The following is a 57671-nucleotide window of genomic DNA, read 5'->3' as shown; positions in this document are numbered from 1 at the left end:
GCTATGTGCGTAAAGGTGTTGTTTGGGCTTTAGGAAACTGTCGCGATCGCCGTTCTTTACCACCCTTAGCAGATGCCCTCAGAACCGACATTTCCGCAGTGCGTTTGTGGGCTGCTAGCGCCTTAGCACAGATGGCAGAAGTGGGTTACGAAGCAGTTATAGGCGCAATACCACCATTAATTGAAGCCTTAGTCCAAGATCCCGTGGCAGCAGTGCGGAGTAACAGTGCTTGGGCAATTGGTCAACTGTGCCGCGAACTGCCTTCTAATGTAGTTTATGCCACAGCGATCGACGCCCTAATTCAAGCCTTTGCCGAAGACCAAGATTTGGGAGTACGGGAAGACGCCAAAGCCTCACTGTTAGGAGTAGGTGATCCCCGTGGCTTGCAGTTGATTGAAACCCTGGAACAAGAAGGGTGGTTTTGATTTAAGCATTGGGCAATTCAATTTTGGATTAAATTTCAATTCTTTAATCCAAAATCTAAAATCTAAAATTCTTACTGTCCTTCAGCTACAGGTTTGAGCAAATTTAAGTCATAAGGACGCTCAGTATCATCTTCACCCAAATATTCACCATTTTGAATTTCCAGAATAATTAGCGGGATATGTCCAGGATTTTCTACCTTATGTAGTGTTGCTGCGGGGACATAAGTTGATTCGTTTCGATTCAGTAATATTTCCGCATCGCCACAAGTCACCTTCGCCACACCGGAGACTACGACCCAATGTTCATTGCGGTGATAATGGATTTGTGGTTTAATGCCGTGCCTGGGCTTGATTTCAACACGACTAATTCTATAGGTTTCTCCCTCCTCAATCACCTCCACCTCACCCCAATATCGTGTACCTGAATGTGGAGGCAATTCGTTAATATTTGACTGAGTATTATTGTCATTCTGAGCCATAACTAATTTTTCAACCAGATGATTATCAGTATTTTTAAGTAATCAGGACTTACGCAAACAATAACCGAAAAGAAGGATTTTCAGTAGGGGCAATTCATGAATTGCCCCAAAGCGTGTTTAGTTTTGCGTAAATCCTAGTAATCTAGCCTAAACCCAATAAACCTGGAGAAGAAGATGGTCATAACATTTCTATTGATGACAACTGCTTTAACTTGACCCCAGGTAACAAATTCTATCCCGGAATTTCTTGATTTTGAATACGTGAATTTTAAATTGTTCACCTTCCGGTATACTGAATCCTATAAATACGATTATTGGCTTCTTCTGTTAGTAATAGACTACCATCTGGCAACACAAGTAAACCAACAGGCCGTCCCCAAGTGGTTGGTACAGAAGGATTTAGCAAAAATCCTGTGAGAAAGTCTTCGTAGTAGCCTTGCGATCGCCCTTTAGCATCGAAGGGAACAAATACAATTTTATAACCAGTGCCGCGATCGCGGTTCCAAGAACCACGAAAAGCAGCAAAAGCACCGTTCCGGTATTTTTCTGGAAACGTTTTACCATCATAAAACTGCAAACCCAATGCTGCTGAATGCGCCTGAAACAGCACATCAGGCGTTTGGGTACGGGCTACTAAATCGGGGCGTTTACTTTTGCCATCAGTCTTTTGACGCGGATCGAGGTTGTTTGGCGTCAGGTAAGCATAGGGCCAGCCGTAGAACTTCCCCTGCTGAACGCGTGTCAAATAGTCAGGAACCAAGTCATCACCGATTCCATCCCGTTCGTTAACAGTGGCGTAAAGTTGTTTAGTAATAGGGTGAAAGTCCAATCCAACAGGGTTACGCAAGCCAGAAGCAAAAGTTTGCTGCTGGGAACCATCCAAATTCATCACCTGTATCGAAGCCCGTGGTAGAGGTTCTTCATCCACATTGGTTCCTGAACCAACTGAAACATATAATTTATTGCCATCGGGCGAGACAACAACATTGCGCGTCCAATGGTTGTTATAACCTTTAGCAGGCAAGTCGGCGATTTTTTTCCCCTTACCTGTAATCTTGTTTTGACCTTGAGTATAGGGAAAACGCACCACAGCATTTGTGTTCCCCAGAAAAAAGGAATTACCTACAAAAGCCATCCCGAAGGGTCTATTGAGTTCGTTGTCACCACTAGCAAAGGTTTCTCGAACGTCGGCTACACCGTCACGGTTGCTATCACGCAACAGACGAATCCGATTTTGCTCAGTTTCAGTCACTAGGACATCACCACTGGGGGTTAAAGCTAGCCAACGTGGGGCATCTAGACCTTCGGCAAAGACGTTAACTGTAAAGCCTGGTGGTACGCGCAGCACCGGATTTTGCGGTATGGGCACAACCTCAGGTCGCTTGGAGGCACTTTCTGTTGCGAAGGGTGCTGGTAAATTCTTCAGATTGATCCGGATGGGTTTAGGTGAAAGTGCTTCAGTCCGGACGATATCTTTTGGCTGTGTAGGATTCTGTGTCAGTTTAGCAGAAGGTACAGATGTTTGTGGTGTGGGATTATCTGAGGAAGCGCGAGTCTGGTTACAGGCTGCTATCAAGGTCAGTAAAAAAACTGGCAGCAAGAAACGCGCAGGGACTTTCATGGCGATAGACACTATACACAATTTTTATACTCTAGACTTGAGACTTAATAATTGTCGCCAGTCTAAAGTTTGATTTTTCTTGGTTAGTTAAGCTCCTAAGGTACTGGGGACTGGGGATTAGGGACTGAGGACTAAATTCTCTTGCAAATGCCCAATGATTAGTATTATTCAAATATTTTCACATAGAAGCTATTTATTAGTTAAGAAAAGATTTTCAAATTCTGCTGCTGGCAATGGATGACTAAATAGAAAACCTTGTATATAATTACAGTTGTGTTGGCGCAAAAAAGCCAGATCTGCTTCCGTCTCTACACCTTCAGCAACTACATCTAGATTGAGACTGTGAGCCATTTGAATTAAGCCCTTAGTAATAGCTGAGTTTTCGATATCGTTAGCAACATTATGGATAAAATAGCGGTCGATTTTTAATGTGTTAATTGGTAAGTTTTTCAGATAAAATATAGAACAGAAGCCCGTACCATAATCATCGAGTGCAATTTTTACCCCCAATGATTGCAATTCTTTCATAGTAGCGTTCGCACTATTTACATCTTGCATAATCATACTTTCAGTGAGTTCTAGTTCTAAGTAATGTGGTTCCAAATCATTGAGAGCTATTAAATTAACTATTTTCTGAATAAAATCTGGTTGATTAAATTCAATTACTGACAGATTGACAGTAACAATCAAGGAATGAATTCCAGCATCACGCCAGCTTTTTATTTGTTGACAGACCCTTTTTAATACCCATTTACCAATTGGAACAATTAAACCTGTAGATTCTGCTAACGGAATAAATTCTGTTGGGTAAATCATCCCAAATTCCGGACTTTGCCAGCGCAATAAACTTTCGGCAGCTACTATTTTCCCAGAAGCAATATCGACTATTGGCTGATAATAAATTTCAAACTCTTGAAATTTATGTTGTTTGATAGCTCGGTGTAAGCTAATCTCTAACAACTGCATTTTTGGAGACAAGTTGTTAATTACAGGCTGAGGAGATAAATACCTTTTTAAAGTAGCGTGCTTTTCCAACCTGTTCATGATGGCACTTAATAACTCAGCCCGAGTGAATGGCTTAGTTATATAGTCATCGGCACCCATATCCATACCTTGACGGAAGTCAGATTTGGCGGATTTTGCAGTCAGAAAAATGAAGGGAATTGTTGCCGTTGATGGATCTTGACGTAACGCTGTTAGCACGCCATAACCGTCAATTTCTGGCATCATCATATCACAGAGAATTAAATCGGGAACTTCGGAGATAGCCAAATGTACCCCGATTCTGCCATTAGCCGCAGCAAGAGTTTCAAAATCCTCAGCTTCGAGCAGATCTAAAATATTTTCACGAACTGCTTCTTCGTCTTCTATTATTAAAATTATGGGCATAATTTACCTCAATTTATATTTGATTATTTCATGACAAAATGGCAATCCTGGGGGATAGTATTTATAATTAGCTGCAAAATTTGCTGGGATTGCCGCAGTTGCTCTTCGACGATTTGACGATCGCCAATTTCTGACAATAACTGCCCATTTATTTGTTGTAAAACAATATGTTCGTTCAGCCAATCGTATTTCTAGCTGTTGCTTCGCCTCTTGCAGAGCGGTCTGTGCCTGCTTGAGGTCAGTAATGTCGAGTTCTTCAAAAATCAGCAGCACGACTTTGGCAGTTTCGTCTGTAAGCAATTTCAAAGAAAAGTCTATGTTTCTTACTGTTTGCTCTGCACTGATTACATCAACTTCGTAACGGAAAATTTCACCTCTAGCAGCAAGGGCTATTGCTGTTTTTAATTCGTGTTGTGTTTCTTCAGAAATCGTCCACCATATTTCCGAATATGGACGCCCAACTACATCTTGTGGGTGTAGTCCGCCAAAGTCGAGTGCTGTTTGGTTAACTTCTAGCACCATACCCTCTGTTGTCAGCAACCCGGTAAAGTGGAAGATGCCGTTGAAGATGGCGCGAAATCGTTTTTCACTCTCATGCAATGATACTTCTGCTTGTACACGGGAGGTACTATCCACAGAAACTCCAATGAGGCAAGATGGTTTGTCGTGTCTGTCAGTACTATAGCGCGTGCTAGTAACCATTTGTACTCAAGTAATTGTCTCTCAACGAGAATCTGATGTGTTACCTCAAAGCAACCAATACTAGCGTTCTCTCTAGTTTTCTCTGTTTTTTATGCAAGTGCTTGACAAATACTTTCAAGGTTGACAAGACCAACAACTTGATATTGGTTATCTACAATTGGCAGTAGATCCAACTGTTACTACATCAGTAATACTACTGATGTTAAATTTAAAATTTATTACATTTTTAATGTCATTACCAAGGTATGCATAACTTTAAAAATATTGGCTGTTTTCAAGCAAGTTCTTGAAGCTACAAGCATTACCATATGATGTTTTGTGAAGCACACCGCTACCATGCAAAGATGAAGAAACTAAGGCACTCTTGCCCCGTGCTACCATCAGTGCGATCGCATCTAATAGTGGTGTTTATGGCACAACCATCAGTAGCGAACGGTCAATTATTGACTTTAAGGTTTGTAGCCTTAAAAATTGAGGTAAAGCTTGCATAGATTTTTACAATAGCTATTATAGAAAAATAGTTATCTAAAACTTCTTACTTAAGTATTTTCCAATATTTTGACGCCAAACCAGTAGTAATATTTGGGTTATAAACAGAGCAAACATTGTGTTAAGAAATACGAAGCAGCTTATATGCAGCTAGTTGGAAATCGGGTATGGGGTAATACGCTTGGGTTAAGCTTTTTTCTTCCCCTGCCTCCCCTGCCTCCCCTGCCTCCCCTGCTCCCCTGCTCCCCTGCCTCCCCTGCCTCTTCCCTAAGGACGCAACTGCACCCGCCGTTCGCCGTAACGTAATAGCCTTTCTATAGTTACAAGCCGATTTTCCCAAACTTTGACTTGATAGGAATTTGACTTAAGCTCTGGGCTCATCAATACCCGAAATTGAGACTGGAACCGAGTTAGAGAGGCTTTAGCCACTAGTAACTTACTAGCAGAAGGGGAAGCAGCAAGCTGATTTAAAGCACTGCGTAAAACTTCTGCCTGGTTATTAAAATCTGAAATTGTCTGAGCAGACCTTTGTAGTTGGTCATTTTGGAAAACAAACTTCCATTCTCGTTGCAACGCGGTGTAACGGATGGCGGCAGTTTGAAAAGGCTGGCGGTGAGGAATCGGTTCACTTGTTGTGGATTGAACCCTACCTTGGGTGCTAATAAAGAGTTTTTGTAGCTCGTTGTTAAAATTCTCTGCGGCAAAGAGTGCGTAACCACTAACTGGCAAGTCCCTTACCAACTGGAGCTGATCGAATGCTCCAACTGTTGGCAAAGAAAGTAAGCGAATTCCCGGCACTAACAATGTAGCTCCCAATTGTTTAGAGGCGATCCAGGGTTGGGCTAGTCGTTGGAAGCCAGCAGTATCCAGAGCATAAGTCATAGGAACGATTAAATCTACATCTCCCCGCCTTGCCCAATTTTCCCAGTTTTGTTGAATTTTCTGAATCCGCTCTAATTGTGGCAGAGGAAATACTGCAACCGACAAAATCAAATTCGGTCGTTTTTGTCGCAACTGCTGTGAAACTTGGGCAACAAAGCTATCAACTTGGGCGGTGCGAAATGTCGTCCACTTTTGCCACAGTTCTGGTTGGCTGGGGGAAATATTTATCGGATCAACACCAGTAAGTTGCTGAAACTGCGCTCTTGCAGCTTTACCATAGCCATAAGTTCGACCTGCTGATGGGTCTTGAAAGGGGTAGCGAATGTAGTCTAACTGTAGACCATCCACCTCATAGCGAGTGACGATTTCGTCGTACAGCTTCAGCAAGTACTGCCGGACTTCAGGATTGGCTGGGTCGAAGAATGGCTTAGTCTGCCCAACGGGAATCATCTTGCCAAGGTTATCATAGTTTGCCCAATCGGGATGAGCCGCCAGTACTGGCCCTGGATAATCAGGATTAACGTTGATAATTTCATTGTGCCGTTGGTTACCAGCAGCAAAAGTCCAAACCCAAGCGTGTAATTCCATGTCTCGCTCATGGGCTAATTTCACCGCATCTGCCAGTGGGTCCCACCCACGAATTAATGGGTTTTGCTCTTTTGCGACTTGGCTGGGATAAATGGTATAGCCAGCGTTAACAGTTTCAAAGAAGACAGTATTAATCCCAGCTTGGGCTAGGCGATCAAAAATCTGGGCTAATCCCGCCTTGCTACCAGCACGAACAATCGTCCCCCTATCTAACCAAACTGCCCGAATTTCTGGTTGAGCCAGTCTCTGATCAACAGGAAACTGCTGCCACAAAATCGTCTTCGCTACCAGCCACTGCTGACGAGCTAGAGCGTAGTTTTTTTGTGCAATCAATTGGGGTAAGTTTTTGGCAATTACCCTTACCTGTACCAAGGCTTGGTCTTTACTTATGACTAGCCCCCCCAATTGAGTTGAGGCCAATTGCATCGGCTGCTCCTTAATAGATTGGGGGGTATAGGTGTGCAGATGCCTAGAAGACTGCTTTTCCTCAGATATCCCAACGCCTTCATTAGCCGCATCAGCTGACACCGCTAAATTAGCGCTTTCCACCCGACCAATTAGATTTTCTAGCTCTTGCTGGAGAGCGATCGCTTCATTGTTATTAATCGGCTCATTGGAGTTAGGTGCAACATCTAGACGCACCGCTTGTTCCAACTGATCAATAGCCTCTTGGGAACTTGAGGGTTTGACTGTAGTCAGCGCTCTAGGGATGGGAGCAGTGGCAGTTTTAAAAGGAGTGGGAGATGACGGAGATGAACTGCCCCCCTGCGCCCCTGCCCCCCGGTTACTGAGCGTAGCCGTTCGCGCAGCGTCTCGTAGAGAAGTGCTGCCCCCTTGTTCCCTTGGCGCAGCCGCCACCGTTGTAGAACAGTTTTGAGAACCTCCTACTATTTTTTTCATGCGATTCGATGGTGGTAGCGCTGTCAAATAGTGATTGAGAGCAGCTTTTAACCAGGCATTATCTAAGTCAGCTACTGAGGCTGCATCTGTTCCCCAGCGCCAGCCCAATAGGGTGGAACGCTCAGTTGTCACGACTGCGGCAGGATTATCTTTTGAATTCCAAACAGCAGCAGATTCAGTGCCCAGATCATTAGGAATTACAACGCCGCCGCGCACTTTGCCAAAGAGTTCAGTTTGATTTGCCCAGTCTGGGATATTGGTTTTTGTGGGTTTGATCTGTTCTGTGTCACTGAGGCTGAATCCCCAATAACCTCCCAAAAGCGATCGCAATAACTGCCGCACTCCTGACGCTGACAGACTACCTACAGGCCCACTGGCAATCAAGCGCCCTCCTTTACTCATCCATTCTTCTAGAGCGATCGCTTGGGTTGGTGTTAATGTCTCAACATTTGGCAAAAATAATACCCGGCGATCGCCCCAATCTGCCCCACTCTTGACATTAGTTAGGGGAATTACACAATATTTCACCCCTATTGTCTGTAGGCGGTCAGTTATCCCTGTCCATTGATTCGCATTTTCTTGGCTATAAACTACGCTTAATACAGGTTCTTCAGTCGCCGCTGTTACTGGCAAAATATTAAAACTATTTAAGATTAAAATATTAAAAGTTAAAATGAAGAATCCGGCTTTTTTTATTTGTAAATTAGCCTTTTCATGATACTTTTCCTGATTCTTCACTCCTGACTCCTCAGTGGATTAGTTATTAGGCATTACTTCTTATTTATCATCCAGCATAACAATAAATTACCTCCGAAAAACAACTGAACTTTGATAACTTAACCTAAACTTAATTAAAAATACATGTTTTGATTAAATCTTCAACTCCTGCTACTGGGAAAACTTTTGTATTTAGCCTCCCAGCTAATTCTTTAATACTCATATCATCTAAAAACACTAATTCACCATTTTTTAACATGATATTTGGTAGCAAAATACCATCACCTAAATCTTGCCCTTCTAAGTTTAAAAGCAAATCATGACCAGTTAATAATCCCGTTACACTGATAGTTTGTCCCCAATAATCACTACATAAAGCACGCAGATTGACTTCTAAACCTTCAACAAAATTTAAGCGTTTCAAAATCGGTTGAAATGCTTTTTCTACGGCGTTGCCCACTACCCAAGTGAATTTTCTTTGAGGATATACTTTTGCTGGGAGTAATTCTGCTGCAACGGTGGCAAATTGCTTGAGAAATAATTGAATCGAACCAACTCCATTATCAATTTGGGGATATTCTTCATATTCAGATTCGCTGGGTAATTCTTCACCTGCAATCAAAAACCACTCATCGGCTAACCAAACAACGCTAGAACCTAATTGTTGACGAAATTGTCGCGAGAGCGATTGCACTTGGGAAATCACTTCTTTTGCTTTTTCCTTAGTTACGGGTGTGAGTTCGTCTTCTGGAGGCCGAAACCGTGTCAACCCAACTGGCACAACTGCCACCGATGCCACAGCAGGAACTTCACCAGTATGAAAGGACGTTAAATCTTTGAGAGTTTGTTCCAGATGTTTGCCATCATTTATACTAGGACAAACAACCACTTGAGCATGAATTTGTAGTCGCCTTTTTTGAAACCACTTGAGTTGTTGCAAGATTTGTCCCGCACGCGGATTTTTTAGCAGTTGAATTCTGACTTCAGCCTCCGTCGCATGAACAGAAACATACAACGGAGACAAGCGCATTTGCTCAATCCGCTGCCATTCTCTTTCTGGCAAATTGGTTAAGGTAAGATAAGAGCCATACAAAAAGCTCAGACGGTAATCATCGTCTTTCAAGTACAAGCTGGTGCGCTTACCTGGTGGTTGTTGGTCGATAAAGCAAAATGGGCAACGGTTATTGCACTGAATTAAGGCATCAAATAAGGCAGTTTCAAATTCTAGCCCCAAGTCTTCGTCGTAGTCTTTTTCAATTTCCAGGCTATGAGTTTTACCAGCAGCATCTAAAACTTCTAATTCCAAAACTTCATCAGCACACAAAAACTGATAATCAATTAAATCACGGGGACGTGTACCATTGATTGCAACGATCGCATCCCCAGCCTCAAAGCCAATCTCTGCGGCTATTGAGTCTGGAAGAACCTTGGTAATTCGGGCAGGATGAACTATAGTCATAGGGCATGGGGCACTTGTACTGAGCGACTTGTACTGAGCATCTCGGCTTCTCTACGAGACGCTACGCGAACGCTCGATGGAGTCGGCGTCGAAGTAAGCCGAGGTAAGCCGTTGGCGCAGCTTCTCGTAGAGAAGTATTGAGCATGGGGCATTGGGCATTCATCGTCTGCTTTGGAGAAATGACAAATGACCAATGACTATTAACTATTTTTCAACAATCCAGCTGCGATCGCACTGAGGATTACCGATCCAAATGCCAAACGATACCAGACAAATATCCATGTGTTTTTAGTTTGAAGATATCGCAACAACCAGGCGATCGATAAATAAGAAAATGCAAACGCTGATAATGTCCCTACTGCTACCACTAGCAAGTCAATTTTGCCCAGTGCTTCTTTAAAAAATTCATATAAGGTGGCAATAGTCAGGGTGGGAATTCCTAAGAGAAAGGAAAATCTTGCTGCTGTCTGCCTCTCCAGCCCCAGAAATAAGGCGGTTGTTAAAGTTGAGCCAGAACGAGACGCACCCGGTACTAAAGCCAGCATCTGACCTAATCCGATCAGCAGTCCATCTAGAATGGTTATGTCTTTAAAATCTCGCTTGCGACTGCCTAATTTTTCAGATGCACCTAGTAAGAGTGCCATTACAATAGAAGCCACAGCTATGGTAGTCATGCTGTTAATCCCCGAATTTTCATTATTTAGTGCCTTCTTCAGCAGAAATCCCCCGATTAGAGCAGGCAAGGTTCCTATTGCTATTCCTACTAATAATCTCCATTCTTCTCGCTGCCAGTCTTTTTCTTGAAAAGCCGCCCAGCCTCCACTTAAAACTTGAGCAATAATTAGTCGAAAATAGATTAAGACGGCAATCACACTGCCAAATTGAATCGTCGCTAGAAAAGCTTTCGATCCCAATTCTTCCCAGTGGAACGCCTTGGTGAACACTTGTAGATGAGCAGTACTGCTAATGGGCAGAAATTCTGTGATGCCTTGTACAATCCCCAGAATAAATGCCTCAAACAGTTGCTGTATCAAGTTAACTTCAGTTGCTGATCCTCCCACCTGTAATAGTTGCGAGAAGAGTAAATTCATCCCGCCCGCTTCTAAGATTGTCACCATTAACTAGACTCCTAAAATGGATGCGTACTTTTACGAATTATCCAACTTTACGTTGTTGTACTCAGTTTTTCCGGGTGACATACAACCTTGACAAAATTTTAGATCCAGTCAAAATCCCCATAGGGGGGATTTTTAGATGTGATATATTAAATAAGATAAAGTTTAATAACAAATATTAAAAACTTTGATTAATAATACACTGGCCTCCTACACTACTTGTACCCCTTCGATTGATACCGAGTTGGATTTAGCTGATACTAGGCATAAGGGTATCAGGCAATTGGAATCTACACTCTTTTTTTCTCCCTCGCTCCCCTTATCTATTTCTGCCCGACAAACTTGGTTAATATTTGCGGCGGCGGTGTTTTTGGTAACAGTACCAGTATTTGTAGAGGCGCCTATAGTGCGATCGCTACCAAGTCTAAGTTTAGCGCTGACAGCATTTTGGGTGTGGCTAAGTTTTACCTTAATGTCACGTCCTGCAACTTATGTCTGGGGAGATTTGCTCTTAGGATTTAGCTGGAGTTGGTTAGCAGGAGCGATTTACTGGGGCTGGTTACGTTGGGAACCTTTATGGCATCTGCCAGTGGAGTGTATAGGATTACCGTTTGCTTGCTGGTGTCTGGCGAAGAATTGGGGCAAGGTAGGTAACTGGTTTTATTTAGGTTCTTTACTTGGTACAGTTTTAACAGATGTATATTTTTATCTAGTAGATTTGATCCCCTATTGGCGGCAAATCATGATAGGAGATGCAGATCTAGCACCGCAAATCTTACAAAATGCTTTAATGCAAGTACAAGCACCTTGGGGGCAAACTTGGGCAATAATTCTCGCCCTAGTGCTGTCAATAGTTGGGATTTTGCCTTTAGGTCGAAAGCAAAGACACTGGTATGCCTTTGGTGGCGCAGTTTTAAGCACAATTTTGGTAGACAGCCTATTTTTGTTAGCTGCGATCGCAGCCTAAATATTAAAAAATTGTGTAATATCAAAACTGAAACTTTTTCCAGCCCAATCTACGGCACATCAAAAATGATCCTGTAGATGATAAATTAGTTAAGAAATATTACATAACAATCCATCACCATCAAGTCTTCTTGCTAGGGTTTTCGGTATTAGACATCGCACAGTTTCGTGTCTGTTTGGGAGGTAGAATTAGCCACCCCAAAAAGATTTCGTCTAGCTGGCAATACTACCAGGATCATGGATGGAACACTATTGCAGCTATGCAGGGACTCTTACCACTATGAAAATTTTTGGCAAAAGTAGAGTCAAACCCAGTAACGGCAAATATTGTGGATATTAATACGCTGTATATTAGTTTCTGATGACTGCTGTGTTGATTAAGCTATCAGGTTTTATCCTTTGTCTTTTGTCCTTTGTCTTTTGTCCTTTGTCCTTTGTCCTCTAACGAATGACCAATGACCAATGACCAATGACTAATGACGGCTGTTAGCTTAAAACTTTTATTTCTGTTTGATGGAAAGAGGTAGAAAATCGTGAAAGGATTGGTGCGTTTATTAACAGTGTTTAGTTTGTTACTTAGTTGCTGGGGATGGTTGGGAACAACTCAGATAGCCCAAGCTGCTAGTTTCAACAGTTTTGCTTTTCCTCAAATCCCAGTTCTGGCAATTGAGCGGCAGAATCGGGCAGACGCTAAACTAGGAACGGAATTTGGTAAAAAAATTGATTTAAATAATACCAACGTCCGAGCTTTTCAACAGTTTCCAGGGCTTTATCCCACCCTGGCTAAGAAAATCATCACGAATGCTCCCTACAAAAATGTAGAGGATGTATTGGATCTTCCAGGATTGAGCGATCGCCAAAAACAAACCCTGCAAGCCAACTTCGATAAATTCACCGTGACAGAACTAGAGCCTGCCTTCAACGAGGGAGACGATCGCTTTAACAACGGCATCTACAGATAACTGCACCTTGCAGTTAATGTAGCAAATAGCAGCCCACTCCTGATTCTAAGGAGTGGGATACGATTAGGAGTTAGGAGTTATGAGTTATGAGTTATAAGTTAAAATTTAAAACTCCTAACTCCTTACTTCTGGCTCCTCACTTCTGGCTCCTCACTTCTTTTCCCCCATTACCTTGTCTCAGATAGATATTCCTAGCCAATTTGATGTTTTAGTAGTCGGCGCTGGTGCCGCTGGACTATACACAGCGCTGTGTCTACCAGAGTCCTTGCGAGTCGGCTTGATTACCAAAGAAACTGTTGCTTTGTCCGCCAGTGATTGGGCGCAGGGTGGGATTGCCGCAGCCGTTTCCCCGGAAGATTCTCCGACGCTGCATATTGAAGATACGATCCGGGCAGGTGCGGGTTTATGTGATTGCACCGCTGTAGAATTTCTCGCCCAACTTGCCCCTAACTGTATTCAATCTTTAGTTAACTTGGGGGTTGCTTTTGACCGTCATGGTCAAGCCTTGGCTTTAACTTTAGAAGCTGCCCATTCTCGCAACCGCGTTCTCCACGCTGCTGACACCACAGGGAGGGAAGTTACCACTACGCTCACCGCCCAAGTATTACGTCGCCAGAATATTCAAGTCATTCAGCAAGCTTTGGCTTTGAGTTTGTGGATCGAACCCGAAAGTGGTCGCTGTCAGGGAATAAGCCTGTTTTATCAAGGTGAAATCACATGGGTAAGAGCTGGTGCTGTGGTATTGGCAACTGGCGGCGGCGGTCAGGTATTTGCCCAAACCACTAACCCGGCTGTGAGTACAGGTGATGGGGTAGCGATCGCAGCTCGGGCTGGGGCCATCCTCCGCGATTTGGAATTTGTGCAATTTCACCCCACAGCCCTGACTAAACCTGGTGCCGAGCACTTTCTGATTAGCGAAGCTGTACGCGGCGAGGGGGCACACCTTGTCGATAACGAAGGGCGGCGTTTTGCCTTTGACTACCACCCTGCGGGTGAACTCGCACCCAGAGATGTGGTCAGTAGAGCAATTTTCAGCCATTTACAACATACTGCCCTTGATCTGGCGACTGCCCATGTGTGGTTGGATATGCGCCCCATCCCCGCCGACAAAATTCGTCACCGCTTTCCCAACATCATCAAAGTTTGTCAGCATTGGGGCGTTGATGTCTTCCATGAACCAATTCCTGTGGCCCCTGCTGCCCATTACTGGATGGGTGGGATTGTCGCGGATCTGATGAATCGCACAAATATTAAGAGTTTGTACGCAGTGGGTGAAACCGCTAGTACCGGGGTGCATGGCGCAAATCGCCTTGCCAGTAATTCCCTGCTGGAATGTATTGTGTTTGGGGCCCAGATGGCTAATATTGAGTTGGAAAATATTGGGCTGCCGTCACAAACACCAGTGCTGCCATTACGGAAATTTAGTGCTGATGCTAGTGAGTGGCACATCCAGCAAGCACAGCTAGAAGCACTCAGAGAGAAGTTACCACGTCTAGTGTGGGAAAGTGCTGGTATTTGTCGGGAGCAATCAAGGTTAGAAAGTGCGATCGCCACTGTTGAATCTTGGCAGCAAGATTTCGCCCGATTGCCTTTAAGTCAATTCTTGCTTGCTTTACGTGCCGCAGAACCAGCTAGTTTTGACCTACCAAATGTTGAACGGCAATTGGGACTTTGGGCAGAAACCCGCAATTTATTAGATGTGGCTGATTTAATTCTCAAAAGTGCTGCTTTTAGAACCGAAAGCCGAGGCGGACACTACCGTTTAGATTATCCTCAGCCAGAGCCAAATTGGCAAGTCCATACACTTGTACAAACACATCATTGGTGGAAATCTCCACTATTGTCTTGATGAAGTTTCCAAAACAGACTTTTAGTAATGGCTTTTAATCTCTTTTCCTGTGGTCGCCGCGCTAGGGACGGATGACGCTCATACCTCGCTACCACTGGGCTAATGGTAGTCCCCCCCAAGCTGGATAACTCGCTAACGCTATCGGCATAAACTTGAGCCACTAGAATCTTGGGTTTGCCCAAGTAAAGGACAATACCTATTATTTATTGCTAAAAACAAAAAAGCTAACTGGAAACCGACTTTGCTGTATTCATCCAGTTGACTATGGGGTGTAAACTACACCGACCTAACGGTACGGTGTAGCCTTCCCAATTCATGAAAACCCCGCTAAGGCTGACTCAAGCCAATTACTTGAAATACTTGAAGTTACGAGGGCCTGTGTAACCAGAAACTTTCGCTAGTTCCTCTAAGCTTTGGACTCCGCTATAGCTTTTACCATTGATGATCCAAGTGGGGAAGCCTTCAATTTTTGCGGCTTTACACAGTTCTGTTTGAGCTTTGAGTCCATCGGCAGCGCACTCTACCTTAATATCATTATTAATTATTTCTTCGGCTTCTTTACCAAAAAGCAGCTTTTGTTCATGGCAGTGAGGACACCAGTAAGCAGTGTATTCCTTCGCGCCTACCTTCGCTAGCTGGCGTGCTAAGGCTATTTCTGCCTCACCAGAAGTAGTCGTAACTTCCCAACCAAATGCTGGGTTAGGGTTTTCCTTGGGAGTAAAGGTAATTTTTACGGGTTGTCCAGGAGTTCCAGGTGTAACATCTGATTGATTTACGCCAGCATAGACGCCTAAAGTGCCAATCAGCGTTACCATCCCCACAATAATCGCGGTAAAGAAGATTTGTCCAATATCCTCCCAAGTCCGACCGATAATCGTCAGTACCAAAAGACTGAGGGAGAACAAAGCTGAACCAATACAGTAAGGACAAATAGCTCTAATTTGAGATGCCAGCAGGTATATTAAGTAGCCACTAAAGACAGACATAGCGATCGCTCCGGCCAGCAGCAGCAACCACGTCCAATTTTCCAATTGTTTGCGGCTATTGTTTTGCCCTGAGTTGAATACCAAGGGAGCCAAAGCAAATATCACCATACTGGTGTATGCCAAAAATCCAAACAAAGCTAATGGCTGACCAAAAACCGTTGCCCAAGGACTGGAAAGGACATCATTACAGCCCTTGACACCAGCCTGTGCCATACAAGCTGCATTGCCTCCTGTTAACTTTTCTATGGTGAGATAACCTGTTATCAGGGCACCACATCCAGCGATTGCGGCAATCAATGGACGTGACCATTTATGAATCCAAGGAGTAGAACGGCGGCGAATCATAAACTGCTATTGATTAATGGGCATTGGTAAAAGTTAGGAGTTAAGAATGAGGAGTTAAGAATGAGGAGTTAGGAACAATTAATTTAAAACTCATAACTCATAACTCCTAACCGGAGGCGGAGCGTCTCCGGCTCCGCTCCTAACTATCTTTCCCCACTCCCTAAGAATGTAACTTCACTTGTTCTGCTGATTTGCTTTCACCTTTGGAGTTCCAATTGCGACGTGTAGCTTCCACAAATTGACTAACGCGAATTGGATCAATTGGTTGCTCTATCCGTCCGTGACGTTTTAGGGAACTGGAAACTATTACACCATCTGCTGCCTGCATCAATGTATCAATATTTTCCCAATTGGCCCCACTACCGATGAACACTGGTGTGCCATTTGCTGCACCACAAGCTATTTCCAAATCTTCTAAGTTAGGAGGGCTACCAGTAGCCCAACCAGACAAAATAATTCCGTCTGCTAAACCCCTTTCAATGGTGTCTTTCACGGCGACTGTGAGATTTGGAGAACTCAAAGGACGGGCGTGCTTCACCAACACATCGGCCAGGATTTTAACATCACAGCCTAACTCCCGTCGATAGCGAAGTAGTTGATAGGCTTCTCCCTCAATTAATCCCTGGTCGGTTGCCATCACCCCTGTGAGAACGTTAACGCGGATGAATTGTGCCTGTACACAGCTAGCGATCGCCATTGCACTTTTGGCATCGTTTCGCAAAACATTTAAGCCCACGGGCAAAGTCACCAAATTCTGTATCCGCTGCACCACAATGGTCATGGCACTCACAACCACTGGATCGACTTGGTTTTTGGTAAACGGCGCGTCGAAAAAATTCTCCACAATCATACCGTCAACCCCTCCACTTGCCAGGGCTGCGGCTTCTTGTTCAGCGCGGTCAATTACCGCTTTTAGACTACCTCCCCAACGGGGCGAGGTAGGCAGTGGTAGCAGGTGAACCACGCCAATAATCGGTGAGCGAGTTTTAAATAGCTGATATAAGTCCACGTCTTTAATCCGCCTCGCGGAGTCCAGAGTCCAGAATTTTTTGACTATTGACTATATGACCCTTGACTCTTGACTTTTCATTAACTAGTCAAATGTGTTTTATGATAGTCGGTTTACTGCCTCCTTCCTCAGATGGAAATTGGCGTGAAACCTCCCATAAGATATGTTAAGATAAAACTTGGCTACAAGAGGAGTTTGCCACTCACTAGACGCGAGGCAGCTTTCCGTGGTTTAGGCGTCTCGTCCGCGCACAGTCGTAGGACTTGCCAATCGCCAGGGTAACATTACTGCTTTATAGGCGTAGTCGCTTTCGTCGATTTCCCTGAGGGTAGCGACTTATCACAACAAGCCCTTTGGGCGGCTTCCCGATGGGTAGGTTAACAACGCACACGCTGCGGTAATGTAAAATACCAATAGGCGAATTGTTAAAAAACATTACAAGTGTCAAATGTACCCAAAGACACTTCAATTTACCCTGGGGAACAGATTGATAAAAATATCATAACATGACCTCTATTTTTATTATTGATAGGGTCGTAAGTCAACGGACAGTTACTGACAGTGAGAATCTGTCGCTGTACTGTTATCAGAACGATAGTGATCGGAAAAAAGCGAAATTAGCGCTGGAATGTTTGACTACAAGAAAAAAAATGAAGATATTTTCAAAATATGGGTGACAAGCCAACAATTGCCATTTCTCATCTGGGCTGTGAGAAAAATCGAATTGATACAGAACACATGCTAGGACTGCTTGTAGAAGCAGGCTACGGTGTAGATACAAACGAAGAGTTAGCAGATTACGTTATTGTTAATACCTGTAGTTTTATTGAAGCAGCCAGGCAAGAATCTGTCAGAACTTTGGTAGAACTGGCAGAGGCAAACAAAAAAATTGTAATCACTGGCTGTATGGCGCAACATTTCCAAGAGCAACTTTTGGAGGAGTTACCCGAAGCAGTAGCCGTTGTAGGTACAGGCGATTATCACAAAATTGTAAATGTAATTGAGCGTGTAGAACAAGGTGAGCGGGTCAAACAGGTTAGTATTGAGCCAACCTACATTGCCGACGAGACTACACCGCGCTATCGCACTACAACCGAGGGCGTAGCTTACCTCAGGGTTGCGGAAGGATGTGATTATCGTTGTGCATTTTGTATAATTCCTCATCTTCGAGGAAACCAGCGATCGCGTACTATTGAATCTATCGTCGCCGAAGCGGAGCAGTTAGTTAGTCAAGGGGTAAAGGAAATTATTCTAATTTCCCAAATTACCACTAATTACGGTTTGGATATTTACGGTAAGCCAAAGTTAGCTGAATTACTTCGCGCTTTGGGGAAAGTAGATATACCGTGGATCAGAATGCACTACGCTTATCCCACGGGACTGACCCCAGATGTGATAGCGGCGATCCAAGAAACACCCAACGTCCTGCCTTACCTAGATTTGCCCTTGCAGCATTCTCATCTAGAGATTCTCCGCGCCATGAACCGCCCTTGGCAAGGACGGGTAAATGATGGGATTATAGATCGCATCAAAACGGCGCTACCAACAGCCGTATTGCGGACAACATTTATTGTTGGTTTCCCAGGAGAAACAAGCGAGCATTTTGAGCATCTACTAGAGTTCGTGCAGCGGCATGAATTCGACCATGTTGGTGTCTTCACCTTTTCCTCTGAGGAAGGAACCCCAGCTTACAAGTTACCAAATCAGTTGCCCCAATTGGTGATGGACGAGCGCCGATACAAACTGATGGAACTCCAGCAACCGATTTCTCAAAAGAAAAATCAACAGGAAGTAGGCAAAATTGTTGATGTCCTGATTGAGCAAGAAAATCCTGAAAGTGGTGAATTAATCGGTCGTTCAGGTAGATTTTCCCCAGAGGTTGATGGTTTGGTGTACGTCAAAGGCCAGGCAAAGTTAGGAACTATCGTGCCAATAGCGATTCACCACGCTGATACATATGACCTCTATGGTCAAGTAGTCAATAACTAAGTTGTCATTTGTCTTTTGTTAAATAACCCTTACGGGTTCGCCCTTCTCCTGAGATCGATGCTGCACTAACGGCAGTTGCTCATAGGGGTTGCCCCTAAGACTTTGCTGGCTCACCAGTAGCCAAATTACTAATGACTAATGACTAATAACTAATGACTAAATGACTAATCCAAAAATCCTTACAAAAAATTTAGGAGAATTAATGACTCTTTCATTTAAAGAATTAGGCATTTCCCAAGAACGTGTCGAACAACTAGAACAAATCGGTTTTACCGAACCCACTAACATTCAAGTGCAAGCAATTCCCCAATTGCTAGCCGGTCGTGATGTAGTAGGTCAATCTCAAACTGGAACAGGCAAAACGGCAGCATTTTCACTGCCAATTTTAGAGCGGCTGGATATTAATCAAAAAGCTGTGCAAGCCATAGTTTTAACACCAACTCGTGAATTAGCAATGCAAGTTCACGATGCGATCGCTCAGTTCATCGGCAATGAAGGATTGCGGGTGTTAGCAATTTACGGTGGTCAATCAATTGACCGCCAAATGTTACAACTCAAACGTGGCGTTCACATGGTTGTGGGCACCCCAGGACGGGTGATCGATTTGCTTGATCGCGGCTGTTTAAAGCTCGATCAAGTGAAGTGGTTTGTGTTAGATGAAGCCGATGAAATGTTGAGCATGGGCTTTATCGACGATGTAGTGAAAATTCTTTCCCAAGCGCCTGTAGATCGGCAAACAGCTTTATTCTCGGCAACAATGCCACCATCGATTCGGATGTTGGTGAACAAGTTTTTGCGATCGCCTGCAACTGTCACCGTTGAGCAACCAAAAGCTGCTCCCAACAAGATTAATCAGGTAGCTTATCTGATCCCCCGTCACTGGACAAAAGCCAAAGCTTTACAGCCGATTCTGGAAATGGAAGATCCAGAAACAGCTTTAATCTTTGTCCGCACCAGACGCACAGCCGCAGAACTCACCAGTCAGTTACAAGGGGCTGGTCACAGTGTCGATGAATACCACGGTGACCTGTCGCAACAAGCACGGGAACGTTTATTGAGCCGCTTCCGTAACCGTCAAGTCCGCTGGGTGGTAGCAACTGATATTGCAGCCCGAGGGTTAGATGTCGATCAACTCTCTCACGTAATCAACTATGACTTACCCGATAGCGTAGAAACCTACGTCCATCGCATTGGTCGTACTGGTCGTGCTGGTAAAGAAGGAACAGCAATTTCTTTAGTTCAGCCATTTGAGCGCCGCAAGCAGCAAACATTTGAACGTCATAACCGCCAAAATTGGCAAGTGCTGACGATTCCCACACGGGCACAGATTGAAGCGCGACACATCCTGAAATTGCAAGAACAGGTGCGGGAAGCTTTGACAGGTGAGCGTTTGGCTTCATTCTTGCCAATTGTCAGCGAACTGATTGAAGAATATGATGCTCAAGCGATCGCCGCAGCTGCACTGCAAATCGCTTACGATCAAACTCGTCCCGCTTGGTTGAGTTCAGACGTGGAAATTCCCCAAGAGGAATCTTCCGCTCCCAAACCCAGACTGGGCAAGCGTCGTGAATCTTCCAGCGATCGCCCCCGTTCTGCATGGAAATCAGATAACAGCAATGGTGAAGAAAGACATTCTTCTCCCAAGCCCAAACTGCGGACAAGTGGGCAAGAGTCTTCTGCATCCCCTAGTAAAAAGCTAGGTTCACCTACAGCTAGGGAATCAGCTTCTTAATCAACAGTTAGAAGTTAATCAATTTTGGATTTTAGATTTTAGATTTTTTCTTCAATCCAAAATCCAAATCTAAAATGAGAGAGTTGAGAGTTAAGAGTCAAGATTTTGACTTTGGCTCTTGACTTTTTGGCTTTTTGGGTAACTTTTTCTACAAGTTTGTAAGAAGATAAATTAAAGATGCATTCTTCGTGGTCTTATGTTCACTATTCCAGACTTAGAGCAACTACAAGCAGAGCATCCAGAATGGCAGATGGAGCTAGTAGACGGAAATATACTGGTTATGGGCCCATCAGATTATGAATCAGAAGAGATAGGTGCTGAGTTAGTTAGATTACTCGGCAACTGGGTGCGCCCACAGAGACTAGGACGGGTAACTGGTTCTAGCGCAGGTTTCATTTTGCCTACACTAGAAACTGAAAACGGAAAAGAAGCTGATAACGAAAAACGAAATCTCCGCGCTCCCGATGTGTCTTTTGTTCGTGCTGATAGACTAAAAACAAGCAAGCGTGACTTTGTGGAATTGGTGCCTGACTTGATGGTAGAGATAAAATCTAAGTCAGACCGGATCAAACCATTGGTAGAAAAGATTCAGCTATTCCTACAACTTGGGTGTACAGTTGGTATCTTAATTGATCCTGGCAAATTGACGCTCACAGTTTATCGACTCAACCAAGAACCAATAGTTTTGCAGGACAACGACAAACTAACACTACCAGACTTACTAGCAGGTTGGGAGCTAGTAGTGTCAGAAATTTGGCCTCCTGTGTTTGAGTAGTTAAAAAATACTACAGCCAAGGACGACTAACTTGTTCTAACTCTCCAATTTCATCGTCGCTCAATCTCCAGCCCAAAGCACCAGCATTCTGACGTACCTGTTCGGCTGTCTTCACCCCAGCAATGGGAATAACGTTCCCCTGAGCAATTAACCAGTTGAGAGCAACTTGGGCAGGGGTGCGATCGTATTTTTCCCCGAAGTTGCGTAGCAAAGATATGACTGGGGCAATTTTTTGCAGACCTTCTTTCTTAAATCGCGGGTCTATTTTCCTAGCACCAGTGGGGGTTTCAGCACTATCAATAGTGTACTTGCCAGTGAGTAATCCTTGTGCTAGAGGACTATAAGCCAAGATAGTCACACCCAAATCACGGGCAGTTGTCATAATACCTTTGCTTTCAATTTGGCGACTAAGTAAAGAATAGCGTACTTGGTTCACAGCCAAAGGCACTCCACGGGCCGCCAATATTTGATGCGCGTCTCGCATTTGCTCTGCTGAGTAATTACTCACACCGATGGCGGCAATTCTGCCCCGCTTCACTTCATCCGCTAGGGCATTCATCAAAGTTTTTTGACTTAAAAAGAAGGCAAAAGGCCAATGCACTTGATACAGGGCGATTCGCTCTAATTGCAAGCGTTTGAGGCTGTCTGTTAAAGCATCAGAGACGGATTGGGCTGTAAATCGCCACGGTAGAGGACCAAACTTTGTAGCGATTTGTACAGGTTGTTGGGTCTGTTGCAAAAATTGTCCCAAAAATTTCTCGCTCTTTCCCATTCCGTAGACTTCGGCAGTATCAAAGAAGGTAACACCAGCCTCTAAGGCTGCTGTAAAGGCTTCTTGTAATTGTTCTGGGCCATAGGCATTGCCATAATTCCAAAATAGTTTATCACCCCAAGCCCAAGTGCCTATGCATAAAGGTGTAACAGTTGGGCCATTTTGCCCCAATGTAATATTTTCCACGGTTGCAAAATTTAATTTATTTACATTTCTTTACTTTTATAGTGTATCGTCATAGCCAAAATTGGGTATGGGGAAGTTGATGTAGTCTGTTTACGGTGCGATCGTCACCAGTTGGCCGTAATTCTTGTTGCGAGGTTGCGGCTTGCATAAAGATTTAAATATTGAATCAAACGCGCAGAAACAAGATCCCCAACAACTTTTACAAAGTTGGGGATCTGCGTGCTGCAATTCTCACAAATCAAATAGGATTGCTATAGTTGAGTGTATTTACTTTTATTTATGAATTAGATGATTTGTCCTGCTTGGCTTTTTTGATTAATTCCATGTAGACATTAATCTCACTAATTTCTAAATCATGCTCAACTCTGGTTACTTTCCATCTCTCCTTTTTTAGGTAAACTTCCTCTCCTACCCTGGGAGTAAATTGGAGATCATAGAACTTTTTGAGAAAATCTTTTTGGTTTTCTTCCCATAATACTACTTTGACTGGTTCTTTGTTCATTGCTTATGCCTTTTTTGTAACTAGATGAAGGTAAGTAGTTTGAGGACATACATACGGCAAGTTTATCTTACTAATTCAATGGAATAGCGTAGTTAAAACCACATTTTTACATTGATATTTTTATGTGGCTTGATTGCGTCTGATAAAGTTACAGCGCAATACTATAACTTTAGTAAGTATTACTATTAGGTTTACTTTAAAATCTTTTTTAGTGTTTTTGTTCGTATCAGGTTAGAAGGCAATCAGGGGGACTGCATCCAAAATGAGACGCATCATCCTTGTATCAAATAATCTTCATCAACTGAAGCATCTGTAGGAGCATTTTCTACGATTCCTGCCAGCGATAGTAGCCTTGAACTATTTTTGGGGCGTAACTTTTCCGCCAGTGCTGCCTGTACAACAGTTGATGGGTTTTGCTCTGGGTGGTCTTTTAAGTATTGGTCAAGTTGTGTCTACAACTCATCAGGAATATAGAGTGTCCGTTTCATTTTATTAGCCCTTGGAGGTACAACAGTAGTTGTACCCTGATTGTACTTGCTGGAGTGCGATGTCTGACGACAAGGCTAGCGCCAACGCTATTTTTTAGCTAGTTCCTGCTCAATGTTGTGATAAGTCTTTGTTCAAGCTTTTTGACTTTTATAGTGTATTGTCAAAACCATTCCCACTGTATCAATCGAGTAAAATGAAAGTTCAGTTGTTCCTGCGAGGTGTCCGATGACTATCCTTGACCGCCGCCGTCAACTTCAACAACAGATTGCTCAACTTCCTGATGACCAACTGACTCAGGTTGAGCAATATATAGCATTTCTTGTTTTTCAGAAAACAGTTCCATCTCAATCAGAAGTAACCAAATCACCTTCCACTGGAGCTTCGATTCTGGCATCTTTAGAGCAAGCACACACTCCGCCCGATTCTCCTCTGCAAGATGAGACCCTAGCACAACCACCTGAAGATTTTGCTGCTAAGATCGCTGAAATCAAACAACGTGGCGATCGTTCTCAATCTGTTATCAGACGAGGTTATACAGGTCAAGACTTGCTCAAATTTGCTGGTAATTGGCATGGAGACGACCTAGAGGAGTGCCTAGCATTTCTTCATGCAACTCGCTCAAAAGCGAAGTTTTAAGCCAATAATTTATGTATTTGCTGGATACCAATCACTGTAGTTATCTCATTAACAACAATCCTCAAGTTGTCGCAACAGCTCAAAGCTATGCTCAAGATCCTTTTGGGATTAGCATCATTAGCTATGGTGAGTTGCTCTACATGACAGAAAAATCAGAGCGTCGAGAGATGAATTTACAAGTGGTTCAAGCATTCCTGACAGAGATTGATATCTATCTGATCAACAAAGAAATAGCTGAGATATATAGTCAACTGAAGAACCGCATTTTTCGTCAATTTGCCCCAAAAGAAAAAAACAAACGCCGCAGTGTCCGCATTCAGGATCTCGGTTTTGATGATAATGATCTATGGATCGCCGCAATAGCAATTTATCATAATATTACTCTCGTCTCTACTGACAGCGACTTCACTAGGATTCAGCAAGTTTACAGCTTTTCAGTCGAATCCTGGATTTAATTGCTTTACCTAGTATGCTGAACTAATAAATTAAGTGCCAATTTAATTAACATCGCTATTTTTTAGCTAGTTCCTACTCAATATTGTCATAAGTCTTTGTTCAAGCTTTTTGACTTTTATAGTGTATCGTCATGGGCAAGACTGCGAATAGAGCATTGGGCATTGGTGACAGGTTAAGGTCATAAAGAATTTGTCAATAAGCAATAGTGCTTAAAATTCTGCCAAAAATCGGGGTGGAAAACACAACTTTTAAGCTAGCGATGCCTACGGCGGGCTACACCTACCGTTCATATTTCAAAGCATCATTCATTCTTACCCTTACGATTCAATATTAAGCTGGATTTTATACTTCATTAATTTTTTGATATGTAGCGTAATTACTGTTGACAAAACTGATTTTGTCTTAGCTTATTCCGAATGGTAGTTTTGATATTCATTTGGGCATCATAAGATTACGATAGGTAGTACTTACTGTACTTAAATGATGATTTATAAGGAGATAAAAATGTCAATTAAAATTAAAAATGTAATGTACAAAGAATATGTAAAAATATTAGAATTTAAAGAGAACCATTTTTTAGATTTAAAAGCAATTGAAATCAAACCAGCAAAACTAACACAGACAATTTCAGCATTGGCAAATGCTGATGGTGGAGAGGTATATCTTGGAATTGCAGAAAAGACTATTTTAGAAAATGGAAAACAAGAAAAGCAGCCATTTTGGGAAGGGTTTAAAAAACAAGAAGATGCCAACGATTTTATTAGAACTATTGATGATTTATTTCATACAGAACAAAGATGTTCATATGAATTTTTATTATTTTCTAGTAAAAACTTGATATTGCATATTGAGATACCTAAAACTAATACCTTAATTTATGCTTCTGATCAGGAAGTTTATCTAAGAAGGAATGCAGAAAATAAACGTCAGAATGAGCAAGGTATTAGAAGAATATTATATGATAAAGGAATAGACTCTTTTGAAAATCAAACACTTTATAATATTGAAATTGAAGAAATTACTAACTCAAATATAATTTTAAATTTTCTGACAGAAAATAATGTTGAATCAGAGCCTTTACAATGGTTAAGGAAACAAAAGCTGATACGTAAAGATTTACCAACTGTATGTGGAATATTATTATTTTCAGATATCCCGCAAGCAATTATACCCAAAAACTGTGGTATTAAAATATATAGATATAAAACGAGAAACACTGAAGGTTTTATAGAGAGTTTAGCTTTTGATCCAATAACTATTGAAGGTGATATTTATGGACAAATAAAAGTTGCAGTTGAAAAGACAAAAGACATAGTAGAATCAATACCGAGATTAGATGATTGTGGATTAGAAAAAATTAATTATCCGACTGAAACACTTCATGAAATAATTACTAATGCGGTTTCACATAGAGACTACAGTCTTGCCGATGATATTCATATTAGAGTATTTGATAATCGTATTGAAGTGGAAAGCCCAGGTACATTACCAGGGCATATTACTGTTAAAAACATTCTTGAAGAAAGATGTTCTAGAAATGGCAATTTAGTTAGGATCATCAATAAGTTTCCATCTCCACCTAATAAAGATATTGGTGAAGGATTGAATACAGCATTTAGAGCTATGAAAATATTAGGTTTAAAGCCTCCAATAATGGATCAGAAATCTAATAGTTTTATAGTATACATACGTCATGAAGCTCTAGCATCATCAGAAGAAATTATTTTAGATTATCTAGATAAACACGAAAAGATTATTGTTGGTACAATCAAGAATATATGTCATTTTAAGTCTGATTATGACTACAAAAAAACAATAAAAGGACTGGTAACAAGAGGTTTAATATCGCATTTACCCAATGCGAAAGGTAAAAATTCTGCTTATCATAAAGTCAAAACACTGAGTTAAATAGAACACATAAATGCTAAATGATTAGCGTTTAGAGCTTTTTTAGGGAGACTGTAAAGAGAGGGGCTATGCAAAGGTTAGAGACTGGAGTCCCCTGCTACTAAATTCCAACTCTAATGAAGTTATGAGCATCTTAATGTGTCACATTTTGGCGCGATCGCTCTCCTACCTCCTACAGAATCAAGGATTGCTCTCTAAGCTATATAGCTTCTGCTCTACAATGAAGTGAAGAATCTAGCTGCTTAAACAGGGGATTTATTTATGTCCCACCCTACGCTCAGTAGCCAAGAAGTCGCCCGACGTGGAAAGGAACTCTATGAAAGAAGTATCCGTGCCAAGGTTGAGACAGAAGAGAACATTGGCAAAATTATTTTGATTAATGTTGAAACAGGAGATTACGAAATCGGTGATGATTTAGTCGAAACGAGTCTTCGATTACGATCCAAGCAAACCGATGCAGCACTTTGGGGAGAAAGAATTGGTTTTGATGCCGTTTATGCAGTTAGTGGTACATTGCTCAGGACGGCACAGTGATACATGGGACTGTAGTTGGACTTCAGGCAAGAATGAGTGTGATTATTCTTCCAAGAGAACGTTCAGGTGTAGAAATCGAATGTGTTATTGATACAGGGTTTGAAGGGTTCTTAACTTTGCCGCCTTCTGTGATTGCTGCTCTTGGTTTGCCCTACCTCATCAACATCAACGCAAACCTCGCTAACAATTCCAGTGTGGAAACCGATGTTTATTTGGCAACAATTGTATGGAATGGTGTGGAGCGTAATATTGCAGCGCTAGCAATGGGTCGTCGTCCACTCATTGGAACTGCGCTGCTTGAAGATTATCATCTCAGTATAGATTTTTGTAAGGGTGGTACGATTCTAGTGGATGAAATTCTATAACCTTCGGCGAGAAGTGTGCAGTAGCGACGCAGCATAACAATTTTTCGGGGGAGTAAGTGTAAAGGGGCTATGCAAAGTTTAGAGACCGAAGTCCTCTGCTACCAAGTCCCAACTCCAGCGAAGTCATGAGCATCTCTAACGCCAAACCCAAAAATTGATGCCCCCAAGTAACTGGAGGTTTTTTTGGAATATGGGATTTAAGTTTTATCGAACAGTTTATTGTTATTTAAAGAAAGACTATATTCCATAAACCATACCAAAAAGTAGTTATGGCAAGCGGTGAAGTATTTGATACCAAAACAAAATCCCTATCTGTGCCAAGGGTAAACCTGCTGACCATGTTCCGGCTGGGTTTATTTCAAATGGGGTTGAGCATGATGTCCATTTTGACTCTGGGCGTACTCAACAGAGTCATGATTCAAGAAATAGCAATTCCGGCAACGCTGGTATCAGTAGTTCTAGCACTGCCTTTATTTGTTGCTCCTTCCCGTATCTGGTTCGGCCAGATTTCCGATGCCAAGCCGTTATGGGGATACCACCGCACAGCTTATGTTTGGGTGGGTGCGGCAATATTTGCGATCGCAGCATTTTTAGCAATACAAGTGATGTGGCAGCTCAATCTTGCCGCAAGTAGTGCAGGTGGTTGGGTATGGACAACCCAAACAATCGGCTGGACAGCGCTTTTGGCTTTAGTGTTTGCTGTATACGGTCTAGGAATTTCTGCTAGCGGTACTGCTTTTGCTGCTTTGTTGGTGGATATATCTGAAGAAGATAACCGTTCCAAAGTAGTGGGTGTGGTTTGGTCGATGTTGATGGTGGGGATTATTGTCGGGGCGATTATCAGTTCCAAGTTGCTAACACCAAATGCAACGACAGTAACTTTACAGGCTTCCGTCAACAGATTATTTATTATTGTCCCAGCAATTGTATTTGGTTTGGCGATCGCCGCAACATTGGGCGTGGAAAAAAAATACTCCCAATACTTAAGCCGTTCCACACTGGTAGATCGAGAAGACAGCATTACTCTGGGCAAAGCCTGGGAAATTTTGACGGCTAGTCCGCAAACGGGTTTATTTTTCACCTTTTTACTGGTGATGACTCTCTGCTTGTTTATGCAAGACCCAGTTTTGGAACCCTACGCAGGTCAAGTATTTAAAATGCCTTTGGCTGAAAGTACTAAACTGAACGTTTTTTATGGAACAGGCGTACTGATTGCTTACGGTGTGAGTGGTTTTTTGATTGTGCCACGTTTAGGTAAGCGGAGAACTGCAAGACTAGGATGCATATTAGTGGCATTTTGTACAGTATTAATTGGCATCTCAGGCTTTACAGCTAATCCAGCTTTCCTAAAGCTAAGTTTAATTTTGTTCGGTTTAGCAACTGGTGTCTTAACTACAGCAGCAGTTAGTTTAATGTTGGATCTCACAGCAGCAGAAGCCGCAGGTACGTTTATTGGGGCATGGGGATTAGCGCAGTCTGTCTCTAGAGGAGTGGCAGTGGTTTTAGGTGGTAGTTTATTGGATATAGGTCGCAAGCTACTACCCAATTTAGTTTTAGCTTATGGACTAGTATTTGCTCTCGAAGCCGTGGGAATGGTGGTGTCGATTTGGTTTCTGAATCGGGTGAACGTCACAGAATTTCAAACCAGTACCAAGCAAGCGATCGCTTCGGTTTTAGAAAGCGATTTAGACTAAACTAGAAACTTAACCCAACCCGAATCTACCTAATCTTGGCTCAGGAACGTCTTTGCGCGAGAATTAATCAATGAGTGATTTTTGGACAACAATTCTTGATTTTGCCCAAACTACCACTACCAGAGTGGGCAAGCAGCTTATGCAAGATTTTGGGCAAGTACAGGCTTCCCAAAAAGCTGATGGTAGTTTGGTGACGCAAGCAGATAAATGGGCAGATCAGGAAATTCGGGATGCGATCGCTTCTAATTTCTCTGGTTACGGCATTTTGAGCGAAGAGAGCGATCAGTCATTTCCCGGTACTGAGTGGTGCTGGGTAATTGACCCTCTAGACGGTACAACCAACTTCACGCGCGGTATTCCCATCTGGACAATTTCACTGGGTTTACTATATCGAGGCACGCCCATTTTTGGTTATATTTACGCACCTACCTTGAATCAAGCTTTTCATGGTTTCTGGGCAGGTTCATCTGGTTTAGCAACACCAATAGGAGCATTTCTCAACCTCCACCCCATCCACACCAGTGTTGATAGTCCCAGTAATAATCACTTTTTTAACCTCTGTTCCCGTAGCACCGCAGTTATCCAAAACGGCTTTCCCTGCAAAATTCGGATGTTGGGTGTGGCTAGCTATAACTTTTTGACAGTTGCCACTGGGGCTACTCTAGGAGGTATTGAGGCGACACCAAAAGTTTGGGACTTAGCGGGGGCTTGGGTAATTGTCCAGGCTGCTGGCGGCGTTTGGTTATCGCTCAATTCCGAGCCGTTTCCTTTATCAACAGGAGAAGATTATAGCGATCGCTCTTTTCCCACCCTTGTTGTCAGTCTTCCCGAATTAGTTCCAGTATTTAAACCTTTTCTGGAAGGCGTAAAAATTTAATCTAATCTGCCGCTCTGCTGCCTGGAAACAGTAATTTGGTCAACCAACTTACTAGGCGGCGGCATACCCGATATTAAACTTAACAAAACTCTAGTCAAACAAAGAATTGAGTATAAATAAAGCTGGTGATAATCCTGATTTTAGTGCAAGAGCAGTGTAGTTCCTAACTTAAGTAGTGTTGTAGCTTTCATTACACTGATTAATTTAGTGTAAATAATTTTATGTTGTCTAATCTAGATTTAATTCGAGAGTTTGTGCAAAGCTCTATCCAGAAAAAAGACGTTTTGTTGTCAAATTCTGCTTTGATAGCGCAAACAGTGTATAAAACCAACCAGCTGACAGCGAAATCTGAAGGCGTGATTGCTACCGTCCAACTATCTAACACCCTATCTGAATTCTTGATTTCTCCAAAATCATCCCAGTGGGAATTGATAAATCAAGCATTAGCAGAATATAGCTATCTCCTCAAAGGAGAAGTAGATAATCGGGGTTTCTATCAGTATCAATACTGCGAAGCTCCCAAAGGCTATGAGATGCACTGTACTAAATCTGTCTTTATATGGCGAGCTTGGTGGAAATATCGCAAGTATACTTCAAGACCAGGGATTCCGTTGGAACTTTTGATTAGAACACGAGATTCATGGTATCCAATTAGAGATTTAATTATTAGCGACGGACTTCTTTATATCAAAACCTTAGGAAGCGAGATAGCACTTGACTCAGATGACCTGGTTACTTGGTTAAGCAAAATTAACGGCTCAAAGTAAGTAATTGTTGAAAAATGCTGATATTTTTTCTAAACTTTGAGACCAAACCATGTCCATTTTGAAACCTGGAGTTTTTAAGGAGAGTATATTATTGGGTGGTGGCTTGAGTTATGAGCTTTAATCTAATTCCAAAAAACTACAGTTTTCAAGGTAGATGCGGTTTATGATTGTAACTGGTTTTTAATAAACTGTTTCATCTTCTTTACGCCATGCTGGATCAACAATACAAATAAATACCAGCGGTTCGATGCCAGAGTTATAAATAAATTGCCGCGTATTAGGAGGAATATACACAGCGTCTCCCGGCTGAACTATCTGGGTTTGATCATCAATGTGCATTTCTCCCGTGCCACTGAGAATATAATAGACTTCTGAAGTAGAGAGCGAATGGGGTTGAGAGGTTTTTCCTACTGGCAGTGTTGCATGAGCCAAACTATAGCGCAATGCCAAAGGTTGCTTATCTGGATGTAGCAGTTCTCGCAAAATGGTGTTATCTCCTGCGATGAATTCCGGACAGTCTTGAAGTTTTTGAACTAGCATCAATCAATTTTTGGTTTGAGGTTTTGAATTAGTCAAAGGTCAGCCCTAACTCTAGGAGACGCTACGCGAACGGGGAAGTCAAAAGTCACTCATTCAAAAGTCAAACATTTTGAACCCCATAAATAAATTTAGTTGCTCTGAGTCAACTGAGGTAGTATTTCTTGTACTATGGGTCTCGAAATACATTTTTTTATTTTCCATAAATAAATTTAGGGGCTTGTACCCTTCTCTACGAGAGGCTACGCCTTAAGCGAAGCTATGCCGCAGGCTTTACGGCTACGCTCAGGGTAAACCTTTTTCTTTCTGGTCAAAAGTCAATAGTCAAGGGTCATTAATTATTCTCCCTCTGCTTCCCCTGGTTCCCCTGCTTAGTACAAATAAGGATTCGTCCTCGGTTGATAGTCAGAACAATTGATCGCTTCTTCTGTATTGGCAATAGATGGGCGTACAGTACATTTAAGACGGTAATTGTCAGTAAAAAATTGGCAACCAGTACACGGGATTTGATGCATTTGCTTGGCTGTAGTCACACTATCTCGCGCTGCCGCCCAGAGACTCAAAACAACGAGAATAATTACAGTCCAAGCAACGACAAAGCAAATAGGGATTAAAAAAGGTTGAATCCCATGAATGAGGAAAGATATTAGTTGAAACACAGTATGTCCTGATACAAATTAGGGTTAGAAGTATATTAACTCCTAACCGGAGGCGGAGCGTCTCCGGCTTTACTCCTAATTCTGAACTTCTGACTATAGAAGTATAAGTTAGACGCCAGCATGACCCAACGCTAAACCAGTGACCAGCATTCCTAGAACAAGGAAGGGTTGGGCGCTGGCTTGGTACTTAACATCATTCTTCACGGGATCGCGGAGGAAATACATATCCTGCAAGGTGATTTGTGGGATGATTAACAGTACTAGTATTGCTGCGTACAAATTCTCATGGATGCTGACGAGATAAGCTGCTATCAATCCTTGAAAGACATCAATCGTCACTACACAAATCCAAGCCGCAGTGGTAATGCCAAACATTACGGGTAGTGACTGTAATCCTAGCTGGCGATCGCCTTCTACACTCTTAAAGTCATTGACAATGGCAATGCCTAATCCAGCCAAGCTGTAGAACATTGTCAAAATCACAATTGTGGAATTGAGATCACCAAACAAAGCGTGTCCTGTAGACCAAGGTAGGGTGATATAGCTTGCACCCAAGGCGTAGCTGCCTAGCCAGCCGTTTTGCTTGAGTTTCAGGGGAGGTGCAGAATAAATGTAGGCGATCATTGAACCAATGATCGCGATCGCTGTAATTGTAGGGAATTCATGACCAGCCCACACATCCAGCACAAATGCCAAACTAATACCAGCAATCAGTAATACCCAAATCTGAATAATTACCTGGGATAGTGGAATTGCCCCAGAGGGAATGGGGCGATAGGGTTCATTGATCGCATCGATTTCGCGATCATAGTAATCATTGAGGATTTGGGTATAACCTGTCATCAATGGTCCAGCCAGTAACATACAGGCTGCTACCTTCAACACATTTTCCAGAGTCCAGGTATAGTTACCAGAAGAAGCCGCACCACAGACTACGCCCCAAATTAGGGGAATCCAGGTAATCGGTTTCATTAGCTGCAAACGAATTTTCCAAATTGAAGTTTCCCCAGCCGCTGCACCTTTCATCCCCAGCAACTGCCTAGTTTTCGCACTGCGTGAGGCAGATGTGAGCGCTTCCTCATTGGGATTGTTTGCCACTGAGTCTAGTGCCTCAGATGGGTTGGGGTCTGGGATAATCGGAGTTGATTCTGACATAGGATTTCTTAATGAGTTAGAAGTTAGAAGTTAGGAGTTATGAATTATTAGTTAAGAGTTAGAAGTTATAAATTATTATTTTTATTCCTAACTCCTCACTATTAACTCCTAACTTTGTTCCTAACTAACTTAAAACGAAATTATCAAATAATTATTCTGAAACTTTGCTCCAGCAATGGGTCTGCCACTCAAAGCAGGGGGTAGAGAAATATTCCGTCGCTGGTCTCCTGCTTCTACCGTGACTTCTGGCCCATATTGGGTGAGCTTAACCTGCTTTTTGTCAAATCCTGGTAAGAATAAGCGTACTTGACGATTGTGGATGTCTATTTCAATTGGTTTAGGAGCCTGTAAGGCTTGTGCTTCAAAGTTGGGTAGGGCGTCTATCAGGGGTTGCCAGTCACCTGTTGGCGAGTCGGGAACAACGCTCACTCTTAGGGGTGTAAATTCCTCTAACAGGTTGACGTTTGTCTCAGAAGACACAAGCAGAACCCCACCGACAGTTAAACCGATTTGTTGAGCACTACCCCACAAATAACGAGTATTTGCTATTTCAATGGGATCTCCCGTAGTCACTAAGAAAGCAGCCAGACGCTTGGGATCAGCAAGGGCGGCTCTCCCCTTTTCTAAGAAATTATTGACTTGGTTAGTGGGCCCTGCAAAGTTATCTGCTGTCCAGTTGACATTGAAAAAACTGCTAATCAGTGGTTGAATCAAGGGCGATTCAGTAATCGTCTTTCCCAAATCGGAGTTGACAAACAATTGCCGAAATCGCCGGACATACCAACTGAGAGATTCTGGCAAACCCAACATTCGCAACGTCAAAGAGTCACCTGTGCCATCGTAGACGATCGCATCATATTGGCTACTGGCATCATATTCGCGGATAGCATTCAGAGCCAGGGCGCTGTCCATGCCTGGTAATACTACCAGTTCTTGACCAAAAACGTCTTTGAAGATGGGCGAGCGGAGATATTGCGCCTCAAGTTTTTTCACTTCGTCCCAGTTGCGTTCTAGTAGTACAGATGCTTGAAACTGGACTGCTTGCAAATTAGGAGCGATTTCTTGGGGATCGGCAGCAATGGGAATACCCAGCAATATTGGCAATGCTGGTTCCGAATGTCCTGCTAGGAGTACGCGCTTGCCTTGACTTGCCAATAATTTGGCGGCGGCGATCGCAATTTTGGTACGAGCGGTGCCGCCTTTGCCCAAAAATGTCAATATTAGAGACATGACTTGATTCCTATTTTCACCGCCGAGCTTTTCAACTCCAACTTAGCACTCAATAAAGAATCTCAGCCTGTACTTTAAACTTCAGAGTCAAAGAAAAACCCGATCTGAGTTCTTCTTACTACACAGGTTTGATTTCATCTTCAAAAAACCAAGTGGAAGAATTGTCGTCAAACAGCACCACTACACCGATCCCACCATCGGTGACTTTGTAGCCTTGAATGATACCCACTTGTCCTAGTTTTTTCACAATTGGGGGGGAAACGCGATCGCGCAAACGAAAAACTTTAACCTTTTGTCCGATTTCCATGCCTGATTTCAGATAAACCAAGTCTAAGTGTACCGGAATCCGTGACTCAACGGTCACTGATTCAGGGAGAGTTCAGGAGTGCTGAGTACTTCGGCTTATAGTACCGAGTAAAGTAAACTCAACGAGGTTGTCACCAACCCCGTTGGTCTTCAAAACCGTGCACCAATTTGAAAAAGTAGATTCACATTCCAGTCATAGTTAATTTCCAGGGTAAGACTGTAACATCAGATGCAGGCTTAACCTTAATTGCGTAACTAGACCGAAGAATAAAAATAACATCACGTTTAGCTCTATGTTTTAAAGTAACCCGTCAACCAAATCGGATTGAGCATTCACTGAATGTAAGGATTCAGGTGGTGGAATATTGACAAAAGGGAGACAAAGGGTAGAGGATCACAATTATGAACCAAAACCTGCCACTATAACTATTGATTTTTTTGAGCAAAATTTCCCCGCTTTTGTTCATTGCTCCCAACCTCTTCCATCTTTGATTCCACAATTTTAAACCTGAATCCTTACGAGCAAGTGATGAATATCTATTCATATCTTAAAACCAAATTTTTCATCATACAAATATTATTATTTATATTTATTTCTGGCGCTTTTAGCTTTCTCTTTATTAAGAATTTCACCCAACCTTTAGCTGGAGGTAGCGATATAGATATTTGGGAATATATCGGATTTTATCTAACTAAAAACTTAAGCTTTTCACCATTCCCTATACTAAATATTGATAATACCCAAGTCTTTTATCCTTATGGAACAAATAGTGTATTTCAACCTTGGGCATTTGAAAGAGATATTTTTTACGCTATATTCTTACAATCATTTGGTCATGGAGGTTGGTTACAGATTTATTATTTACTCACTATATTAATTACAGCAATTGGGGCTTTTTTACTACTTTTCCGTGACTATGGCTATACTCGTGCTATTGGTGTTGGATATATTGTTTCCTATGGCAATTTTTATGGAATTATGGAATACCCAGTACATATTAGTAAAGCTGTACTGCATTGGACTACTCTTAGTTTTATAGCTGATTTTCTCATAGTTAAGAGAATTACTTCCGGTCAAGTTGTGTCTTTAAGATTGATTTTATTGAGAACTTGTTTACTTGTTTTATCCCTCGGTCAAGATCTAGGATATATAGCTGGTTTTTCCTTAACTTCTTTCACAGTTTCTACCCTTTTTATTGCTATCGTCTTTGGCGCTAGATACTTGAAAGGTAAATTAACTTTTCAGCACATCCTACTAACTATTAGACTATATAAAAAAGAGTTTTTTCTCTATCCTCGTATATCATTGTTTCTTATTGGCTTAAGTTCTATTTTGAGTTACATCTATATACCTTTAATCTGGCAAATTCTTAGAGAAACTAAGAAATTTGACTTTACTGGCATTATTAGTCAAGGTTTATGGGTTCACCCTTTAAGGTTATTTATTCCTTTTTTTCCGGGATTTAATCCAGCAAAACCTTATATTACAGAATTCTTCAGTGATACACCAGAAAATATAGGTGCTGGCAGTCCTGGTTGGTTTTTAGTAATTGTTGCTATTTTGGGTTTATGGCAAGCACGCAAACATTTTACTATCTACATACCACTACTTTTAATTTTCCTAATCTTTGTCTTATATAATCCAATAACTTTTCCGACACTAAATATATTTCCTTGGCTTGCTTTTAATCGCAAACCTATTACTTCAATTTATCCAGTTATCCTCTGTCTTTTTGCTTTAGAAATTAATTTTAATGGATTGCGTAAGCATAATAAAAAAATACTCTCAGTACTCTTAGTTTGTCTAGCTTGTACTGAAGTTTGTACTGCTTACTTTATTAAGCTGCACTATAATCCTTATTCAGTTGATAAGAATTTCACATTTGATAAAAATTTCTTTACTTATATGAACTATGTAAAAAAACAGCCAGGAGAAGCTGTATTAGATTGGCCTTTCTGTATAGCAGGCGGTAATGGAGTTGGTGCAGCCAGTCTTTGCCCGTACTACCATTTAAATTCTGGTATTTTCGCTCTTGCAAGGTTTCATAACAAGAAAGTAATGGGGCAGTACTTCGGTCGTTTACATCCTTCCCAAATAGAACCATATCTTAATAGTGGTTGGGATAAGCTATTTTTTCCCAACAAAAAAGATATTTTTAAAGCTACCCATCAAAAGCGTTGTTTCAGAACAGAAGAATGGTCTTTTTTTACAGATTTTTATAAGTTAAATGACTTTGCTGGCATTAATCTATATACAGATTTTTTCCCAGAGGAGTGTATTGATGGGTTCTACAAACGTTTTGGTATCCCTGCTATAGAAACAACAGTCCCTGTGGCAGGAAGAATAAAATTTATTCCCAAACCTATTAATTTAAAAAATCAAGTTAATTTGAAATTAGGTAGTAGTCTTAAATTTGAGCCTCTCCTAGATTTATCCGAATCAAATTTGATAGAAATTAACTCACCTCAGAATTTAACTATTGCAGGATTAGGCGACATTGAAAAAAATGCTCAAGATGGTAGTTGGCGTTGGGGTTTAAGACCAGAGACTATCCTAAGCTTTAAGCTATCTAAGCCTCAAACCCTAATGCTAAACTTCAAGTTTATCAATCTAATTAATACTCAAAGTATAGATGTAGATATTAATGGATTAGTAGTGAAGATTATTTCTGATCAAGCAGCAGAAGAGATTGAACGCAGTCTTAATTTTCAAGGTGTTACCGGATTAAATAAGATTATTTTCAAATATCAAGACTGGAATAACCATCAAACTACATTTGCACCTAATGATCTTCGACCTATGGCAGTTCAATTTAAGAAAATAGCAATATTATCCCAAGAGTAAGAGCATGAGTTTACTAGTATTATTTAGTGGATGCCCATAAACCCGGATTTCTCACCAGCGAGAATATAAGTGTGAATCTAACAATCTATTTTAGCCGTCAGCAGTTGCGAAATCGAACGGCAGTTGCTACAACTCTTGGAACCCCCGCAACGCACTGCCTCGAAAATAGATGCCCAGACTTTTTTTAGTCAAAGACATCGAAAAGCGATCGCGCAATTCCTCGGTAGTCTGGGAGGAAGATGGTCGTTATCCGATTTGATTATTGAATTACTTTCACCATGTACAGAACAAGAAGACTTAGGAAAAACACTACAGCAAGTAAACCGACCCCCAGCAAAGTGGGAAGTGTATGAACGCATTTTGCGGGTTCCCTACTATGTTGTCTATGATCGCTATGAAAATTATTTGCGTGCCTTTCAACTTATAGGTACTCGCTACAAGGCAATAGCTTTACCAGAGAACCGCCTATGGTTGGAAGAGTTAGAACTAGGATTGGGTCTTTGGCAAGGCACTTATCAGCAGACAATAGGTTTGTGGTTGCATTGGTATAACCCAGCGGGTTGGGTGCCGACACTAGGAGAACAAGCAGAGCAAGAGCGCCAACGGGCTGAACAGGAATATCAACGGGCAGAGCGATTGGCACAGTATTTGCGATCGCAAGGAATTGATCCAGATAACTTGAGTTAAGAGGATGTTTTAAAAGTGTTTGGCTGTGATTTGAGGCACTTATTGATTCCCCCTAACCCACGCCAGTCGCTCCACTTGGGGAAACCCCTATTCCCGCGCTGGCTTCCCTTTTTAAGGAGGGAACCGGAATCAAAGTCCCCCAATTTATCTCTTAGCCACTGCCAGAATAGGGGTCTCCCCAAGTAGAGGAGCCAGCCGCATGGGCGGGTCTCCCGGCTTGAGCGGACTGGCGTCAAGTGGCGTGGATTTAGGACGATCTAGAACGTTTTGATACCGACAATAGGACTTTTAAAACATCCTCTAAGCAAAAACTCGCATCCTTAACAAGGAAAGCAGCCTTGCAAATAGAAGTTATATTTGTAGTAAAAATACACTTGACAATAACTGATTCATTGTATAATTACCAAGATAATTTTGATCCAATTTTATGGTAATGATAGATTCTAAAAACACTAAAGGGATTTCCAACAAATAAATAGATTATCCAATCTTGTGGGGGGGAATCCTGCCCACCCATAGTCAAAGGCGGGTGAGATGCCCACCTCACAAGAAGTAGTTGGATATTTTTTATTTGAAAGTCCCTAAAAAAGGAACTTTCATAAATATAATAGGCTTCAATGAGAGAAATTAGGTGAGTGGGTAATGAGTAGTCAGCGAGGAAGCAAAAATTGTTGCCGACAATGCGGGTAGTTGTACGTAAGGTAAGGAGATGGAGGCACATCTTGCCCATAGATGAACAGTTGTGGGTAAAGTTCGACTTACTGAGAACTCTAGTACGCCGGGATTTAGAGGTGCGTTACAAGGGTTCTGTTTTGGGCAACTTGTGGCCTTTGCTAAATCAGCTATCACAGTTACTGATTTATACTTATGTGTTTTCCACTGTTCTGAAGGTGAAACTGACTACTCTCAAGGGTTTACCAGCAAATAATTTCACCTTTGGTTTGTGGCTATTTGCAGGGTTACTTCCTTGGATTGCTTTTACTGGTGGTCTAATGCAGTCCTCTAGTTCAGTACTAGGACAACCGAATTTAGTCAAAAAGGTGGTGTTTCCTCTAGCTTTGTTACCCCTAGTGCCAGTTTTGTCAACATTCATTGAGAGTTCCTTTGGTTTAATGGCATTGATTTTTTTCGTGGCGGTAAATGCTCATACTTTACATGCTACGTTGGCGCTATTACCCTTGGTCTGGCTAACGCAGTTATTGCTAACAGCAGGGTTGGGCTATTTAGCAGCAGGAATAACGGTGTTTTTGCGAGATATCCCGCAGACTTTAGGAGTGATTTTAAATATTTGGTTTTATGCCACACCGCTTGTCTATCCAGCATCAGCAATTCCAGAGCAATGGCGGAGTTTGGTATTCTGGTTAAATCCAATAGCAGCGATCGCTGAAGTTTATCGCGACATAGTTTTAGTTGGGGAGGTTAAACATTGGGGTGAATGGGGAGTTGCTTGTGTGATAGCAACAATTATATTTTGTTGTGGTTTTACAGTGTATAAGCGTTTGTGTCCAACTTTTGCCGATGTGTTGTAGCCAAGTTTCATTACTCAACTGCTCTTAAAACAAGCAAATGCTATGTGAACTGTATAGTAGATAACGATATGATTCGACAAAAAGCCAAAATTTTAATTACTTAGTTAATTGTTAATTGATAAAGTTGTACGTGTGGAATTTATTAGTAGTTTAAGTATGCAGTGTTATGGGTGAGGAGATTGCAATTTCGCTGAAGAATATCTCAAAGTGCTACAAGCGGTATGCTCGTCCGGTAGATAGGCTCAAAGAAATTTTACTACCTGGTAAGAGCCACGCTCAAGAGTTTTGGGCATTACATAATATTAACTTGGAGATTCCTAGAGGAGAAACACTAGGAATTATTGGTCAAAATGGTTCTGGTAAAAGTACATTACTACAAATAATTGCTGGAACCTTGACACCAACGACAGGCGAGGTGTGGGTTAACGGTAGAGTTTCAGCTTTACTTGAACTAGGTAGCGGATTTAATCCTGAATTTACTGGAAGGCAAAATGTATTTTTTAATGGGCAAATTTTAGGGTTAAGTCGAGATGAGATACAAGCTAAATTTGATGATATTGCTGCTTTCGCAGAGATTGGAGATTTTATAGAGCATCCTGTTAAAACTTATTCCAGTGGCATGGTATTAAGACTAGCATTTGCAGTTGTTGCTAATACGGAACCGAGTATCTTAATTGTAGATGAAGCTCTAGCTGTCGGGGATGCAAAATTCCAAGCTCGGTGTATGAAGAGGATTCGTCAGATAAAAGAACAAGGAGTAACTATCTTATTCGTTTCTCATGATTCTGGAAGTGTCAAGATGTTGTGTAAGAGTGCAGTACTATTGAATTATGGAAAAATGCTAGAAATAGGTAATCCCAAAGAAGTTGTAAATCATTACATTGCTTTACTAAGCTCAACGCCAAACGAAGCGGAGCTTGAAGAAAAAAATCTAGAAGAAACAGAAATTTTAAATAATGATAATGATTTCATCAAAAATAAAGAGAATAATTCTATGCATAGACATGGAAATAAATTGGCTATTATTAAAAACGTTCAAATTAATGATTTAGAAGGTAAAAATATTATCAAGTTAGAAACAGGGAAAACTTACCAGATTAGCGTCTTCCTAGAAGCCCAAGCTGAACTATCAGACTTAATTGTAGGCATTTCAATTAGAAATTTGATGGGATTAGTAATTTATGGAACTAATAGTCAGTTACTTAATCTTAAATTACCAAACTTAGAAAACAAGCAACAATTAACAGTTATATTTCAGCTTCCATGTTACCTGAATAAAGGAGTGTATACAGTAACCATAGGAATGCATTCTGAAGAAGGTTTAAGTTATGACTGGATCGATGAACTGCTCGTTTTTGAAGTAAATAACAGTATTTTCTGTGAGGGTTTGGTAGACTTACAATCTAACATTAAATTAGATAACCAAGAATATAATGTTATAGTGCCGAGACTTGAAAAAATATAATCAATAATAAAATTCAATGGTTGAAAATAATGGAAGCAAATAATCCTGAGATTAATGTTGATGAGTTAATGCATAAAATTCGTGAAGAAGTAGTTAAACGTCAAGTTTACTCTCAACAAATAAATTCCGAGTCTAATCTAGATGTATCGAAACTGAAGTCAAGTATTAGTTATATTGAAGATTTGCTAAACAAGGCAGAGTTTCGCTCATTTACTCGGACAAAGTGGCCAGATAAATTTAATCGCTTTCCTTTTAATTTCAGTAGCAAGTTACAAAAACTTATTTTAAAAGCTATTAATTTTTTATTTAAAGATCAAAGAGAAGTTAATTTTAATATAATCAATTCTTTAAAAGAGTCTGTATCACTTAACCATCAGCTAATAGAAGAAATCACAACTTTAAAAATTCAAAGGAATCAGCGCTTGGATGCTTTAGATAGTCGCTTCCAAGGGATAGATGAGCGTCTAGTTAGTCTAGATAGAACTATTCAAGGAATAGATGACAGCTTTAATACTATAGATACTTTAGTTAGTAGTTGGCTTCCTGATACTCAACAACATTTGGATGTAACTAATGGTCAAATACAAGTAATAAATGAGCATTTAGCTGCTATAGATATTCATATACAAAGAATAAATGAACGCTTTGTTACTACAGATACTCGAATCAAAAAAATAGATGAGCTTCATCTCAAAAACGATAACTATATAAAAAATGACCTCATACAGCAGAAGCGTTTACTCACTTTATTCTTAGAAGAAGTACAACATCGATTACCAGAACTTTTTAGTCAAGAGCAATTGCAAATATTTTTGAAAGAAGACAAACATTTATTAGATGCTTTCTACTTTGCTTTTGAAGATCAGTTTCGAGGCGATCGTGAGCAAATTCTTAATAGGTTAAAAGTTTATCTACCTTTAGTTACAGAAGCGAAAGTTAGTAATCCAGACTTGCCTATTTTAGATGTAGGTTGTGGGCGAGGTGAATGGCTAGAGTTACTTCGAGAATCTGGATATACAGCCAAGGGTATAGATATCAATAGAGTGATGCTAGAGCATTGTAGAAACAGAGGGCTTGAGGGAATTGAATCTGATGTAATTGCATATTTGCAAGCTCTACCAGATGCCAGTTTAAGTGTAGTTACTGGATTCCATATCCTCGAGCATTTACCGTTTAAAATATTGATAAAGTTGCTAGATGAAACAGTAAGAGTACTTAATTCTGGAGGTTTAGCTATTTTTGAGTCACCAAATCCAGAAAATTTAGTTGTTGGTGCTTGTAATTTCTACTCAGACCCCACTCATCTTAATCCATTGTTTCCACCAACTATCAAATTTGTGTTAGAGCAACGGGGATTTTCAGATGTACAGTTAATGCGTCTTAGTGAACATAGGCTTAAAGATCCACTTCAGTTAATTGAATCAGATAACCCTATAGCATCTCAACTAAATCCTTTGATTGAAATTGTTAAATTTAACTTCTACGCATCTCCTGATTTTGCAGTAATTGCCAAAAAATATTGATGAGTAATATACCAATTACATTTGTAACTCCTTGGTATAGGAGTTTTGCTGGAGGAGCAGAAGTAGCAGTGAGAACCCTGGCAGAACAGTTAAGTAAGCGGGGCTTTTACGTTCAAGTTTTAACCACTTGTTGTTGTTCTCCTTTTGATAATTGGTGGCAGAATAAACTTCCTTCAGGTGTTGAAAAAGTTAATGGTGTTATAGTACGTCGGTTTCCTGTAAAATGTCAGGGTGAAGAAATTTATCATGAAATTAACCATAGAATCATTCAGAGACTAGAAATAGAGGAAAAATCTCAACGTCAATTTGTTGAGAATAGTATTAATAGTGAGGAGTTAATTAATTATGCAAAAAATAATACGCAGGGACATTTAGTTATTGGTATTCCCTATACACAAGGGCTAATTTATTCTCTAATTCAATCATTAGAGGGTAGAGCTAGCATTATGCCTTGTTTTCATGATGAGCCTCAGTTCAGATGGATTACTACAGCAGAAATGCTGGGATGGAGTCGCCATATTTTCTTTTTAACAGAGGAAGAAAAAAGTTTAGCAATAAAATATTATGGCAATTATTTTGGTCGAAAAATTATAGAAACTGCTGTAATTGGAGTAGGAGTAGAATTACCAATTGATATTGATAGCTTACTTCTGAATTCCTCTGTAGTCACTAGAATTACTTCCTGTTATCATCTCCCCAAGAAATTCTTTATATATGTTGGTAGAAAAGATATTGGAAAAAACATACTTACATTAATACAGTTTTTTAAAAAGTATCGTGCAAATGGTGGTGAAGCTAACCTTGTCTTTTTGGGAGGAGGTGATATTAATCTTGTACCTTTAGAAGATGGGTTTTTAGATTTAGGATTCGTACCTGAAACAGATAAATATATAATCATCTCACAAGCATTAGCATTGATCAACTTGTCACAGAATGAAAGCTTTTCACTAGTGCTTATGGAAGCGTGGCTTTGCGAAATACCCGTTATTGTGCATGAAGGAGGTAAAGTCACTACTGCACATTGCCGAAACACAGGAGGAGGTATTTCAATTTCATCTAGTGAAGAATTTGAAGCTGCATTAAAAGTTTTAAGTATTAAAAATAAAGGTAAAATCATAGGTAGATATGGTAAGCGTTATGTACAGCGTAATTATTCTTGGGATTGCGTTATAGAATCTTTTTTAAGAGGTGCGTATCAAGGATGAAATTCTTAATTGATGGCCAAACACTATCCACACCAGAGATTAATCGGGGAATTGGTATAGTCTTTAAACGTATCTGTGAAGAATTGGTATTAAAAGCTTTAAATATAGATTGGTTGATCACTGTTCAAGATATTTCAGATTTAAAGCATTTTAGTACAGCAGTACAAAAAAGGCTAACTCCTATTACTGTGAAAGAATCAATAACTGAAGGTGATTATACAAAACAGACGAAGAATTATAGTCATCTCTTAGAAGCAATAGTATCTGAATTTAATATTGATGCTTACTGGGTTCCTAACCCATTGATGATGAATGTTATTTTACCAACAGACTTACGTAACTTAACAATTTTTACAACAATATATGATCTCATACCACTAATGATGTCTGATTACTACATTTCCAAGTGGCCAGATCACGTAAAAGCAGAGTATAAACGGCGGATTGAAAAACTCCCTACTTGGGCTAACAAATTAATATTTATTTCAGAAAGTGCCAAAAATGACTTTGAAAAAATAGACCCTTCTATTGCTAATAAATCTACAGTAATACATTTAGCTGTAGACCATACAGTATTTTGGCCATTCATTTCACCCAGGGATAAATCTAAAGAGCCGTATATTTTATTTATAGGTGGCTTCGATCCAAGGAAAAATATGAATGCGGCCCTTGAAGCCTTTGCCTATCTCAGGAAAGAAAACTATCAAGAGTTTGGTAATTATAAGTTCTATGTTGTCTGTAATTACAGCAATGAGGACAAACAAAATTATGAGAACTTAGCAGATAGACTTGGCGTTACAGATAAGCTCGTCTTAACAGGGTACGTAGAGGATGAGGATCTTGTTACTCTTTATCGGGGAGCCAGTGTATTTTTCTTTCCTTCACGTTATGAAGGTTTTGGTTTACCTGTACTAGAAGCATTAGCCTGTGGATTACCAATTGTAACTACTGAAGTTTCATCAATACCAGAAATCGTAGGAGATTTAGCGTACTATTGTTCACCTGATAATCCTAAAAATATGGCTTTTGTTTTGAAAAAAGCTCTTCAAGATTCTAAATATAATGAAAACAGGAAAGAAAAATTTATTAAACGTGCTAAGGAGTTTACTTGGCAAAAAACTGCTGCTAGCTACTTTGTTTTATTTATTAACACTATATTTAATAGTACTGTATTAGGAAAATTACAGCAATACAAAGTTGCTTATGTATCACCTTGGCCACCTCAGCGCTCAGGGATTGCAAACTATAGTTTTGAAATTGTTCGCCATCTCAAGCAGTATGTAGATATTACTGTGTACGTTGAAAATCCAAAAGAGCATATTACAGATGATTTAGGATTATCAGTGATTAGTATTTCTGCCCTACCTAAAGAAAAGGAAAAATATGATTGTATTATTTATCACATTGGCAACAATACTAAATTCCATAAAGAAATTTACCGTATGGCATGGCAGTACCCTGGTATTATGGTGCTGCATGAGTTTAATATTCACCCATTTTTAGCAGATTCATTTTTAGGAACTGATGATGAGCGTTTATATGCGGATGCTCTAAATAAGGGATATGGAGAACTAGGGAAATCTAGTTATGAAGCACTAAAAAGTAAGGGAATTTATCCAGATGTCTGGAAATTTCCAATGTCCCATGCTTTAGTCAAACAAAGTATTGCCACTATAGTTCATAGTAATTGGGTAAAAGAGCAACTACGAGAGGTTAACAATGTTTTCGTTATTCCTATTGGTTGTGTTAATAATCAATTGTTAGATAGTTTAGATGAACAGATTGCATTGAGAAAGCGTTTTGGGATTTCAGATAAGAAATTTTTGATATCTACCTTTGGTTTTGTTAACGTACTTAAGCGTATACCTGTAATTCTAGAATCAATCAAAATATTGACGGATATGGGTTATCCTATACAGTTATTTATAGGTGGTGAATTAGTAGATTCATCACTGATGATAGAAGAACAAATTCAATCATTAGGAATTGCACAAAATGTAATAATTAGTGGTTATTTGAGCGATCAAGATTTTGAACGGTGTATTTGTATAAGCGATATTGTTCTCAATCTAAGATATCCAAGTTTAGGCGAATCTTCTGCTGCTTTAATGAAAGTGTTGAGCTATGGTAAAGCTTGTATTATAAGTAACTATCAACAATTTGTTGAAATACCTAATAATGTGTGCTGGAAAGTAGATATAGGTAATTTAGAAATTCCACAACTAGTGGCTTATTTAGAAGAGCTAATGCGTAATCCAGTAGCTAGAAAGCAGCTAGGCAAAAATGCAGCTTTTTTTGCTGCCAATTATTCTTCATATGAAATTGCAGCTAAGTTGTACACAAAAGCTATTAGTAAAGTAGTTAATTCTCAAATAGCAGATGCTTTTTAATTCTCCTGAGTTTATTTTCATATTTTTGCCAATTACTCTGTTTATTTTTTTTAAACTTGGCAATTCTAAATTTTATAAATTAGCAATTTATTGGCTAACAGCAGCTTCTTTTTTCTTTTATGGGTGGTGGAATCCCTCCTATTTAATACTACTTATTTTCTCAATTTTATTTAATTACTTTATTGGTATAGCTATTAACAGGCATTATATAAAAGTTTTTAAACCAAAACATTTGTTAATATTGGGGGTGCTAACTAATTTATGTCTACTTGGCTATTTTAAGTACATTAATTTTTTTCTGACAAGTACCAATGAACTGTTTGGAACCTCTTTTAATCTTCAATCTATTGTTTTGCCACTTGCTATATCGTTTTCAACCTTTAATCAAATAGCTTATTTAGTAGATACTTACCGAGGTGAAGCAAAAGAACATAAATTTTTAAAATATTGCTTATTTATCAGTTTTTTCCCTCACTTAATTGCTGGGCCAATAGTTCATCATAGTGAGATGATTCCTCAGTTTTATCAAGGTCAATATTATCGATTTAATTATAAGTATATAGCTGTGGGAATCAGCATTTTTTCTATAGGATTATTCAAAAAAGTAGTATTTGCTGACAGTATAGCGATCTATACAAATCCAGTTTTTGATATAGCTGCTCAAAGCCTAAAATTAACATTTTTTCAAGCTTGGGTAGGAGCAATTGCCTATTTGTTACAGCTGTACTTTGACTTTTCGGGTTACTCAGATATGGCTATTGGTGCTGCTCGGATGTTTGGAATTAAGTTCCCGCTTAACTTTAACTCGCCTTACAAGGCAGTTAATATAATTGAATTTTGGCGTCGATGGCATATGACTCTCTCGCGCTTCCTAAAAGATTACTTATACATTCCTCTAGGTGGTAATCGTAAGGGAAAACTGCGCCGTTATCTCAATCTCATGATTACTATGTTGTTAGGTGGTCTTTGGCATGGAGCAGCTTGGAACTTTGTCATCTGGGGTGGACTACATGGTGTCTACCTGATCATTAACCATCAATTTCAATCCTTTCGGAAATTACTCGGACATAATTTGCAAAAGAGCCAATCGTGGAGCCGAGTAATAGCTTCTATACTCACTTTTTTAGCTGTACTAATAGCATGGGTCTTCTTTAGAGCTAATAATATAAATGCTGGGCTAGCAATTATAAAAAGTATGAGTGGAACAACCGAAATGTTCCAAGCAAAGTCTTTTCCGACACAATTGATACTAATAAATGCTTGGATAAACCAAATCGACCCAGTATTCCATGTTACAAGACTAAGTATAATGCTACAAATTTCTTTCCTGCTCTCAATTGTGTGGATAACGCCGAATACTCAGCAGTGGATGGGAAAATATGAGCCAGCACTTGACTACGCGGAATATTCTAATAAGTTAAATGCGTCGAATTGGAGTATTGAGATATGGCAAAAGCTTCAATGGCAACCAAACTTTGTATTTAGCACAATAATTGGAACCTTAATATTTATATCTGTAAAAATCCTTTTATCAGCCCCTGAGAGTGAATTTTTATACTTTAATTTTTAATAATATGGTATACTTAAAATTTTTAAAAAATCTGTTATTTAGTTTTTTAATCTGTTGTCTTGTTTTTTTATTAGCTGTTTTTTATCAGTTAGGTGTAGATACAAAAGTTTCCAGTTTTTATTATGGCATGGATAGCATAAAGTTAAGCTTTGCAAATTCTATAAAGACTCCTAAGTTAGTTATTACCTCTGGCTCAAATGCCTTATATGGCATCAGTAGTCAAATGATTACAGAAGAAATTGGCATTCCTACTGTTAATGCTGCCATCTATGTTGGATTTGGTATTGATTACATACTGCATCGTGCCCAAATGATTTTGAAACCAGGTGATACAATAATCTTACCTCTGGAGTATGCACTATATTTTCCAAATTCTCTACCTGATAAAGAAGGTATGAATTCTCTTATCGATTATGTGTTAGCACATGATACTTTATATTTGCTGAAAAACCCCTGGATTATAACCAAGATATCATTTAACCGTCTATTGCATGGTATTGCTACTAAGCATCATCCCTACCCAGCGATAGACTTATCACCCTGGTTCAGTAGAAGTGGAGATGCTTTGGGGAATGCAGAGTCTAACATAACAGAAAAAGATCGTGCAGAACTTAATAGGCAAGAACCGATAGCGATAACAAAATTGTCGTATAGTAGCGGTGAATTTCGAGTAATAAGGAAATTTGCAAAATGGTGTCGTAGTCACAAAATCCGGTTAATCGCTACATGGCCAAATACTATCTGGTTTGATGTATATGAACAGCCTATTTATCAACAATATTTTAGAGATATAGAGTTTTTTTACAAAAGTATCGGTATACCTGTACTGGGAAAGTATAGAGAATTTATGTATGATAAGTCTCTTTTTTTTAACACGATATATCATCTAAATCATAGAGGAGTCGTTATTAGAACAAGACAAATAATTAATTTATTAAATTGTTTTTTCTCAACTACAACTTCTACAAAAATCAGTCAAACTAAATGCCAATCTTAAAACACTCATTTTGTATGGAGAGGATAATTTAATTGTAACGATGCTAGACAGAGAATCTAGCTATGTTTGATGAAAGAGATGTACAATCATTAAAAATTCATAATTATTTCAAAATCAAAATAAAGTATCTTTATTAAATCCAGTAGTGAACTGATGCAGACTAACAAATACCCTGATAAAACTGGCGATGAAAAAAGCATTAATAACAGGATTAACTGGACAAGACGGCTCTTATCTGGCCGAACTGCTCTTGGTCAAAGGCTACCAAGTTTTCGGTCTAGTCCGTCGTTCCAGCACCAGCAATCTAGAACGTATAAGTCACTTGTTTAATCAAATTCAAATCATATCTGGCGACCTTTTAGATCAGTCCTCTTTAATGGATGTGATTGCTGAAGCTCAACCTGACGAAATTTATAATCTCGCCTCTCAAAGCTACGTTCCTCTTTCTTGGACACAACCTGCTCTCACTGCTGAATATACAGCTCTCGGTGTCTCTCGCCTCTTAGAATCCATTCGTCGTTGCAAACCTGATGCCAGATTCTATCAAGCCTCTAGTAGTGAAGTTTTTGGTCAACCTGACGAATCGCCTCAAACCGAACGTACTGCCTTTCGTCCCCGGAATCCTTATGGTGTTGCCAAAGCTTACGCTCATTGGATGACTGTCAACTATCGGCAAAAATACAAGCTTTACAACTGCTGTGGTATTACTTATACTCACGAATCGCCTCGCCGTGGGACAGAATTTGTATTTCGCAAAATCACGCACGCAGCTGCTCAAATTAAACTGGGTTTGGCAAAGGAACTCAAATTAGGCAACCTAGATGCCCGTCGTGATTGGTGCTACGCCAGAGATGCTGTTTACGCTATGTGGCTGATGTTACAGCAAGAGCAACCCGACGACTACATCATTGCTAGTGGTGAAACCCACTCTGTCAGAGAACTTGTTGAATGTGCCTTCAATTGCGTTGGACTTAACTGGCAAGATTATGTCTTAGTTGATCCTGCTTTTTACCGTCCTGATGAACCTGTGCAGTTAGTCGGTTCCATTAATAAGATTAAGACTAATGTAGGGTGGCAGCCTGATTATTCCTTTGAGCAATTAGTCGAGTTAATGGTTGATTATGATCTAAAAAAACTGAGCAAGGGTGGAGCCTAAAAATTTTGCTACTAAAAGTTGTAGTTGATGCAACCCCGGTATTTACAAAACCGACTGGGGTTGGCTTTTATGTTGCTAATTTAATTAGCTCACTTAATGCTTTACAATTCCAAGAAGAATTTCAACTAAGTATTATCTATCAACCAGGCTTTAAAAATTGGCTTTTAGGCAAACAAACTGTACCTGATTCTCTAAGTGATTATTCTCGGATTCATATACTGCCTATGCTTGTGAAAATCTCAGATTTATTATTTACATCAACTCACGTTTCAGATTTATTGCTATATTATTTTAAAACTTACTTTGAACAATGTTTTGATTATCCAAATATATTACATGGAACAAATTATTCTGTTTATCCTTGTAATAATAGCTTAAAGGTTATGAATATATATGATTTGACTTTTATTAAATATCCGAATTATCTAGATTCAGTCGCAAAAACTTATACACAAAGAGTCAAACGATGTTTGCAATGGACAGACTTAGTTTTGACAATTTCAGAAAGCTCTAAAAAAGATATTATTGATTATTTAGAAGTAGCTCCAGAAAAAGTATATATTACTCCTCTAGCTAGTCGCTACTATTCTGATTATTTGTCGGCAGAAAAAAATATTCAAGCTCTAGAAAAACAAGTTAGCTATGACTTTTCTAAACCTTATCTACTTTTTGTCAGTACAATAGAACCGAGAAAAAATATTAATGCTATTATCTCTGCTTTTAATTTATTAAAGAAAAAATACAAAATTGAGCATCAATTAATACTGATTGGTAAAAAAGGTTGGAATTATGAACCAATATTCGTGGACATTGGGAGTTCACCTTGGAAAAACCAAATTCATCATCTTGACTACTTATCTGATGAATTGGTAGCATTATTTTACTCAAAAGCCGATGTTTTCGTTTACCCGTCTCACTATGAAGGATTTGGTCTACCTGTTTTAGAAGCTATGACACTAGGCGCACCTGTTGTTTCTGCTAATACTTCGTCAATACCAGAAGTTACAGGAGATGCTGCTATTTTGATTGACCCTAGTGATTCTGTTCAACTGGCTGAAGCTATTCTAAAAGTTATCAGTGATTCTCAAATACGCCAAGAATTAATTAGTAAGGGTAGGGAAAGAGCAAAATTATTTTCTTGGGAAAGAACGGCAAAAGAAACATTAAAAGCTTATAGAACTATTATTTAATGAATATACTAAATAACATCTCTGCAAATGAATTAATAATTAACTTATCCATTTTGTTATCAAAACCAACAGGCATAAGCAACTATGCTGATAATCTCGTTCCTTATTTAAAATTTCTTCAACCCACTCTATTAACAGCTAAAAATTACTCAGACTTTAACTGCTGTCTAGTACCTGATAATCTTACTCCAGATCAAGGTACAAAAGGGCATTTTCGCCGCCTGATTTGGACGCAATTTGAACTGCCGCAAATCTATAAAAATTTACGATCGCATCTGTTATTTTCCCCTTTACCAGAAGCGCCAATTTATACCAACTGTCGTTTTGTGGTGATGTCTCATGACCTGATACCGTTGCGCTTTCCTAAGCACTTTTCACGGTTGACATCGTACCATCGTTACTATGTTCCTCAAGTACTCAACCAGGCGCAACATATTATCTGTAATTCCTCGGCTACTGCTAGGGATATTATTGATTTTTACCAAATTCCAACTAGCAAAATTACTCCTATACCTCTGGCTCACGATCGCACTCACTTTTGCCCTCTCAATCTACCCACCCGCAATTATTTTCTCTACATCGGTCGTCAAGATACATACAAAAACCTACAGCGACTGATTACTGCCTTTGCTGCACTATCAAACAGCAATGAATACGAACTGTGGTTAGCAGGCCCGACCGATTTACGTCATACACCAGTTTTACAAGTGCAAGTTGAGAAACTAGGAATAACTAATCGTGTGAAGTTCCTTAACTATATTCCTTACAGTGAATTGCCAAAAATTATCAATCAAGCGATCGCTCTCGTTTTCCCCAGTCTCTGGGAGGGTTTTGGTTTACCTGTATTGGAAGCAATGGCTTGTGGTACTCCCGTCATTACCTCCAATCTCTCCTCCTTACCAGAAGTCGCTGGCGATGCGGCGATTCTGATCAATCCCTACAACACCGGAGAAATTACAGAGGCAATGCAGACTATTGCTACCGATTCGGGGTTGCGATCGCGCCTTTCTAGCCAAGGTATTATTCACTCTCAACAATTCAGTTGGGAAAAAACAGGAAAGGCAACCAGCGAAGTTTTATCCCGCTACTTATAAAAGATAACCTAACGCCAGAATTGGGTTCAAGGATTTGGGATTTTGTCCAGATTTAAGATTATCTTGACTAATGACTAATAACTAATCCTCAATTCCTATGAAAGCACTAATTCTCTCTGGTGGGAAAGGTACACGCCTACGTCCCCTCACCTACAGCGGGGCAAAACAACTTGTACCAGTTGCTAATAAACCTGTTTTATGGTATGGCATTGAAGAAATGGTCGCTGCTGCTATTACTGATATTGGCATCATCATCAGCCCGGAAACTGGGGCAGAAGTCCAAGCGAAAACTGGAAATGGAGAATACTTTCGAGCGAATATCACCTACATCATACAAGACCAGCCACTTGGACTTGCTCATGCCGTCCAAGTGGCCCGTCCGTTTTTAGGAGATTCTCCCTTTGTCATGTACTTGGGCGATAACCTGATTCAACTAGGTGAGTTGCGTTACTTTCTGGAACAATTTAGCCAACAACAGCCAGATGCTTTGATTCTCTTACGTTCGGTTGCCAATCCTAGCGCCTTTGGTGTGGCTCAGGTCGATGAAACAGGAAGGGTATTACAGTTAATTGAAAAACCCAAAGTTCCTCCTTCAAATCTGGCATTGGTAGGGGTTTATTTTTTTTCTCACCTCATCTATGATGCGATCGCAAATATCCAACCTTCTACCAGAGGCGAACTGGAAATCACTGATGCCATTCAATACCTAATTAATCAGAAAAAGCAAGTTTTAGCCTACAATCTCCAAGGCTGGTGGTTAGATACTGGTAAAAAAGATGACTTATTAGAAGCTAACCGATTGATTCTCGACACCTATTTAACAGCATCAGTTGTCGGCGAAGTTGATACCCAAAGTCAGATTATTGGGCGAGTCCAAGTCGGTGCAAAATCTAAAGTAATTAACTGCACAATTCGGGGTCCAGTAGTCATTGGTAGCAATTGTTATTTAGAAAACTGCTTTATTGGTCCTTATAGTAGCATTGCCAACAATACCACACTTATTGATACTGATTTAGAACATAGTGTGATTTTAGAAGGTGCTAAAATTGCCGGAATCCATCAGCGCATTATTGATAGTGTCATTGGACAAAGGGCACAATTGACTCTTGCACCCCGTCGCCCCAAAGCTTTGCGATTTCTGATTGGCGATGACTGTCAAATTGAACTAACCTAATTCACTGATTAAAAATAAAATAAGCCACCGTCAAAGTTTGAGCAAAGTGCCTGTAAAATATAAATGCGAAATTCATCTAACAATCAGAACACTGGGGCAGATCCTATAAATAATATTAATGAGTATTGTATATACCAAAATTCCCGAAGTTCTACAACTCGAACCCCAAGTATTTGCAGACGATCGCGGTTTCTTTTTTGAAGCTTACAACTACCAAAAATTTGCACAACAGACAGGGATTGTTACCAACTTTGTCCAAGATAACCACTCTTATTCTAAGCAAAACGTTCTGCGTGGGCTGCACTACCAAATTCAACAACCCCAAGGTAAACTCATCCGTGCTGTTGTCGGTACTATATTTGACGTAGCCGTAGACATTAGAAAAAGTTCAGCTACATTCGGGAAGTGGGTAGGTTCTGAACTCAGTGCTAAAAACAAACGCCTAATGTGGATACCAGCAGGCTTTGCTCATGGCTTCCTCGTGCTTTCAGAAATAGCTGAAGTTGTCTACAAAACTACAGATTACTACGCGCCCCAAAGCGATCGCACAATTCTATGGAACGATCCAGATTTAGCTATAGATTGGCCTCTGATTGCGCCACCAATTTTATCAGCTAAAGACCAAGCTGGTAAACCTTTGAAAACTGCTGAAATATTTGATTAAGCACTTTCAAATTAAATTTAATTAAAGCTGTAGCGCTAAGAGCCAAAAACTTAAACTTCTAATCCTATATCAGTTTAGAGCTTATCCCATCACGACTCGATTCAAGAATACTTTGCTCTTGAAATAGGTTTGATAACTAATCAGAATGAGTAAATTAATTTTGCTAATTGGTAGCAATGGTCAAGTCGGTCAAGAATTGCAACAAATTCTCCCTGATTACGGCAATATTATCTCACTAGCACGCCCGACAGTAGACCTTACCCAACCCGATACTCTGCGCAGTGTTATTAGATCAAAGCAGCCGCAAATCATCATTAACACCGCTGCTTACACTGCTGTAGACAAAGCCGAAAGCGAAGCCGAACTTGCTACCGCTATTAATGCTACTGCACCCCTAATTCTTGCCCAAGAAAGCCAAAAATTAGGAGCTTTTCTAATTCATATTTCGACCGATTATGTTTTTGATGGGAATGGGTGTAGCCCTTACCCGGAAACCTACACAACTAATCCCTTGAGTGTCTATGGTAAAACCAAAGTCGCAGGAGAAGAAGCTATTCGGGAAACTTGCACCCATCACCTCATCCTCCGCACTGCTTGGGTTTATGGAACCTTTGGCAAAAGTAACTTTGTTAAAACCATGCTGCGACTAGGTGCAGAACACCAAGAACTCCGTGTTGTCGCTGATCAAATTGGTAGCCCGACTTGGGCGCAAGATATAGCCACAGTCGTAGCCCAGATAATTCCCCAGTTAACCGCAGAAATTAGCGGCACTTATCACTACACTAATAGCGGCGTTGCTAGCTGGTATGACTTTGCGATCGCCATTTTTGAAGAAGCCCAACAGCTAGGCTTCCCTTTGAAAGTTGAACGTATTGTCCCCATTACAACCGCCGAATATCCCACGCCAGCCCGTCGCCCTGCCTATTCCGTCCTTGCTTGTGGAAAAATTTCAGCAATTCTAGGGACTTATCCCCCCCATTGGCGACAAAGACTCAGACAAATGCTCACAGATTTGAAAATAGGGCATTGAGCATAGGGCATAGGGCACTTGTATTGAGCGTAGTCGTAAAGCCTGCGGCATAGCTTTGCTTAAGGCGCAGCCTCTCGTAGAGAAGTATTGGTTATTCCCCTTGTCTCCCTCATCCCCACAGTCTCCAGTCCCTATTCCCTATTTTCTTTGACTTTTTAAAACTCCCGTTTCTTGTTGTATGGGTAACACATCTAAAACATCAGTTTGGGAACAATATTTTAAATCTTCTTGACAGTCAAGACGCAACAATCGTTGACCGTGACTAGCTTGGTGAAGTAATCCTAATAAGTTATCTTGCCATTGAGAGTAAAGAGCGATCGCACTAATTACTTCATCGTTACCAGCTAATTCCTCTGATGACAAAGTGGTTTGCTCTAAAAGACTATGAGCGATCGCACCTGCACAAACTGTATCCTCTAAGGAAAAACTGCCTTCCCAACCGGAACCGACAATCCACACTGTCTCTGGTTGCTTATCCAGGAGAAATTGCACCACCGCCGCTCGGTTAATCAAGGCTGCTGCTAGTACATTTGGGGAGTCTTGCACCCGTTGTAAAGCACGAGTGCCATTTGTGGTACTGATAAACAAGCGACGCCCTTGCACTAATTCTGGTGTGCAGTCGAGGGGAGAGTTTCCCAACTCAAAACCAGCTACTTTCGCGCCGCCGCGTTCTCCAGCCCGCAGACGTTTTTCAGGGGGCCATTTTTCGCTAACTTCTATTAACTGATCTAAATCGCTGAATACTTGTACAGCTTCGCCTCCAGATGCCAAGACAGTCGCTATTGTGCTAGTGGCACGCAAAACATCGACTGCGATCGCACATTCTGGCGCTTCATCCGTTGGAGTCAATTCAGGAGTGTGGTATACGAATAGCTTCACGCGCTGGATACACCTGCTTTAATACTACTGCCGCAAATAACATTCTACCTAGTTGGTGTCACTAACTATAGTTACAATTCCTCTTGGAGCATTTTGTAGCATTAAAATGCCCGATGTAACCCATTCAATACATAAATACTCAAAAAGTCCATTTTTATGCTTTTAGACTTTCAGATTTGCTGCACTATCCTGTAATCTAAAACAATAATAGACCTTCTAAAGCTGTATTTGGTATTCCAAGTTAGCACCACTACGCATACTGACTAAGCTTGCCAAACAGAAACCGAAATTTTCACCTCCACTTTGCTCATCCCAAATCTCAAATCGAAATCGTTATGGCACCTTTACCCGACTACCGCCCTAAACAATTATCTGTAGGCCCCTTGGAAGCGGAAATTTTAAATATCATCTGGGAACTTGGTTCAGCCACAGTAAAGGATGTACACGATCGCATTCTGGCTGATCCCAACCGCGAATTAGCGTATACTTCTGTCACCACCGTCTTACGTCGCCTCACTGATAAAGGTTGGCTAGCCTGCGACAAGAAAGAGCGGGCATTCTATTGGCGACCATTGCTCAGTAAGCAGCAATCAGATGTGATCAAAGCTCACGAGCAGTTACAGCGATTTCTAGCGGTGGGAAACCCCGATGTTGTTGCTGCCTTTGCCGATAGTCTAGACGAAGCAGCTAGTGAGCAAATAGCAGCGATCGCCAAACGTATTCAATCTGCACGCCAAGCCAGGGAGGAGAAATGATGCATCTGATAATGATTTTGAATGCTTTGGCAGTTGCCTGGTGGTTAAGATCCTCTTGGAATCAACACCAAGGCAGTTGGAGTCGGCGGTGGGGGCGATCGCTATTTTTGTTCCTCTTTCCCCCCTTGCTAATTTTCATGACCGCGATCGCTGTGCTGTTTATGGGACCCCAAGGAGAAATGGGCGGGATGTACACAGGCTCCGTCAGCTATGTAGTGGCATTAATTTATTTGGCATTTTTTGCCATTTTATGTATTAAACTTGCCTTCCAGGGTTGGCAGTCTGTGGAATCTGCGCGTAACTGTCCTCTGGTGAATTTGGGGGATAAACGAGCCAGGTTACTGCAAACGGGCGCGTTGTTTGCGGGTCAAATTGGTTTTTGGCAACCAGAATTAGTGATTAGCCAGGGATTACTGCAAACTCTCTCACCAGCTCATTTAGAAAGCGTCTTAGCGCATGAGCAAGGGCATCACTATTATAGGGATACATTCTGGTTTTTTTGGCTGGGTTGGGTGCGTTCCTGCACTGCATGGTTGCCGAATACAGAGCCTTTGTGGGAAGAACTGTTAGCTTTGCGCGAACTCCGTGCCGACAGTTATGCAGCTTTGCAGGTAGACCCTTTGGTGTTAGCAGAATCACTTTTATTAGTAGTTAGTACCAGCCCAGTATTATCGGAAATTTGCTGTGCTGCATTGGATTCCTCTGGTGCAGGCGATCGCTTAGAACAGAGAATAGAAGCCCTATTAGCGCCACCAGAACCAATCCAAGAACCTCAATTACAGTCCTGGCATGGTTTTCTTTTGGCGTTATTGCCTCTAGTAGCTGTGATATTTCATAGTTAAGTTTAATTTAAAAAGCTACTACAGCACGAAGCTGCAACGGTAGCAACATCCGTCGTCCCTGTAGCAACATCCATCGTCCCTGTAGTGACATCCATCGTCCCTGTAGCAACATCCGTCGTCCCTGTAGCGACATCCGTCGTCCCTGTAGCGACATCCGTCGTCCCTGTAGCGACATCCGTCGTCCCTGTAGCGACATCCGTCGTCCCTGTAGCGACATCCGTCGT

The 57671-nt window shown here is 40.7% G+C and carries 50 protein-coding genes and 3 pseudogenes (1 of these 53 running past the window's edge); 33 read left to right on the top strand and 20 right to left on the bottom strand.

Annotated features, from left to right (window positions below; translation table 11 throughout):
- Window positions 1–425, top strand: the 3' portion of a protein-coding gene (locus tag V7K85_RS26985) for a HEAT repeat domain-containing protein (protein WP_334818292.1). The gene continues 334 nt to the left of window position 1, outside the view; the window shows 425 of its 759 coding nt (coding positions 335–759); its start codon lies beyond the left edge, outside the window; it ends in the stop codon at window positions 423–425.
- Window positions 426–496: 71 nt separating this feature from the next.
- Here the strand turns inward: V7K85_RS26985 and V7K85_RS26980 are convergent, their stop codons facing one another.
- From V7K85_RS26980 to V7K85_RS26945, 8 genes are all read right to left on the bottom strand, one after another.
- Window positions 497–904, bottom strand: a complete 408-nt coding sequence (locus V7K85_RS26980) for a phosphomannose isomerase type II C-terminal cupin domain (protein ID WP_334818290.1) — start codon at window positions 902–904, stop codon at window positions 497–499.
- 277 nt (window positions 905–1181) lie between these two features.
- Window positions 1182–2525, bottom strand: coding sequence for a PQQ-dependent sugar dehydrogenase (locus V7K85_RS26975; protein WP_334818288.1), 1344 nt, complete (start codon window positions 2523–2525; stop codon window positions 1182–1184).
- Window positions 2526–2714: 189 nt separating this feature from the next.
- Window positions 2715–3914 carry an EAL domain-containing response regulator gene (locus V7K85_RS26970; protein ID WP_334818286.1) on the bottom strand — a complete coding sequence of 400 codons (1200 nt, stop codon included), beginning with the start codon at window positions 3912–3914 and terminating at the stop codon, window positions 2715–2717.
- A 3-nt stretch (window positions 3915–3917) separates the two neighbouring features.
- The gene (locus tag V7K85_RS26965) at window positions 3918–4616 is read right to left on the bottom strand and encodes a PAS domain-containing protein (protein ID WP_334818284.1); all 699 of its coding nucleotides are present in this window, start codon (window positions 4614–4616) and stop codon (window positions 3918–3920) included.
- Window positions 4617–5372: 756 nt separating this feature from the next.
- The gene (locus V7K85_RS26960) at window positions 5373–8213 is read right to left on the bottom strand and encodes a glycoside hydrolase family 10 protein (RefSeq protein WP_334818282.1); all 2841 of its coding nucleotides are present in this window, start codon (window positions 8211–8213) and stop codon (window positions 5373–5375) included.
- A 109-nt stretch (window positions 8214–8322) separates the two neighbouring features.
- Entirely contained in the window at window positions 8323–9651 is a 1329-nt protein-coding gene (locus V7K85_RS26955) for a TIGR03279 family radical SAM protein (RefSeq protein ID WP_334818280.1), read from the bottom strand.
- A complete protein-coding gene (locus tag V7K85_RS26950; protein ID WP_334818278.1) occupies window positions 9648–9803 on the bottom strand; it encodes a hypothetical protein in 156 nt (51 codons plus the stop codon). The genes V7K85_RS26955 and V7K85_RS26950 overlap by 4 nt, the downstream gene beginning before the upstream one ends.
- A 48-nt stretch (window positions 9804–9851) precedes the next feature.
- Window positions 9852–10769 carry an undecaprenyl-diphosphate phosphatase gene (locus tag V7K85_RS26945; protein WP_334818276.1) on the bottom strand — a complete coding sequence of 306 codons (918 nt, stop codon included), beginning with the start codon at window positions 10767–10769 and terminating at the stop codon, window positions 9852–9854.
- A gap of 184 nt (window positions 10770–10953) precedes the next feature.
- On the opposite strand from V7K85_RS26945, the gene V7K85_RS26940 reads away from it, so the two are divergent.
- The 3 genes from V7K85_RS26940 to nadB all read left to right on the top strand — a co-directional run bounded on the left by V7K85_RS26940 (window position 10954) and on the right by nadB (window position 14543).
- Window positions 10954–11733, top strand: a complete 780-nt coding sequence (locus tag V7K85_RS26940; protein WP_334818274.1) for a DUF3120 domain-containing protein — start codon at window positions 10954–10956, stop codon at window positions 11731–11733.
- Between the two features lie 532 nt (window positions 11734–12265).
- Complete coding sequence (psbU, locus tag V7K85_RS26935; protein WP_334818273.1) at window positions 12266–12694, top strand: photosystem II complex extrinsic protein PsbU; 429 nt, start codon at window positions 12266–12268, stop codon at window positions 12692–12694.
- Between the two features lie 172 nt (window positions 12695–12866).
- Window positions 12867–14543 (top strand): L-aspartate oxidase, encoded by a 1677-nt coding sequence (gene nadB, locus V7K85_RS26930; RefSeq protein ID WP_334818272.1) that lies wholly within the window; start codon window positions 12867–12869, stop codon window positions 14541–14543.
- On the opposite strand, the gene V7K85_RS26925 is transcribed toward nadB, so the two are convergent.
- The 3 genes from V7K85_RS26925 to btpA form a co-directional block, all read right to left on the bottom strand.
- Window positions 14513–14704: a hypothetical protein gene (locus V7K85_RS26925; RefSeq protein ID WP_334818270.1), complete on the bottom strand. Its 192-nt coding sequence runs from the start codon at window positions 14702–14704 to the stop codon at window positions 14513–14515. The two genes, nadB and V7K85_RS26925, sit on opposite strands and share 31 nt — an antisense overlap.
- A 186-nt stretch (window positions 14705–14890) precedes the next feature.
- Window positions 14891–15874 carry a vitamin K epoxide reductase family protein gene (locus V7K85_RS26920; protein WP_334818268.1) on the bottom strand — a complete coding sequence of 328 codons (984 nt, stop codon included), beginning with the start codon at window positions 15872–15874 and terminating at the stop codon, window positions 14891–14893.
- Window positions 15875–16034: 160 nt separating this feature from the next.
- Window positions 16035–16883 (bottom strand): photosystem I biogenesis protein BtpA, encoded by an 849-nt coding sequence (gene btpA / locus V7K85_RS26915; RefSeq protein WP_334818266.1) that lies wholly within the window; start codon window positions 16881–16883, stop codon window positions 16035–16037.
- Window positions 16884–17552: 669 nt separating this feature from the next.
- Here btpA and rimO point away from each other — a divergent pair.
- The 3 genes from rimO to V7K85_RS26900 all read left to right on the top strand — a co-directional run bounded on the left by rimO (window position 17553) and on the right by V7K85_RS26900 (window position 21379).
- On the top strand, window positions 17553–18872 hold the full coding sequence (gene rimO / locus V7K85_RS26910) for a 30S ribosomal protein S12 methylthiotransferase RimO (RefSeq protein ID WP_334818264.1): 1320 nt from the start codon (window positions 17553–17555) through the stop codon (window positions 18870–18872).
- A 202-nt stretch (window positions 18873–19074) separates the two neighbouring features.
- The gene (locus V7K85_RS26905; RefSeq protein ID WP_334818262.1) at window positions 19075–20604 is read left to right on the top strand and encodes a DEAD/DEAH box helicase; all 1530 of its coding nucleotides are present in this window, start codon (window positions 19075–19077) and stop codon (window positions 20602–20604) included.
- 196 nt (window positions 20605–20800) lie between these two features.
- Window positions 20801–21379 carry a Uma2 family endonuclease gene (locus V7K85_RS26900; RefSeq protein WP_334818259.1) on the top strand — a complete coding sequence of 193 codons (579 nt, stop codon included), beginning with the start codon at window positions 20801–20803 and terminating at the stop codon, window positions 21377–21379.
- Between the two features lie 10 nt (window positions 21380–21389).
- Here V7K85_RS26900 and V7K85_RS26895 read toward each other — a convergent pair whose 3' ends face one another.
- Together V7K85_RS26895 and V7K85_RS26890 are read right to left on the bottom strand one after the other, a co-directional pair.
- A complete protein-coding gene (locus V7K85_RS26895) occupies window positions 21390–22337 on the bottom strand; it encodes an aldo/keto reductase (protein ID WP_334818257.1) in 948 nt (315 codons plus the stop codon).
- A gap of 277 nt (window positions 22338–22614) precedes the next feature.
- On the bottom strand, window positions 22615–22839 hold the full coding sequence (locus V7K85_RS26890) for a hypothetical protein (RefSeq protein ID WP_334818255.1): 225 nt from the start codon (window positions 22837–22839) through the stop codon (window positions 22615–22617).
- 714 nt (window positions 22840–23553) lie between these two features.
- Between V7K85_RS26890 and V7K85_RS26885 the strand changes: the two genes are divergently transcribed.
- The 8 genes from V7K85_RS26885 to V7K85_RS26850 all read left to right on the top strand — a co-directional run bounded on the left by V7K85_RS26885 (window position 23554) and on the right by V7K85_RS26850 (window position 30565).
- Entirely contained in the window at window positions 23554–23964 is a 411-nt protein-coding gene (locus tag V7K85_RS26885; RefSeq protein ID WP_334818253.1) for a hypothetical protein, read from the top strand.
- 11 nt (window positions 23965–23975) lie between these two features.
- Window positions 23976–24419, top strand: a complete 444-nt coding sequence (locus tag V7K85_RS26880; RefSeq protein WP_334818251.1) for a type II toxin-antitoxin system VapC family toxin — start codon at window positions 23976–23978, stop codon at window positions 24417–24419.
- Between the two features lie 505 nt (window positions 24420–24924).
- The gene (locus V7K85_RS26875) at window positions 24925–26328 is read left to right on the top strand and encodes an ATP-binding protein (RefSeq protein WP_334818249.1); all 1404 of its coding nucleotides are present in this window, start codon (window positions 24925–24927) and stop codon (window positions 26326–26328) included.
- A 261-nt stretch (window positions 26329–26589) separates the two neighbouring features.
- Window positions 26590–26862 carry a hypothetical protein gene (locus tag V7K85_RS26870; RefSeq protein WP_334818248.1) on the top strand — a complete coding sequence of 91 codons (273 nt, stop codon included), beginning with the start codon at window positions 26590–26592 and terminating at the stop codon, window positions 26860–26862.
- Between the two features lie 32 nt (window positions 26863–26894).
- On the top strand, window positions 26895–27227 hold the full coding sequence (locus V7K85_RS26865) for a clan AA aspartic protease (protein ID WP_334818356.1): 333 nt from the start codon (window positions 26895–26897) through the stop codon (window positions 27225–27227).
- A 269-nt stretch (window positions 27228–27496) separates the two neighbouring features.
- The gene (locus V7K85_RS26860; protein WP_334818246.1) at window positions 27497–28921 is read left to right on the top strand and encodes a BCD family MFS transporter; all 1425 of its coding nucleotides are present in this window, start codon (window positions 27497–27499) and stop codon (window positions 28919–28921) included.
- Window positions 28922–28991: 70 nt separating this feature from the next.
- Entirely contained in the window at window positions 28992–29798 is an 807-nt protein-coding gene (locus tag V7K85_RS26855; protein WP_334818244.1) for an inositol monophosphatase family protein, read from the top strand.
- A gap of 221 nt (window positions 29799–30019) precedes the next feature.
- Entirely contained in the window at window positions 30020–30565 is a 546-nt protein-coding gene (locus tag V7K85_RS26850; protein ID WP_334818243.1) for a hypothetical protein, read from the top strand.
- Between the two features lie 180 nt (window positions 30566–30745).
- On the opposite strand, the gene V7K85_RS26845 is transcribed toward V7K85_RS26850, so the two are convergent.
- The 5 genes from V7K85_RS26845 to petP all read right to left on the bottom strand — a co-directional run bounded on the left by V7K85_RS26845 (window position 30746) and on the right by petP (window position 34453).
- Window positions 30746–31105, bottom strand: a complete 360-nt coding sequence (locus V7K85_RS26845; RefSeq protein WP_334818241.1) for a cupin domain-containing protein — start codon at window positions 31103–31105, stop codon at window positions 30746–30748.
- Between the two features lie 368 nt (window positions 31106–31473).
- The gene (locus V7K85_RS26840) at window positions 31474–31761 is read right to left on the bottom strand and encodes a hypothetical protein (protein WP_334818240.1); all 288 of its coding nucleotides are present in this window, start codon (window positions 31759–31761) and stop codon (window positions 31474–31476) included.
- A gap of 108 nt (window positions 31762–31869) precedes the next feature.
- Window positions 31870–32916 carry a chlorophyll synthase ChlG gene (gene chlG / locus V7K85_RS26835; protein ID WP_334818238.1) on the bottom strand — a complete coding sequence of 349 codons (1047 nt, stop codon included), beginning with the start codon at window positions 32914–32916 and terminating at the stop codon, window positions 31870–31872.
- Window positions 32917–33045: 129 nt separating this feature from the next.
- On the bottom strand, window positions 33046–34146 hold the full coding sequence (locus V7K85_RS26830; RefSeq protein ID WP_334818236.1) for a Get3/ArsA fold putative tail anchor-mediating ATPase NosAFP: 1101 nt from the start codon (window positions 34144–34146) through the stop codon (window positions 33046–33048).
- A 118-nt stretch (window positions 34147–34264) separates the two neighbouring features.
- Entirely contained in the window at window positions 34265–34453 is a 189-nt protein-coding gene (petP, locus tag V7K85_RS26825; RefSeq protein WP_298919462.1) for a cytochrome b6f subunit PetP, read from the bottom strand.
- A 188-nt stretch (window positions 34454–34641) separates the two neighbouring features.
- Here petP and V7K85_RS36685 point away from each other — a divergent pair.
- The 16 genes and pseudogenes from V7K85_RS36685 to rfbD all read left to right on the top strand — a co-directional run.
- Window positions 34642–34791 (top strand): annotated as a pseudogene (locus V7K85_RS36685) (transposase); the annotation flags it as partial.
- A 190-nt stretch (window positions 34792–34981) separates the two neighbouring features.
- Complete coding sequence (locus V7K85_RS26820) at window positions 34982–37297, top strand: hypothetical protein (RefSeq protein WP_334818234.1); 2316 nt, start codon at window positions 34982–34984, stop codon at window positions 37295–37297.
- A 211-nt stretch (window positions 37298–37508) separates the two neighbouring features.
- Window positions 37509–37984, top strand: a pseudogene (locus tag V7K85_RS26815) (Uma2 family endonuclease); the annotation flags it as partial.
- Between the two features lie 680 nt (window positions 37985–38664).
- Window positions 38665–39513, top strand: a complete 849-nt coding sequence (locus V7K85_RS26810; RefSeq protein ID WP_334818354.1) for an ABC transporter permease — start codon at window positions 38665–38667, stop codon at window positions 39511–39513.
- Window positions 39514–39679: 166 nt separating this feature from the next.
- A complete protein-coding gene (locus V7K85_RS26805) occupies window positions 39680–40978 on the top strand; it encodes an ABC transporter ATP-binding protein (RefSeq protein ID WP_334818232.1) in 1299 nt (432 codons plus the stop codon).
- A gap of 29 nt (window positions 40979–41007) precedes the next feature.
- Window positions 41008–42501, top strand: coding sequence for a class I SAM-dependent methyltransferase (locus V7K85_RS26800; protein ID WP_334818230.1), 1494 nt, complete (start codon window positions 41008–41010; stop codon window positions 42499–42501).
- Window positions 42501–43706, top strand: coding sequence for a glycosyltransferase family 4 protein (locus V7K85_RS26795; protein WP_334818228.1), 1206 nt, complete (start codon window positions 42501–42503; stop codon window positions 43704–43706). The genes V7K85_RS26800 and V7K85_RS26795 overlap by 1 nt, the downstream gene beginning before the upstream one ends.
- Entirely contained in the window at window positions 43703–46096 is a 2394-nt protein-coding gene (locus tag V7K85_RS26790; RefSeq protein ID WP_334818226.1) for a glycosyltransferase, read from the top strand. Before V7K85_RS26795 ends, V7K85_RS26790 begins: the two co-directional genes overlap by 4 nt.
- Complete coding sequence (locus V7K85_RS26785) at window positions 46086–47666, top strand: MBOAT family O-acyltransferase (protein WP_334818224.1); 1581 nt, start codon at window positions 46086–46088, stop codon at window positions 47664–47666. The genes V7K85_RS26790 and V7K85_RS26785 overlap by 11 nt, the downstream gene beginning before the upstream one ends.
- Window positions 47667–47670: 4 nt before the next feature.
- Window positions 47671–48663, top strand: coding sequence for a hypothetical protein (locus V7K85_RS26780; RefSeq protein WP_334818222.1), 993 nt, complete (start codon window positions 47671–47673; stop codon window positions 48661–48663).
- Window positions 48664–48850: 187 nt separating this feature from the next.
- Window positions 48851–49819: a GDP-mannose 4,6-dehydratase gene (locus tag V7K85_RS26775; RefSeq protein ID WP_334818220.1), complete on the top strand. Its 969-nt coding sequence runs from the start codon at window positions 48851–48853 to the stop codon at window positions 49817–49819.
- Window positions 49820–49824: 5 nt separating this feature from the next.
- Window positions 49825–51009 (top strand): glycosyltransferase family 4 protein, encoded by a 1185-nt coding sequence (locus V7K85_RS26770; RefSeq protein ID WP_334818218.1) that lies wholly within the window; start codon window positions 49825–49827, stop codon window positions 51007–51009.
- The gene (locus V7K85_RS26765) at window positions 51009–52103 is read left to right on the top strand and encodes a glycosyltransferase family 4 protein (protein ID WP_334818216.1); all 1095 of its coding nucleotides are present in this window, start codon (window positions 51009–51011) and stop codon (window positions 52101–52103) included. Before V7K85_RS26770 ends, V7K85_RS26765 begins: the two co-directional genes overlap by 1 nt.
- 97 nt (window positions 52104–52200) lie before the next feature.
- Window positions 52201–53277 carry a glucose-1-phosphate thymidylyltransferase gene (locus tag V7K85_RS26760; protein WP_334818214.1) on the top strand — a complete coding sequence of 359 codons (1077 nt, stop codon included), beginning with the start codon at window positions 52201–52203 and terminating at the stop codon, window positions 53275–53277.
- Window positions 53278–53395: 118 nt separating this feature from the next.
- On the top strand, window positions 53396–53941 hold the full coding sequence (gene rfbC / locus V7K85_RS26755) for a dTDP-4-dehydrorhamnose 3,5-epimerase (protein WP_334818212.1): 546 nt from the start codon (window positions 53396–53398) through the stop codon (window positions 53939–53941).
- 145 nt (window positions 53942–54086) lie between these two features.
- Window positions 54087–54971 carry a dTDP-4-dehydrorhamnose reductase gene (rfbD, locus tag V7K85_RS26750; RefSeq protein WP_334818210.1) on the top strand — a complete coding sequence of 295 codons (885 nt, stop codon included), beginning with the start codon at window positions 54087–54089 and terminating at the stop codon, window positions 54969–54971.
- A gap of 138 nt (window positions 54972–55109) precedes the next feature.
- Here the strand turns inward: rfbD and V7K85_RS26745 are convergent, their stop codons facing one another.
- A complete protein-coding gene (locus V7K85_RS26745) occupies window positions 55110–55850 on the bottom strand; it encodes a 2-phosphosulfolactate phosphatase family protein (protein ID WP_334818208.1) in 741 nt (246 codons plus the stop codon).
- A 335-nt stretch (window positions 55851–56185) separates the two neighbouring features.
- Between V7K85_RS26745 and V7K85_RS26740 the strand changes: the two genes are divergently transcribed.
- Both V7K85_RS26740 and V7K85_RS26735 read left to right on the top strand, forming a co-directional pair.
- Window positions 56186–56605, top strand: coding sequence for a BlaI/MecI/CopY family transcriptional regulator (locus V7K85_RS26740; protein ID WP_229465396.1), 420 nt, complete (start codon window positions 56186–56188; stop codon window positions 56603–56605).
- Entirely contained in the window at window positions 56605–57447 is an 843-nt protein-coding gene (locus V7K85_RS26735; RefSeq protein ID WP_334818352.1) for a M56 family metallopeptidase, read from the top strand. The genes V7K85_RS26740 and V7K85_RS26735 overlap by 1 nt, the downstream gene beginning before the upstream one ends.
- A 7-nt stretch (window positions 57448–57454) precedes the next feature.
- On the opposite strand, the pseudogene V7K85_RS26730 reads toward V7K85_RS26735, so the two are convergent.
- A pseudogene (locus tag V7K85_RS26730) lies at window positions 57455–57671 on the bottom strand (hypothetical protein); the annotation flags it as partial.

It is taken from the genome of Nostoc sp. (assembly GCF_036917615.1).
Classification (GTDB): Bacteria; Cyanobacteriota; Cyanobacteriia; order Cyanobacteriales; family Nostocaceae; genus Nostoc.
The sequence above is the reverse complement of the archived record's forward strand: the minus strand, read 5'-3'. Positions and strand labels throughout refer to the sequence as shown.

What these genes read in the sequence shown, in the direction of transcription:
- V7K85_RS26820 (WP_334818234.1), top strand. Translation starts at nt 34,982, where the DNA reads ATGAATATCTATTCATATCTTAAAACCAAATTTTTCATCATACAAATA.
- V7K85_RS26900 (WP_334818259.1), top strand. Translation starts at nt 20,801, where the DNA reads ATGTTCACTATTCCAGACTTAGAGCAACTACAAGCAGAGCATCCAGAA.
- V7K85_RS26785 (WP_334818224.1), top strand. Translation starts at nt 46,086, where the DNA reads ATGCTTTTTAATTCTCCTGAGTTTATTTTCATATTTTTGCCAATTACT.
- V7K85_RS26975 (WP_334818288.1), bottom strand. Translation starts at nt 2,525, where the DNA reads ATGAAAGTCCCTGCGCGTTTCTTGCTGCCAGTTTTTTTACTGACCTTG.
- V7K85_RS26845 (WP_334818241.1), bottom strand. Translation starts at nt 31,105, where the DNA reads ATGCTAGTTCAAAAACTTCAAGACTGTCCGGAATTCATCGCAGGAGAT.
- V7K85_RS26880 (WP_334818251.1), top strand. Translation starts at nt 23,976, where the DNA reads ATGTATTTGCTGGATACCAATCACTGTAGTTATCTCATTAACAACAAT.
- V7K85_RS26890 (WP_334818255.1), bottom strand. Translation starts at nt 22,839, where the DNA reads ATGAACAAAGAACCAGTCAAAGTAGTATTATGGGAAGAAAACCAAAAA.
- V7K85_RS26870 (WP_334818248.1), top strand. Translation starts at nt 26,590, where the DNA reads ATGTCCCACCCTACGCTCAGTAGCCAAGAAGTCGCCCGACGTGGAAAG.
- rfbC (WP_334818212.1), top strand. Translation starts at nt 53,396, where the DNA reads ATGAGTATTGTATATACCAAAATTCCCGAAGTTCTACAACTCGAACCC.
- chlG (WP_334818238.1), bottom strand. Translation starts at nt 32,916, where the DNA reads ATGTCAGAATCAACTCCGATTATCCCAGACCCCAACCCATCTGAGGCA.
- V7K85_RS26740 (WP_229465396.1), top strand. Translation starts at nt 56,186, where the DNA reads ATGGCACCTTTACCCGACTACCGCCCTAAACAATTATCTGTAGGCCCC.
- petP (WP_298919462.1), bottom strand. Translation starts at nt 34,453, where the DNA reads ATGGAAATCGGACAAAAGGTTAAAGTTTTTCGTTTGCGCGATCGCGTT.
- V7K85_RS26805 (WP_334818232.1), top strand. Translation starts at nt 39,680, where the DNA reads ATGGGTGAGGAGATTGCAATTTCGCTGAAGAATATCTCAAAGTGCTAC.
- V7K85_RS26800 (WP_334818230.1), top strand. Translation starts at nt 41,008, where the DNA reads ATGGAAGCAAATAATCCTGAGATTAATGTTGATGAGTTAATGCATAAA.
- V7K85_RS26860 (WP_334818246.1), top strand. Translation starts at nt 27,497, where the DNA reads ATGGCAAGCGGTGAAGTATTTGATACCAAAACAAAATCCCTATCTGTG.
- V7K85_RS26945 (WP_334818276.1), bottom strand. Translation starts at nt 10,769, where the DNA reads ATGGTGACAATCTTAGAAGCGGGCGGGATGAATTTACTCTTCTCGCAA.
- V7K85_RS26950 (WP_334818278.1), bottom strand. Translation starts at nt 9,803, where the DNA reads ATGCCCCATGCTCAATACTTCTCTACGAGAAGCTGCGCCAACGGCTTA.
- V7K85_RS26905 (WP_334818262.1), top strand. Translation starts at nt 19,075, where the DNA reads ATGACTCTTTCATTTAAAGAATTAGGCATTTCCCAAGAACGTGTCGAA.
- V7K85_RS26920 (WP_334818268.1), bottom strand. Translation starts at nt 15,874, where the DNA reads ATGATTCGCCGCCGTTCTACTCCTTGGATTCATAAATGGTCACGTCCA.
- rfbD (WP_334818210.1), top strand. Translation starts at nt 54,087, where the DNA reads ATGAGTAAATTAATTTTGCTAATTGGTAGCAATGGTCAAGTCGGTCAA.
- V7K85_RS26775 (WP_334818220.1), top strand. Translation starts at nt 48,851, where the DNA reads ATGAAAAAAGCATTAATAACAGGATTAACTGGACAAGACGGCTCTTAT.
- V7K85_RS26955 (WP_334818280.1), bottom strand. Translation starts at nt 9,651, where the DNA reads ATGACTATAGTTCATCCTGCCCGAATTACCAAGGTTCTTCCAGACTCA.
- rimO (WP_334818264.1), top strand. Translation starts at nt 17,553, where the DNA reads ATGGGTGACAAGCCAACAATTGCCATTTCTCATCTGGGCTGTGAGAAA.
- V7K85_RS26795 (WP_334818228.1), top strand. Translation starts at nt 42,501, where the DNA reads ATGAGTAATATACCAATTACATTTGTAACTCCTTGGTATAGGAGTTTT.
- V7K85_RS26765 (WP_334818216.1), top strand. Translation starts at nt 51,009, where the DNA reads ATGAATATACTAAATAACATCTCTGCAAATGAATTAATAATTAACTTA.
- V7K85_RS26865 (WP_334818356.1), top strand. Translation starts at nt 26,895, where the DNA reads ATGAGTGTGATTATTCTTCCAAGAGAACGTTCAGGTGTAGAAATCGAA.
- V7K85_RS26830 (WP_334818236.1), bottom strand. Translation starts at nt 34,146, where the DNA reads ATGTCTCTAATATTGACATTTTTGGGCAAAGGCGGCACCGCTCGTACC.
- V7K85_RS26980 (WP_334818290.1), bottom strand. Translation starts at nt 904, where the DNA reads ATGGCTCAGAATGACAATAATACTCAGTCAAATATTAACGAATTGCCT.
- V7K85_RS26810 (WP_334818354.1), top strand. Translation starts at nt 38,665, where the DNA reads ATGCGGGTAGTTGTACGTAAGGTAAGGAGATGGAGGCACATCTTGCCC.
- V7K85_RS26850 (WP_334818243.1), top strand. Translation starts at nt 30,020, where the DNA reads ATGTTGTCTAATCTAGATTTAATTCGAGAGTTTGTGCAAAGCTCTATC.
- V7K85_RS26780 (WP_334818222.1), top strand. Translation starts at nt 47,671, where the DNA reads ATGGTATACTTAAAATTTTTAAAAAATCTGTTATTTAGTTTTTTAATC.
- V7K85_RS26760 (WP_334818214.1), top strand. Translation starts at nt 52,201, where the DNA reads ATGAAAGCACTAATTCTCTCTGGTGGGAAAGGTACACGCCTACGTCCC.
- V7K85_RS26735 (WP_334818352.1), top strand. Translation starts at nt 56,605, where the DNA reads ATGCATCTGATAATGATTTTGAATGCTTTGGCAGTTGCCTGGTGGTTA.
- V7K85_RS26970 (WP_334818286.1), bottom strand. Translation starts at nt 3,914, where the DNA reads ATGCCCATAATTTTAATAATAGAAGACGAAGAAGCAGTTCGTGAAAAT.
- V7K85_RS26965 (WP_334818284.1), bottom strand. Translation starts at nt 4,616, where the DNA reads ATGGTTACTAGCACGCGCTATAGTACTGACAGACACGACAAACCATCT.
- V7K85_RS26875 (WP_334818249.1), top strand. Translation starts at nt 24,925, where the DNA reads ATGTCAATTAAAATTAAAAATGTAATGTACAAAGAATATGTAAAAATA.
- V7K85_RS26855 (WP_334818244.1), top strand. Translation starts at nt 28,992, where the DNA reads ATGAGTGATTTTTGGACAACAATTCTTGATTTTGCCCAAACTACCACT.
- V7K85_RS26885 (WP_334818253.1), top strand. Translation starts at nt 23,554, where the DNA reads ATGACTATCCTTGACCGCCGCCGTCAACTTCAACAACAGATTGCTCAA.
- V7K85_RS26790 (WP_334818226.1), top strand. Translation starts at nt 43,703, where the DNA reads ATGAAATTCTTAATTGATGGCCAAACACTATCCACACCAGAGATTAAT.